Source organism: Blautia sp. MSK17_66, assembly GCF_020538025.1.
In the GTDB taxonomy this organism is placed as follows: domain Bacteria; phylum Bacillota; class Clostridia; order Lachnospirales; family Lachnospiraceae; genus Blautia_A.
This window is the reverse complement of the sequence record NZ_JAJBNQ010000004.1, coordinates 115,343-169,996: the sequence shown is the minus strand read 5'-3', so window position 1 is coordinate 169,996 and position 54,654 is coordinate 115,343. Positions and strand designations below refer to the sequence as shown.

The window sequence follows — 54,654 nt, the reverse complement described above, 5'->3', positions numbered from 1 at the left end:
TACATCGAAAACCAGGGAGAGAAAAAGAATTGAACATAGCATATCGTTTCCGGATTTATCCAACAGAAGAACAGAAGATACTCCTTGGAAAAACGTTTGGCTGTTGTCGTTTTCTGTACAACCAGATGCTTAATGATGAGAAGAGAAGGAAATGCAATGAATCATATTAGAATTACGAAAAATAATATTCATCATGAAAAATGATAGGATTAATTTACGAGTAATTATATATGCGAGAAAGTGGAGGAAGACATGAGATGATAAATAAATTACACCTGGCAATGATTGAACTATATAGAGGAGATGCAAAGAGAATTCAACATTTCTGTAAAGTGCATAGTTATGCAAAGTTAATTGCCGAAACGGAGAATGTAGACAAGAAAAGTTTGTTTATTATTGAGGCTGCTGCCTTGACACATGATATTGGAATCCATTTCTGTGAAGAAAAATATGGAAATTGTAATGGCAGACTACAAGAGCAGGAAGGTCCTGCAATAGCAGAAAGACTACTCAAAAAATTAGGATTTGATCAGGAGGTATCTGACCGGGTTCAGTATTTGATCGCACATCATCACACATATAATGATATTGATGCAATGGATTATCAAATATTGGTAGAGGCAGATTTTCTGGTAAATATCATGGAGGATAGTCTGACGAAAGAAGCTGCGTTAAAAGCCTATCATAATATTTTCAAAACAGCGTGTGGAAAAACAATTTGCAGAGAAATGTTCGATATTTGACAGAATAAGTTAAAATACAGAGCAGAACCGGATGAATGAAGGTTCTGCTCTGTGTTTTTTCTGTTTATGAAAATACTTCCAGAATGACTGCCTGATAGCCTTCCAGCATAATTTCATTTCCTTCTGTCTTGAGCTGCGGCAGATTGTTCAGCACGATATGTTTGATCTTGGACGGAAGTGTCAGAGTCTGTGGCTGTGTTTTGTAGTTGCCGATCACGAGCAGTGTCTGATCTGCGGACTTTCGGTAGTATGCCATGACGCGGTCCTGATCTTCAAATACAGGAAGCAGATCACCATATACGACAGTTTCGGCATAAGCCGGATCCTTGCGCAGTGCAAGCAGGCGGCGGTAGTACTGATAAACGGAGTCTGGATCATCTTTCTGGCTTTCCAGGTTGATCTTTGTGTAATTGCGGTTTACCTTCAGCCATGGAGTGCCGGCCGTAAAGCCTGCGTTTGCAGAAGCATCCCACTGGAACGGAGTACGTGCATTGTCACGGCTGACACGGTTTACTGCCTTCAGGGCGGCGTCTGGTGTCAGACCGGCATCCAAGGCTACCTGGTACTCGTCGAGTGTTGAAATATCATCTACTTCGTCAATCGACTGGAATTCTACATTTTCCATACCGATTTCCTGTCCCTGATAGATAAACGGAAGACCACGGAGCATGATGTTCATTGTGGCAAGAAGCTTTTTGGCGGTGGAGGTACATTCGCCCTCCGGGATATAACGGGAAACACCGCGCGGTTCATCGTGGTTTTCGATAATATTAGAGAGCATACCGATGTTGCCGATCTTTTTCTGGCTGGCAAAGCAACAGCTACGGTAGTCATTCGGGGTGATCAGAGTCTGGTCGTACCAGCCCTTTTCGCTGCCGCCGAAGATGGTTTCGTTGAAATCAAACATCGTTGAGAAGTATCCGTTGTCACCGATGAAATCCGGAAGTTCCTCCGGTTTCTCATTGAAGACTTCGCCGGCAGTAAAGGCACCGTGCGGAAGGAAAGTGCGGTCACGCATTTCTCCCAGGAATTCGCCGACACCGACTGCATGATTGAGCATCTCGGCCGGGCTGCACATACCATCTGCACGGTCTGCCGGGTAATCCTGCCATGGAAGCGCCTTTTTGATGTTGATGATCGCATCGATACGGAAGCCGGCAAGTCCTTTATCGAGCCACCAGTTGATCATCTTGTAGATTTCATCGCGCAGTTTTGGATTTTCCCAGTTCAGATCCGGCTGTTTTTTGTGGAACATATGCAGGTAATATTTGTCCGGATGGCCCGGGAGCGGCTCCCAGACACTGCCGCCGAAGTAGGAACGCCAGTTGCACGGCAGTTTTCCATCAGGACAGTCTTCAATATAAAAATACTTTCCGTACTCGCCATCCGGATCTTCGCAGGCTTTTTTGAACCATTCGTGCTCATCAGAGCAGTGATTGACAACGAGATCCATCAGGATGTACATATCACGTTTTTTGGCCTCCGCGATCAGACGGTCCATATCGTCCATTGTGCCGAAGCGTGGGTCGATGTTGTAATAATCCGAAATATCATAGCCCTGATCTGCGAGCGGAGAGCAGTAGATCGGAGAGAGCCAGATAATGTCGATGCCGAGGTCTTTGAGGTAATCGAGTTTGCTGATAATGCCCGGAAGATCGCCGATGCCGTCTCCATTGGAATCGAAGAAGCTTTTTGGGTAGATCTGATAGGCTGTTTTTTTGTGCCACCATTTTTTTTGCATAGTAAAATTCCTTTCATTAGTTATAAAAATAGTTATAAAGAGTGTTTGTTATCGGGAAAAGTTTCCGTCATACTTTGCCTTCGGAACTGCAGCGGTGTAAACTGGGTCGCTTTTTTGAATTCCTTCATAAAATGTCCGAGATTATTGAACCCGCTTTCCAGACAGACCTCCGTGACGGGCAGTTCGGTCGTGCACAGCAGCGTTGCCGCATGCCGGATGCGAAAGTCATTGATATAGGAAATGGGTGTTTTGCCGAGGGCTTTTTTGAAAAAACGGCAGAAGTACTGCTCATTCATTCCGGCAAGTGCAGCCAGCTCTCCAAGAGAAAGCGGACGCGGGTAGTTTTGGCGGATATAACTGATCACGGTCTTGAGAAGCTCTACGCGAGGGTTATGTACCGGATCGTTCAGGGTAAGCAGATCATACTCGGCAAGAATTCCGAGAATACTCAAAAGTGCTGCCTTGATCCGCAGTTGTGAAACGGGACTTTCGATTGTAAACTGATCCAGACAGCTCCGGTTTTCGCGGGAAAAGATTGAGCGGATCCGGAAAAATTCCTGCTGTACTTCCGAAAAGGCCGGGTGATCAGATCCAAGAAAAGATGGAAAGGAAAGTTTATGTTCCGATAATGGAAGCAGAAACTGTTCCTGTGCCGGATCTGGAGCGGCGAATGTGAGCAGATCGGGAGAAAAGACGACAGCCTGTTCCTGATACTGTTCAGAATCGGAGGTAAGTGCATGCAGTTCTCCGCTGTTGATAAAACAAAAGCATGGGCTTTTGAGATGAGTCAGCGTCATATTGATATCAACCTGATAAGAGTCCTGCTCAAGATAGATGATCTCGACCGGTTCGTGCCAGTGATGTTTGACCGTAAATGGAAATCCGGGCGGATTGGTTTCAGGCACTGCCTGGTAAAATGCACATGGAAAACTGAAGCTTCCATGCTGCCTTGCTTCTTTTAAGGAAGAAGGAAACTGGCCTTTTTTTTCCTCTGCCATCGTTTTTTCTCCTGTATGGTTGCTGTCATTTGAGTCAGAAAAGTGCCTGTTAATAACGCTATTCTGACTTATAAAAGCACTTTTCAGCTGGTTTTAAGAAAAACTGCCGAAATTATTCCGCTTTGTTATCTTCTACTATAACTGTGACGGAAGAAAAAATCTACTGCTAATATGACAAAAAATTACGGTATTTTGACTTATTGATCAGACTGGAAAGACAGAGATCCAATCTGGACAAACTGTATATAAGAATGATAAGATGAATGTAAAAAAAGGTTCACGAAAATACCTCAGATAGAAGAAAGGAACGGCGGATAAAATGAATTATTTTGACTGTCATGCAGATACACTGACTGAAATTGTAAAACCAGGAGACTGCCTGGAGGAAAACTCCGGTGATCTGGATCTGAAAAGAGCAGGCGATTTTGTAGAAAATTACACGCAGATTTTTGCTGTCTGGAAAGATGCGAAGAAACTGGACAGAGAAGATCCTGACCAGGATTTCCTGAGATTGTATCATCGAGCTATGGCATATCTCGAAGATGAAAACCGTAAGATCACCTTGTGTCTGAATGGAGCAGAAATGGAGAAAGCGCACAGACAGGGAAAAGCAGCCGCATTTTTATCTATTGAAGATATGTCTGTCATGGGAAAATATATCGAAACAGTTTATGAGATGGGATTTCGATTTGCAATGCCTGCCTGGAATTACGAAAATAAATATGCATGTGGCGCAGCCTTTGATCAGAGAAAGGGGCTGACATCTAAGGGAAAAGAAACAATAAAAGCTTTGACAGATCAGGGAATCGTGATAGATATTTCGCATCTGTCGGATCAGGGAGTTGAAGATCTGTTTGAGATAACAGACAGACCGATCATGGCCTCTCATTCGGATGTAAGAGAAGTATGGAACATGCCTCGTAATATTCAGAAGAGTCATCTTGCGGAACTGATCCGCAGGAGGGGAATTATAGGAATGAATTTCTGTGCTGCGTTTGTAGGTGAGAAACCACAGATATCAGATCTTTTGAAACATATGGATGCTGTACTGGAAATGGGCGGGGAGGACTGCCTTGCCATTGGAGGTGATTTTGACGGCTGTAACGGACATTTTCCGGCGGGAATAAATGGAGTACAGTCTATTCCACTCTTAAGGGAGGAAGTTATGAAACATGGTTTTTCAGAAGAACTGACAGAGAAAATCTTTTACGGAAATGCACATCGTTTTGTGATGGAAAATCTATAAAATATGATGTTCTATGAATACAGGGGCTTTTGGTTTGAGACTTTAAACTTTTATGTGACAAAAGGAAGTGCCTGTGATATTATAACAATGATATAAGCGAAAATGACTTTTGCAGAAATGAAAGAACCAGGGGAACAGTTCGAATATATATCGGCTGTTCTTTTTTGGCGTTACGTTAAACAAATAAAAAAGGAACTGGATATGAGAAAAAATCGAAAGAATAACTCCCGTACCCGGGGAAAAAGAATTTGCATTACTGCATTTCTTCTGGCTGGCAGTCTTATGCTGGGAGGATGTGGAGGAAAGAAAGAGAAAACTGCGGACAGTGAACTGCCGGAGATTGTCATCGGAATGGATTATTTTGAACCTTACAGCTATCAGACGAGTGACGGCGAATACAAAGGTATCGATGTGGAACTTGCCCAGGAAGCATTTCAGAGGCTGGGTTATCAGCCGAAGTTTGAGAATATTGTCTGGGAAGACAAGGATGAACTTTTGGCAGACAGGACAATAGACTGTCTGTGGAGCAGTTATTCCATGAATGGAAGAGAAGATAAATATCAGTGGGCAGGTCCGTACCTGTACAGTCGTCAGATGGTGGCCGTAAGAGCCGAGAGTGAAATCAAGAAGGTTCAGGATCTGAAAGGGAAGAGAGTCGCAGTTCAGGCAACTACAAAGGCAGAGGATCTTTTTCTTCATAATATTGATTCAGATCTTCCACAGATGGAGCAGGTAAACTGTTTTTCTACAACGAATGAACTTTATGCCGCACTCAGGAAAAATTATGTGGATGCGATTGCAGGACATGAGGCGATGCTTAATAGTCTGGTACAGGACGGTGAGGGCGCTTATCGTATGCTGGAGGAAAGTATTTATACATCAGAACTTGGAATAGCCTTTAAAAAAGGAACTCATAAGGAATTAGCAGAAGAGCTTACAGAAACGCTCAAGGAGATGCAGGGTGAGGGTATTACAGAAAAAATAGTTATAAAATATGGACTGGATGCGGACAAGATTCTGCCGGGAGGAGAAAATAAATGAACAGACAGATGAGGACGCAGATGCCGCAGACACAGAAAAGAGGGAAAAACACAGGGAAGAAAAAGCAGTTTGACAGAAATGCCTGTTTACTGGTGACTGTACAGATTTTTGTCGGAATCCTGATTTTTCTGCTGCTGACTGCGAGTGATAATAAAAAGCTGAATAATACGCTGGATGAGACATTTGACTTTGCAAAAAACCGGATTGAAAGATATGAGATCTATAATACGAACGACCAGGTGAAGAGTCTGGTACGTCTTATGGATAAGATAACAGAATTGAGCCGGGTTCTGGCGCGGGAGGGAAATCTCAGTGCAGAAATGCTGGATGAATATGCCAGGGAACAGCGTCTGACAGGAATCCTTGTGCTAGATCAGAGCCTGAATGTAGAGGAACAGACGCAGGATGGAGACAGCATGCCGCTGTGGCAGAAACTGATCGAAAGTAATTATGTACGTGATATTATAGACCATCCGGAAAAGACTTATACGACCCGTCTGAGAAACGAAGGAAAGCTCTACGATTTTGCGGCGGTGGCAAGACAGGATGAGACAGGCATCCTGATTTCCTATATGCAGAAAGAGGAAGTAAATGAGCTTAACGGAGATTTGACGATGGCATCGCTATTTTCGGATTTTCCCTTTAAGATGAATGGAAGTATTGTGATCTGTGATGAGGATAAGATTGTCAGTACAAATAAACAGGATCTGGCCGCTCACTCGATAGAAGACTCAAAGTCCCTGTATGAAAATGAATTTAAGGCAGGTGTGAAGGGAATTGTCCGTCTTCATTCAAAGAACGGAAACTGGTATGGACGTCAGGAAAAGATCAAAGATTATGATGCATATATCTTTTTTCCGGAAGTTCAGGTGTACATCACACGAAATATTGTATGTGTAATCTATGTGCTGCTTGCACTGCTTCTTTTTTCTCTTTATCGAGTGAGCAGAAGCAGAACAGAAAAAAGAAGTATCCTTCAGGATCAGAAGAGACTTCGAGTGATCAATGCACTGGGTCATGCATATTCCTCTATTTCTCTTGTGAATTTAAAAACAGAGGAAATAGAAGTTGTAAAATCTTCAAACTATATGAAGCCGGATCAGAAGGGTGACAGGATTTCGAAAGCACATCAGGAAGAACTGATACAGCAGGTTATTGCAGAGCCATTTCAGAAGGCGTATCGGGAATTTGCCGATATGAGTACGGTGGCGAAGCGACTGAAAGAACGTATGACATTGAGTCTTACAGCACGGACAGTGGATGAAAGATGGATGACGATGATCATTGTGCCGCAGGAATATGATAAGGATAAGAACCTGTGTGCAGTCCTGGTTGCGAATCGTGATGTGACAGAAGAAAAAGAACGTGAGATGGAACAGGATAAGAATCTGAGAAATGCACTTGCGGCTGCGGAGCATGCGAACAAGGCGAAGACAGCCTTTCTGAATAATATGTCTCATGATATCCGCACGCCGATGAATGCGATCATTGGATTCACTGCACTTGCGACAGCACATATCGACAGCACGGAGCTTGTTCTGGATTATCTGAAAAAGATCCATACGTCCGGACAACATCTGTTAAGCCTGATCAATGATGTACTGGATATGAGTAGAATTGAGAGTGGTTCCGTCCGGATTGAATATACAACGGTACATCTGCCGGACATTCTGCACGATCTGAGAACAATCATTCAGGGATATGTGTATTCCAAGCAACAGGATCTTTATATTGATACACAGGATGTACTCCATGAAGATATCGTTACCGATAAGCTGCGTCTGACGCAGGTGCTTCTGAATATTATCAGTAATGCTGTGAAGTTTACACCGGTTGGTGGTATGGTTAATATTCGTGTCTCGGAGAAACCATGCAGAAGAGAAGGATATACAACGGTGATCTTCAGTGTGAAGGATAATGGAATCGGAATGTCACCGGAGTTTCGGGAGCAGGTGTTTGATTCATTTTCAAGAGAACATACAGTTACGGAGAATGGAATCGGAGGAACCGGTCTTGGGATGGCGATCACCAAAAATATCGTGGATATGATGGGCGGTACGATCCAGGTTGAAAGTGAAGTGGGAAAAGGAACAGAATTTACAGTCAGGCTTGAATGCGAAACAGCAGGAGTAACAGTGAAACGGGGAGCTATTCCGGAACTTAAGGGAGCACGGGCTCTTGTTGTGGACGATGATGCGGAAACCTGCATGAGTGTAAGCCGGATGCTGCGTGAGATTGAGATGACAGCAGACTGGACTACTTCAGGAAAAGAAGCGGTGCTTCGTGCCAAGGAAGCTTATGAACAGAATCAGGAATTTAAGGTTTATATCATTGACTGGCTGATGCCGGACATGAATGGAATTGAGACAGTCCGCAGGATCCGTATGGTGGTTGGACCTGAGAATCCAATTATCATCCTGACGGCGTATGACTGGTCAGATGTTGAACAGGAGGCAAAGGAAGCGGGTGTAACTGCATTTGTGTCGAAACCTCTGTTTCTTTCAGAACTGCGGGAAGTTCTGATGAATCCGGAGCAGAGAGCACTTCTTAAGAATGAGAATCAGAAGCTTCAAGCAGAAAGCCAGAGAAATTATGAAGGAAAGAAAGTTCTTCTTGTAGAGGACAATGAACTGAATCGTGAGATCGCGACGGCGATCATGCAGGAAATTGGTCTGAGTGTGGATATTGCAGAGGATGGTACGGATGCTGTAAACATCATGTCATCTGCAGAAGGCAGAAAATATGACCTGATCTTTATGGATATTCAGATGCCGAAGATGGATGGCTATACTGCAACCCGAGAGATACGTACGCTTACGGATCTGAAATGTGCAAATATACCGATCATCGCGATGACTGCGAATGCTTTTGAAGAAGACCGTAAAAAGGCGATCAAGGCAGGTATGAACGGTCATATTGCAAAACCGATCAATGCAGATGTGATCCTGGAAAATCTGGATCAGATTTTTGGCAGATAAAAAAGAAAAGGACATCCTGAGTCTAAGGATGTCCTTTTTACTAAAAGGGAGCGTATATATTATCTGTGAAACAGACGTCTGATAAATGCAAGAAGACTGAAATGTTCAGAGTGCATATAATCGTTTATAAAATTGTCACAATACATATACCGTTCCGTTGTAATCCATTCCGGAAGAGTATCCGGTGAATTTGTATAAGTTGCGAATCTCATAATCACGCCTCCTTTAATGAATCCTTATAAGTATTTCTTAAGTTACTTATATTGTAGCACAAAATTAAATAAAAACTATAGGGGATAATTCTAAAAATCAGGGGTTAAATATGTGCTTCCAGCACAATAAGATGATATAATAAGAGAAAAAGAGACAAAAAGGTAAATCAGATGGAAGACAGAGGTGAGGGGATATGAGTTTTACAATAGAAGATATGATACTGACGGCAGAAGAGAGATATGAAATGAAGTTTCTTGCAGGAAAAAATGGCTGGGCAAATTCAATCAGCTGGGTGCATCTTCTGGAAGATACCACGATCATACAGAACTTTTGGGGAAAGGAACTCGCAGTGACAACAGGGCTTGGCTTTCCACAAAAAGAAGACTGGATGAATCTTGCAAGACTGTTGAACAAATATCATGCCTCCGGACTGATCATTAATGTGGGACAGTATATTTATGAGGTACCAGAAGAACTGAAGGCATACTGTGACGAAAATGATCTTCCGCTTCTGACTGTGCCATGGGAAGTACATTTGTCAGATATGATAAAAGATTTCAGTATTCATGTGTTTTTGCAGGATCATACCGATGAGCAGATTGCCTCGGCTCTGATTGCGGCAATTGAGACACCCGAAAACCAGAAGGCATACAGAAAAGAACTGTTGCAGCATTTTGATGTGGATGGAAGTTTTCAGGTATTTTTGCTCACCTGCGAAGGACTGGATTCTATGGATACGGTAGAGAGAAGAAAGCTGTCTTATCGAATACAGGTATATCTTGAGGACATTTCGCACAATGCCAGTTTCTTTTATTATAATTCGGATTTTGTGCTGGTAGCCAATGCACTTTCGGAAGAGTATTTGTGTAATCTTGTAGAAAAAGCCTTAAAAAGAGGAAAAAGGCGTATGCCGAGATTGGAATTGTGTGTCGGGATCGGGAGCAGATGTATAGATATTTCACAGCTCTCTGTAAGTTATCAGAGGGCAAAAGCGGCAGCACAAATGGCTGTGACACACAAAAAACAGGTGGTAAAGTTTGATGACTGCGGATTGTTCCGCCTGCTTTACAGGGTAGAAGACAAGAAGATTCTGGAAGAAATAGAAAGAGAATGTCTTGAAGCACTGGAAGAATATGATCGCAGATACCACGCGGATTACGTGGAAACGCTAAAATCGTATCTGAAACATAATGGAAGTATCCAGGCAGTGGCTGCAGAATTGTATACTCATCGTAACACAGTGTTATACCGAATTGGCAATATCAGAAAAATTCTGGGAAATGAACTGAAGACACCGGAAGAGAGACTGCCCTATCAGATTGCTTTCTATATCCGAAGTATGCACGGCTCAAAGGAGTAAAATTTCGTGAAAAGAAAATTTTACCGTTTACACATCTTCTTATTTGGCTTAATATAGAAATATTAGGCTGAAGAGATTCAGCCTTTATCAAACTTTATTTGAAGAGGGGAAATTGAAATGAAAGAAAAAGGAAGCAGCTTTTCCGGCTCCATAGGATTTGTCCTGGCAGCAGCCGGAAGTGCCGTAGGCGTTGGGAATATCTGGAGATTCCCGTATCTCTGTGCAAAAGACGGAGGTGGTCTGTTTCTTCTGGTTTATCTGGTGCTGGTACTTACTTTTGGTTTTGTACTTCTGACAACAGATGTTGCAATCGGACGAAAAACAAAGAAAAATGCATTGAGAGCTTTTGAAGCACTTAATCCAAAGTGGAAATTTTTGGGACATTTGACATTTCTGGTTCCGGCACTGATCATGACATACTATTCTGTCATCGGTGGATGGATCGCAAAGTACTTTTTTATTTATGTTGTGTCTGATGGAAAGGAAGCGGCAGCAGATGGATATTTTACATCGTTTATCACATCGGATATTGCACCGATCGTATTTATGCTGATCTTTCTGGCACTGACCGCCTGGATCGTATTTCGTGGTGTGGAAAAGGGAATTGAAAAGTTTTCCAGAATTATCATGCCGGGGCTGATCCTTCTGATTCTGGTTATTGCTGTTTTTTCACTGACTCTGTCTCATACGGATGCAGATGGTACTGTTCGTACCGGTCTTCAGGGACTGGCTGTTTATATCAGACCGGATTTTAGCGGTCTGACAGTAAAGCGTTTCCTTGAGATTCTTCTGGATGCGATGAGCCAGCTGTTCTTTTCTTTAAGTGTATCGATGGGAATTATGATCACCTATGGTTCTTATGTAAAGAATGAAGTGAATTTGAATAAGGCGACAAATCAGATTGAAATTTTTGATACCGGAGTTGCATTTCTTGCAGGAATGATGATCATCCCGGCTGTCTTTGTGTTCCTTGGAAACGATGGAATGGCTTCCGGGCCAAGCCTGATCTTTATCTCTTTGCCAAAGGTATTTGAAGCCATGGGAATCTTCGGCCGTCCGGTGGCAATCCTGTTTTTCCTGATGATGGGATTTGCGGCACTGACCTCCTGTGTATCGGTTATGGAAACTCTGGTTGCAAACTGCATGGAGCTTTCTCATAAACCACGTAAAAAAATGTGCGGCGTGGTCGGAGTATATTCTCTTATTACGGCAGTGCTGATCTGCCTTGGGTATAATAAACTGTATTTCGAACTGAAACTTCCAAATGGTTCTGTCGGACAGCTCCTGGATGTTATGGATTATATCAGCAACAGTTTTTTGATGCCATTTATCTCACTTCTGACCAGTATCCTGATCGGCTGGGTGATCGGACCCGACTGGATCATAGGAGAGGTGGAGCGAAACGGGGAACATTTCAGGCGGGCCGGTTTATATCGATTTATGATTCGCTATGTAGTGCCGATCGTCATGTTGATTCTGTTCCTGGTATCTGCCGGATTTGCCGACTGGATATAATAATTGGATAAGTTTTCTGAGAAGATAATGACTCTTATCTGCTCAGATAAAAACAGCCGAATACTTCTGATTCTGTAAACATGATCAAAAGTATCCGGCTGTTTGTTATTTCGTAATATAGGTCTTTAACAGTTCAAAGGTGCAGCGAACTCCATTTACATGGGAACGTTCATAGTTGTGGGAAGCATAGACACCGGGTCCGATCAGGCCGTGACGGATATCGTAGCCGGCACGTAAAGAAGCCTCTACATCAGATCCATAATGTGGATAAATGTCAATGGCATAATCCAGCTTCTGCTCTCTGGCAATATTAGAAAGTGTGGTTACCAGGTCATAATTATAAGGGCCGCCGGAATCTTTGGCACAGATAGATACCATCCGTTCTGTACAGCCAAGATCGGCACCGACACAGCCCATATCTACAGAAAGCATTTCTTCGGTATCCTGAGGGATAAAACATCCGCCGTGTCCCACTTCCTCATAGACTGTAAACAACAAAGATACTTTACGGTTCAGTTCCCAGTCTTCGTCCTGGATAGCCCTGGCAAGTCCAAGAAGGATAGCAGCAGAGAGCTTGTCATCCAGAAAACGGCTTTTGATGTATCCACTTTTGGTAATAACTGTGCGGGGATCCATGGCGATGATGTCTCCGGTCTGAATGCCGAGGGCCAGAACATCTTCTTTGGAGGATACATTTTCATCCAGCAGAATTTCCATGTTCTCTTCCAGAGTTTCAACTTTTTGATCTGCAACATGGGCAGATGGTTCGGTGTTTAACACCACGCCGGTGTAAACTCTGCCGTCCCGGGTATGGATAGTGCAGTTTTCTCCGTCAGCGGTAGACCACTGATGACCACCGAGGGTTGTAGGACGAAGGCGTCCATTTTCCTTGATGGAACGAACCATAGCACCTAAAGTATCAACGTGAGCAGCCAGTACCAGAGGCGAGCCGCTTCCTCCCAGAGTGACAGATACATTTCCTTTATTGGAAAGTTCTGGAGTATATCCAAGGGAAGTCAGTTCTGCCAAAAGGTAATCGGCTGCTTTTTTGGTAAAGCCGGTCGGGCTTGGAATAGCAGTCAGTGCGTATAATTGTTCTGTGATAAAATCCATATAAGAACTCATGTGTCGGTTCCTCCTGATTTGTAATAAAAAGTACAGCCCCATCAGAGGGCTGTTGTCGGATAAAGCTTTTCTGCCGGAATAAAAATCTGTCATGCGGCCGAAAAGCTTCGCATATCATTGTAACTATCGGAATAAAAAAGTCAATCAGATTTTGCAGATTTTGGAAAAATCATAGTTTCACGGACATTTCACATTATAATGTCCGCGAACAAAATACAAGTGTGTGAAAAATAAAAACAAATTCCCTGATTTAGCTTGACACTAATGTGGTAAAGTAGGTATAATATTGTCATATTGTCGACAACTTACAATCGACAGAATAGATAAAAAAGAGAGAAGATAGAGAGGAAAGGTGTAAAATATGACAAAATACACAGTACGAAGAGTCTGTATGGCATTTGTTACATTGCTGCTTGTTGCCAGTATTACGTTCTTTCTGATGAATGCTATTCCGGGTAATCCCTGGTTATCAGAAAAGACACCATCTGAGGCAACTATCCAGGCACTGAATGCAAAATACGGACTGGACCAGCCTAAGTATATCCAGCTGGGTAAATATCTGAAGAATCTGGCACAGGGAGATTTTGGAACCTCCATTAAGATGCAGAAGAACCGTCCGGTTCTGAGCATCATCAAGGAAATGTTCCCTGTTTCTGCAAAAGTCGGCAGTATTGCTCTTTTATGGGCAGTGCTCGTAGGTGTTCCCCTTGGATGTCTTGCAGCCTTCAAGAGAGGAACCTGGGTGGACAGCTTTTTGCGAGTGCTGTGTACCATCGGTATTTCAATGCCGGGATTTGTTGTAGCTACACTGTTGCTGCATACGTTCTGTGGAGGTATTGAAGGTCTGAAAGTTTTTCCGGCACTGTTTGACGGAACAACGGCAAGTTACGTACTGCCGTGTGCAGCTCTTGGATTTTATCCTATGTGCTATCTTTCCAGACAGACCAGGACATCCATGCTGGATGCCATCAATCAGGAATATATCAAGACAGCCAGAGCAAAAGGTCTGAAAAACAATAAGATTATCTTCAAACATGCTCTGCGTAATGCGCTGATTCCGGTTATCACTTATCTCGGACCCCAGATCGCATTTACACTTTGCGGTGGTCTTGTAGTAGAAACTGTATTTTCAATTCCGGGACTGGGAAGATATTTTGTACAGGCTATCCAGAACCGTGACTATCCGCTGATCATGGGAACAACGATTTTCCTGGCAGCATTTATTATCGTGATGAACCTGATCGTAGACCTGTGCTACAAACTGGTGGATCCGCGAATTAATCTGGTAAAGGGAGGAAACTAAAAGGTTATGTCTGATAAGAAAAGATTTCATAAACCGGGTTCTCTTCAGCCAAATATTGAGGACATCCTCCAGTGGAATGACCTGCCGGCAGATGCTTTTGAACCGGCAACATCTGAAGAGAAAGAGAATTTTATTCAGGACCGCAGAAGTGTGTCCTATTGGAAAGATGCATGGAGACGTCTTCGCAAAAACACAGTAGCGATGGTGGCACTGGTTATTATTATCCTGCTGGCAATCTTCGCATTTGTAGGACCGGCTGTTGTTCCGTATACATACAAACAGCAGATCCGTGGCTCAGAAGCTTTACATCCATGGCACTACAGCCTGGAAGATCAGGAAAAGATCAATGCTTACATGGAAGAGCACAGTGGTGCCGGTAAGCTGTCCCCTGATGAAGCAGTAGAACAGGCACGTAAAGAAGCAGAAGCCAAGGGTACCACTTTAAGCCGTGTGGATGAAGCCAAGATCCGTGCCAAAGCAAACGTATCCCAGCAGGAAGCAAGTAACAATGAAGAAAAAGTCACAGAGGCAGATGCTGTCAAAGCACTGGGTATCAAGCACAGTATGTTTGGTTACTCCAATAAAGAACTTCAGAAAAAAGCTGAAGGTGAAAAAGTATTCCCGCATGTATTTGGTACTGACGATCAGGGACGTGATATCATGGTCCGTGTAATGGTCGGAGCCAGAGTATCTATTATCGTAGGTGTCTGTGCAGCACTTCTGGTACTGGTTATTGGTGCACTGTATGGTTCTATTTCCGGTTACTGTGGCGGCATGGTTGATACTGTGATGCAGCGTATCGTTGAGATCATTTACTCTATTCCGGAGATGCTGATCATCCTTCTGTTATCTGCAACTCTGAAACCGGCACTGGAACAGTTCCAGAATTCCGGGGATGGTATTTTACAGAGTCTGGTAACTCTGCTTGGACCAAATCTGATCTCAATGTTTATTGCTTTTGGTCTTCTGTACTGGGTAACTATGAGCCGTATCATCCGTGGACAGATCCTGCAGTTAAAACAGCAGGAATATGTAACAGCAGCCAGAGCACTTGGTGCCAAGGGTGGACGTATCATCACAAAGCATCTGCTTCCGAACTGTATCGGACAGATCGTTACGACTACTTTCCTGCAGATCCCTTCAGCAATCTTCCTGGAATCCTTCTTATCTTTCCTGGGTGTTGGTGTATCAGCTCCGCTTACCAGTCTTGGATCCATGTGTTCCGAAGCACTGAGCGGACTCACAACTTATCCATACCGACTGTTCATTCCGGCAGTGATCTTAAGTGTTATGATCCTGTCTCTGAACCTGTTTGGTGATGGCCTTCGTGATGCATTAGATCCTAAGCTGAAAAAATAAGAAAGGGAGAAACATAATGGAACAGAATAAAAAAACTGACAAGCTTTTGGAAGTCAGAGATCTCCAGGTTTCTTTCTTCACTCCGGCAGGAGAAGTAAAAGCAGTAAATGGAATCAGTTATGATTTGAATTATAATGAAGTAATGGGTGTTGTTGGTGAGTCCGGATCCGGAAAAAGTGTGGAAGCTTATTCCATCATCGGTCTCTTACAGAATCCAGGTAAAGTAATTGGCGGATCCATTACTTTTGAAGGCCAGGACGTACTGGCCAAGACTCCGGCAGAGATGGTCAACTTCCGAGGAAGTGAAGTGGCAATGATCTTCCAGAACCCGATGACCTGTCTGAACCCGGTATATACGATTGGGAACCAGCTGGTTGAGGCATTAAAAGCTCATGACAAGAACATCAGCAAAGAAGATGCTCAGAAACGTGCCATGGCAATGCTTGAGGAAGTAGGTATCAATAACGTTGAAAAACGTATGAAACAGTATCCGCATGAACTCTCAGGTGGTATGCGTCAGCGTGTTATGATCGCAATGGGTCTGATCTGTCATCCGAAGCTTCTGATCGCAGATGAGCCGACAACGGCACTTGATGTAACGATCCAGGCACAGATTCTTGAACTGATGAAAAAACTTCAGAAGACAAATCAGATGGGTATTATTTTCATCACACATAACCTCGGCGTTGTGGCAGAGATCTGTGACAAAGTATCTGTTATGTATGCAGGTAAGATGGTAGAGCAGGGACCAGTCGATGATATTTTCTATGCACCGGGCCATCCTTATACCAGAGGTCTTCTTCGCTCCATGCCGCGAGTAGACGCAGACAGCTATGAACGTCTGATCCCGATCGAGGGAACTCCGGTAGATATGCTGAATCCTCCGGAAGGATGTCCTTTTGCACCGCGTTGTGAAAGTGCCATGAAGATTTGTCTGCAGAAGATGCCGCCATATGTAGAACTGGGCGAAAACCACAGAGCTGCATGCTGGCTGTGTGTGCAGGATCAGATAAAGGCACAGAAAGCAGCAGACAAAAATACAGAAAAAACGGAGGCAGGCAGCCATGAGTGAGAAAAATGATACTCTTGTTCGGGTTGAACACCTGAAAAAATATTTCCCGGTCAAAGGCATTAAGGGACCTGGAGTACAGGCTGTAGAGGATATCTCCATTGAGATCAAGAGAGGAGAGACTCTTGGACTGGTAGGGGAATCCGGTTGTGGAAAAACAACCTTCGGCCGTACAGTATTACAGTTATATAATCCTACTTCCGGAAAGATCATTTATGACGGAGAAACAATTTTTGAGGGACAGGATCCCTGGAAACGAGATGAGAATGGAATCCTTCATCCGGTAAAAGTCCCGAAGGCAAAACAGGTGAACATGCTTCCTTACCGTCGTAAGATGCAGATCATTTTCCAGGATCCATCTGCAAGTCTTGACCCGCGTATGACGGTCGGAGAGATTATTGGCGAGGCACTTGATATTCACAAGTTATATGCCAGCAAGAAGGACAGAACAGACCGTATCAAGGAACTGCTTGGACATGTAGGTCTGAATACAGAGCATGCAAACCGTTATCCTCATGAATTCTCCGGTGGACAGCAGCAGCGTGTCGGTATCGCACGTGCACTTGCAGTAAATCCGGAATTTATCGTGTGTGACGAACCAATCTCCGCGCTGGATGTTTCTATCCAGTCTCAGGTTGTAAATATGCTGGAGGATATGCAGCATGAGATGGGACTTACCTATCTGTTTATTGCTCATGACCTTTCGGTTGTAAGACATATTTCTCATCGTATCGGTGTTATGTATCTGGGTACAATGGTTGAGCTTGCAGAAAGCTATGAGCTGAACCGCAATCCTCTGCATCCATACACCAAGACACTGCTTTCTGCTGTTCCGGTACCGGATCCTGAGGTAAGCAGAAGCAGACAGCGAATCGTACTGGAAGGAGATATTCCGTCTCCTATGAATCCGCCAAGCGGCTGTAGATTCCATACACGTTGTCCTTATGCTACTGAGAAATGTAAACAGGTCGTACCGACATTCAAGGAATATGACAAGGGTCACTGGGTGGCATGTCATCTGCTTGAAAAGTAAAGGTATTGCATGTTATTAATTCAAGATATACAGGACTCCCTGTTTATCAATAAAAAGAGAAAAGGAGAGAGGATATATGAAGAAGAGAGTCTTATCTATCCTGTTAGCTGCAACATTTACCGTATCTATGTTTGCTGGTGCAACAATGGTAAGTGCAGCTGAGAACGAAGCAACAGAGGAAACTGCAAGTACTGGTGATTTTAATATCACAGTAAACCTGGCTTCTGAGCCTCAGACAATGGATCCGACACTTAATACTACCAGTGATGGCAGTAACATGGCTAACCATCTGTTTGAAGGTCTGATGAAATGGGAAGACAGTGGTGTAGAAGTAAATGGCAGTGACGGTACTGCTAACAGTGCACAGCTGGCTCCAGGACAGGCAGAAAGCTACGAAAAAACAGAGAATGAAGACGGAACTGTAACTTATACCTTCAAACTTCGTGATGGAATCAAATGGTCTGACGGTAAAGATGTAACAGCAGGTGATTTTGAATATGCATGGAAACGTCTTGTAGATCCTGCAACAGCAGCTGATTACAGCTACATGCTGGATTGTGTTGTTAATGCCAACGAGATCATCGCCGGTGAAAAAGATGCATCTGAACTGGCTGTTAAAGCAGTTGATGACAAAACATTCGAAGTAACTCTCGTAAATGATCTGCCATATTTTGAAGAACTGTGTGCTTTTCCGGCTATGATGCCAGTACGTCAGGATGTTATCGAAGAAGCTGGAGATAACTGGACATTTGATGTTTCAACATACATCTCCAATGGAGCCTACAAAATGAAAGAGTGGACTCATAACTCTCAGATCGTGGTAGAAAAGAACGAAAACTACTATGATTATGAGAAACTTGGACCAGAAACAATCACATTCAAGCTGATGGATAACCAGAACGCTATGCTTTCCGGATTCAATTCCGGTGAGCTTGATTTCATCGAGGATGTTCCGCAGGCAGAGATCGCTAACCTGATCGCTTCCGGTGATATGAAGATCGTAGACTATATCGGAACATATTATGTATGTTTCCAGACTCAGAAAGCACCATTCGATGACCCGAGAGTTCGTAAAGCATTCTCTCTGGCAATCGATCGTACTTATATCGTAAATCAGGTTACACAGTCCGGACAGGTTGAAGCTGGCGGATTTGTACCGGCTGGTGTTTACGATGCTGAAGGAGCAACCGGAGATGACTTCCGTACAGTTGGTGGAGATTACTACAAACCTACAGATGCTGACTATGAAGCGAACTGTGAAGAGGCGAGAGCACTTCTTGCTGAGGCAGGATATGAAAACGGAGAAGGCTTCCCGGTTGTAGAATATCTCTATAACACAAGTGATGCTCACAAAGCTGTAGCAGAAGCTCTTCAGTACATGTGGGAAGAAGAACTTGGCGTAAAGGTTACTCTGAATAACCAGGAATGGGCAGCATTCCTTCAGACACGTAAGGATGGAGATTACTCTATCGCACGTAACGGCTGGATCGCTGACTACAATGACCCGATTTCCTTCCTTGATATGTGGATGACTGGCGGCGGAAACAACGACGCTCAGTATTCAAACGAAGAGTATGATTCTCTTATTAAAGAAGCAAAAACCACAACAGATGTCAAAGAACGTATGGAACTGCTTCATAAAGCTGAGGATAAGATCATCGGCGAAGACAACGCTTTAGCTCCGCTGTACTTCTATACTCAGAAATACATGCTTGCAGATGGTATCGAAGGAATGTATTATTGCCCACTTGGATATTTCTTCTTCGGATATACCCACCAGGCATAAGATTATTTTATAAAGATACGGCCCGGATATAGTGTCCGGGCTGTTTTTCTCGAAAAACTAAGGAGATTGTGATATGAAAGCCTATGAACGCTTTTTGAAATATGTAACTGTCTGGACTTCAAGTGATGAAGACAGTACAACGGTTCCAACTACCAAAAGACAGTTGGATCTGGGAAATCTTCTCGTTGAGGAGATGAATGAACTCGGTCTTTCCGATGTTAAAATTGATGAATATGGTTATGTTTATGGATATCTTCCGGCTACGGAAGGAATGGAAGAGGTACCGGCTCTTGCTCTGATCGCCCACATGGATACTGCTCCGGATTATAGTGGATGTGGCGTAAAACCACAGATCATCCCGGATTATAACGGAGAAGATGTAGCACTGGGAACTTCCGGGAAAGTGCTTTCTGTCAGAGATTTTCCAAGATTAAAAACATATAAAGGAAGAACACTGATCACAACAGATGGAACTACACTTCTGGGTGCAGATGACAAAGCAGGAATTGCAGAAATTCTTACAGCTGCAGAAGAGCTGATGAGAGACAAGATCCCTCATGGAAAAATCTGCATCGCCTTCACACCGGATGAAGAGGTAGGCGGAGGGGCAGACTATCTGAAGATTCCTGAATTCGGGGCAGTTTACGGTTATACGCTGGATGGAAGCCATGAAGGAGAGATCCAGTTTGAAAACTTCAATGCAGCCAGCGCAGAAGTGGTAGTACATGGCGTAAATGTTCATCCGGGAAGCGCCAAGGATATTATGAAAAATGCCCAGACCATTGCCATGGAGTTCCATGGAATGCTGCCAAAAGATGCATGTCCGGAAAAAACAGAGGGATATGAGGGATTTTATCATCTGACAGATTTTAATGGAAATGTAGAACAGGCAGTGATGAAATACATTATCCGTGATTTTGATTCAACATTATTCGAGGAAAAACAGGAGAAAATGCGTCAGGCAGCAGCCCAGATCAATACCATTTACGGAGAGGGGACAGCAGAGGTAAAACTTGAAGAATCTTACCGTAATATGAGAGAAAAGATCGAACCATGTATGCAGCTGATTGACTATGCGAAAGAAGCCTGCAAAGAGGCAGGGGTAGAGCCGGATATCGCTCCGATCCGTGGCGGTACAGATGGTGCCCGTCTAAGCTTCAGAGGACTGCCGTGTCCGAATCTCGGTACCGGCGGAGATGGCTTCCATGGTCCGTTTGAACATATTACGGTGGAAGGAATGGATCAGTCCGTAGAAATCATCAAAAACATTATCAAAAAAATGTGATGCTTTTGTGATAACACTTTACAGTGAAAAAGAATTTAGATATAATATTTTATGGTAAAGTGATAAAGTAACAGATAACTGAAGATGCACTGTCAGTCCATGCAGGTGCATCACAGCTATAATATAGCAGGGAGACATATGAGCGAATTATTGTACAAAACATTAAGAGAGAGTGTAGTGAATGCTATCCGGGCCAAGATCATGAATCATCAGATCCGTCCGGGTGAGCGGATTGTGGAACTGGAACTGGCACAGGAATTTCATACAAGCAGAGGTCCGATCCGTGAAGCACTGCGTCAGCTGGAGATTGAGGGGATTGTAGAATATACCAGAAATGTGGGATGCTCCGTGCGTAATTTTTCCGTTAAGGATTCTTATGAAGTGTATCTTCTTCGTACCAATTATGAAATAGTCAGCATACGTCTGCTGAATGGAAAGGTGCCTGAAGATACGATCAGGAATATGGAAAACATTCTGGAACATATGAAAAGTATTCCTGTAAATGAATTTGACCGTGTGTTTGAATATGACAACCAGTTTCATGAACAACTGGTATTGATGTCAAAACTTCCGCGGCTTGAGAAGGCATGGAAAGAACTGTATTACAGCAATCTGCTGGCAGGATACAATTTACTGGCAGAAAAAGAAAAAATACTGGAACGACAGTATGATAATCATATTGCCATCCTGGAGGCATGCAAAGAGGGAGACTGTAACAAGATCTGCCAGGAAGTCAAAAAGCATTACTGGACAACCATTTTCCGTATGCTGCAGGATCAGAAACTTGAAGAATCTGATCTGAAGAAGAGTTGGATGATGGCAATATAAACTGAAGCTGTGGAATTTGAGAAGGAGATACAGTGTATGGAACATACAATAAATCCTGTGTATGATGAGAACTCCAGAATACTGATCCTTGGAAGTTTTCCGTCGGTAAAGTCCAGGGAGCAGAAATTTTTTTACGGGCATAAGCAGAATAGGTTCTGGAAAGTGGTTTCAGGGATTCTTGGCTGTAAAGTGCCTCAGACAATTGAGGAGAAAAAGGAGATGCTTCTGAAACATCACATCGCAGTGTGGGATGTAATACAGAGCTGTGAGATTGAAGGCTCTTCAGATGCAAGTATCCGGGACGTAATACCAAATGATCTGTCGGAGATTCTGAGAACAGCAGATATTCAGGCAATTTATACAAATGGCGGCAAGGCATATGAACTGTATCAGAAGTATATTTATCCTGTAAACGGGATCGAAGCACATAAGCTTCCATCGACCAGCCCGGCCAATGCAGGTTATTCTCTGGAGAGGCTGAAAGAGGCCTGGAAACAGATTGGTGAATATATTCACTGAAGCCGATTTCACAGATAAAAATTAGGCAGAATTGTATTCCAAAATAATCAAAAAATGGGTTTACGAAAGCATAAAATGAGTATATAATATGCAAACGATGAAAAAAACGGGAGTGTATAAAAATGAAATCAGCACAAAATGATATGACTGCCGGAAACCCAATGAAGATTATCTGTGGTTTTACGCTGCCGATTTTTATAGGGAATGTATTTCAGCAGTTTTACAACATGGCAGATGCCGTGATCGTTGGTAAATTTGTAGGAAACAAAGCACTCGCTGCGGTAGGAAGCACGGGTACGATCATGTTTCTGATCTATGGTTTTGTTGTGGGAATGACGGCAGGATTCACGGTGCTTACAGCACAGAAATTCGGAGCTGGTGATATGAAGGGGATGCGTAAGACTGTGGCAGGAGCAGGAATTCTTTCGCTTCTGGTCGGAGCACTTCTGACAGTACTTTTTATGGCATTTATGAAGCCTCTTCTGATCCTTATGAATACACCAGAGGATATTTTTGCGGATGCATATGCATATATCATGATCGTCAGCGGTGGTATCCTGGCACAGATGCTTTATAATCTTTTGTCCAGCATCTTAAGAGCGCTGGGAAACAGTAAACTGCCGCTTCTGTTTCTTGTGATCAGTGCTCTTTTGAACATTGTTCTGGATCTGGTATTCATTGTCGGATTTGGAATGGGAGCAAAGGGAGCTGCGGTTGCAACTGTGATCGCACAGGGAGTTTCCGGAATTCTCTGTTTGTTTTATATTATTGCGAAGATTCCGATCCTTCATCTGAAGCGTGAAGATCTCGATGTGGGAAGTACCATTTACCAGAATCAGCTGCGTATAGGTCTGCCGATGGCACTTCAGTATTCGATCACAGCAATTGGAACCATGATGGTACAGTCTTCCCTGAATATTCTTGGTTCTACTCTGGTTGCCGCTTATACGGCAGCTGGTAAGATCGAGCAGGTTGTAACACAGGCATATGTGGCGATGGGAACAACAATGGCAACCTACGCTGCCCAGAACATGGGAGCAGGTTCTGTGAAGCGTATTCGTGAAGGATTTAAGGCGTGTACGATCATTGGCGTGATATATTCCTTTGTGGCAGCTGCTTTTATCATGACAGTTGGTAAATATATGACTTATCTCTTTGTTTCAGAGGATGTAGAGATCATCATGAGTTCGGTTGATATCTATCTGAAATGCATCGGAATTTTCTTTATTCCGCTTGCAGTAGTCAATATTTACAGAAATGGTATTCAGGGACTTGGATATGGACTTCTTCCGATGATGGCGGGTGTCGCAGAATTGATCGGACGAGGCGTTGTCGCGGTGATCGCCGGGGCAAAGAGAAGCTATACGGGTGTCTGTATGGCAGGTCCGGCAGCCTGGGTACTTGCGGGAGGTCTTCTGATCGCCATGTACTATTTTATTATGAACGTAAACATGAAAAAGATGTTCGGAACAAAAGGAAAATAAAAAACCAGGACAGTCTGTTAATGGCTGTCCTGGTTTTTTATTTTCCTTTTTTTTCGATTCTGTGCAGATAAAAATGCGAATCGTCAACTTTTTGCAGGCGGTAGTGATCCTTCATAGAACGATTCATTTCTTTTTCCAGGGCATAAAGCTCCTGCGTGGAAAAATGATCGGCATAAAAAAGAAACTTATATTCCAGTTCATTTTTCTCGGAGCTTACAAAGCGGATTTTTGTGTGAAGTCCGCAGGAAAGTACTTTGAGGTAAGCCTTTCCAATAGCATCTGCAGCTTTTTTACTGCGGCTGTCAGAGCCGTCCCCGGTGTCTGCAGATGCACGATGCAGGTGAAGAAAAATACTGTGTCCGAACATGAGAAGTGCCGGAAGAAGAAACACAGGAAGAAAAACAGCCGGAAGAATTTTTCCGGTTCCCGAAAATAACAGCAGAAAGAATAAAATAAGGTACAAAACTCCGGAGAGCAGATTCGGGAAAAAAAATTGCCATCCGAAGATTCCCAGAAGAGATGCAGTGATCATAAGAAAAATATCGGAATAGTTTAAAAAAGTAGGTTTCGGGTATTCAAAAATCAACATGGAAATACCGGCAGAAATACCTGCGAGCAGAAAAAGAAGCAGGAACACACAGGATAATTTCCGGAAAAAATCTGTTTGAACAGTTGGGTTGCAGTAATCCCACAGTTCAACCTCCAGTTTGTCAGCCAGTTCTCTGGCAGCCTTCGTAAAGGTATGATTTGTCATGACAGCAGCACGGTTACAGTCATAAAAACGAGCACCGCTGTAAGCCTCCTGGACGGCCTTGTTGCCAACGGGAGCAGAATAATATTTGCATTGGATGCCATATTTCAGACCGGATTTATACGCGATAATATCAATTCCCTGGTCACCGCTTGGCGGAGTGACCGTTATCTTGTGATAGCCTTTGGTCTTAAGAAAGGCAGCACAGCGTTTTTCAAATTCAAATCCATCCTGATAGTTCATTAGAAAATCCTCTTTGGAAGTATTCTGCGTACAGAGCAGTCACGACTATTTTATAAAAAAGCTCCGGTAAAGTCCAGATATTTTGTAAAAAGGATAATGTAGTAATAAAAACCATGTAAACTAGAAAAAGATTCAACAATACATTGACATAGCGAGATAGAAAGAGTATACTATCAAATAGTTTGATAATCAAAGTAATTGATGGACCGGAGGAAGGATACAATGGAAAATAAAAGCAGATTAAAAGCACTTCATATTGGAGAAAAAACAGCACAGATTCCAATCATTCAGGGTGGCATGGGCGTCGGAATCAGCAGAAGCAGTCTTGCCGGGGCGGTAGCACGGGAAGGTGGTATCGGCATAATCTCAACAGCGCAGATCGGCTATGATGAAGAGGGATTTGCCAATGATCAGGCAGGATGCAACCGGGCGGCAATTGCAAAGCACATCAGACGTGCAAAAGAGATTGCAGGCGGCAGAGGTCTTGTCGGTGTCAATATCATGGTGGCCTTGAAGCATTATGAAGAACATGTCAGGGAGTCGGTGAAAGCCGGAGCAGATGTGATCATCAGCGGAGCGGGACTTCCGATGGAGCTTCCAAAGATGGTCAGTGAGGAGTCCGGGACAAAGATTGCACCGATTGTCTCTTCCAGACGTGCGACGAATCTGATCCTTAAGATGTGGGCACACAGATATGGAAGGACCGCAGATTTTATTGTTATTGAAGGACCGCAGGCAGGAGGTCATCTGGGATTTTCCAGAGAACAGCTGTCCAGGCTGGATACACTGGATTTTGATGAAGAAATTCGACAGATCATCGAATGTAAAAAAGAATATGAAGAAAAATTTTCCAGAAAGATCCCGGTGATCGTTGCAGGGGGGATTTTTGACAGAGCAGATATCGATCATGCACTGGAACTTGGCGCGGATGGTGTACAGATCGCAAGCAGATTTGTGGCGACCAAAGAGTGTGATGCCTCGGACGCTTACAAGAAAGCATATCTTGATGCAGAGGAAGCAGATATTCAGATCGTACAGAGTCCGGTAGGAATGCCGGGAAGGGCACTTAGAAATACCTTTATCCGTAATCTGGAGACAGCGAGGGAACCTGTCCGTAAATGTTACAACTGTCTGGAAAAATGTGACCCGAAAAATGTTCCGTATTGTATTACCAAAGCACTGATCGAAGCAGTAAAAGGAAATCTTGATCAGGGTCTGATCTTCTGTGGTTCAAACGTTGGAAGAATCCATGAGATGACGACAGTTCATGAACTGATGAAGGAACTGGCATACTAAGAAATAGCAGAAAACAGGCGGTACTGATTTCATGACAGTCAGATGACTGAAAATGAAAAGCAGGTACCGCCTGTTAAAGTTTGCGTATACTTATCGTTCCATCATACTGATGGACTCAATTCCGACGCTTCCGCCGCGAACGACTTCGATGTATTTGAATTCTTCCTTGATCAGTTTGACAACGGCATCATTCTTGGTTGCAGTCTGAACAAACTCAAGAAGCAGGCTGTCTTTGCCATAATCAATGACTCTGGCCTTGAAGGTTTCGGCAATCTGAAACAGTTCTACCTTATCTGCAGCAGAGCATTTCTTGACTTTGATATAAAGAATTTCCTTCATACGGACAAAGATATCTGTGAAGTCAATGACCTTAATCACTTCGACCATGCGGTTTAACTGCTTTTTGATCTGTTCAAAGGTTTCGTCATCACTGACAGTTGCTATCGTCATGCGGGAGATTGTAGGATCCTCTGTAGTTCCAACAGTGAGACTGTCCAGGTTATAGGATTTTCCGGAAAAGAGACCGGAAATTTTGGAGAGTACACCTACCTGGTTCTCTACATAGAGAGAGATCCATCTTGTTTTCATTCCTTTATCCATTCTTGTTTCCTCCTAACAATCCATGATCATATCTGCGAGTGTTCCGCCTGGTTTGATCATAGGATAGACCATTTCTTCCGGATCAATGATAAACTCAATGATCGTAGGTCTTTTGGTGTTTTTCTTTGCCTCCTCAAAGGCTTCGGCGATCTCTTCGCGATTAGTAACCCGGATGCCTTTGGCTCCGTAGCTTTCTGCAAGTTTAACGAAGTCTGGTGTGTATTCCGGATATTCCTCACCGTCTGTGCGGCGGGAGAGAGCACCGGCTCTTAAGTTGGTCATGGAGTAACGTTTTCCGTAGAATAATTTCTGCCACTGACGAACCATGCCGAGGTAAGTGTTGTTGAAGATGCAGCAGATGACCGGCAGTTCTTCCAGAACAGCAGTTGCAAGCTCCTGGATATTCATCTGGACTCCGCCGTCACCGGAGATAGAGATGACAGGAGTATCAGGATTTCCAATCTGTGCACCGATTGCACCCGGAAGACCATATCCCATAGTTCCAAGTCCACCGGACATGATAAGCTGGCGGTTCTCGGTGATGTCAACAAACTGGGAGGTCAGCATCTGATGCTGTCCGACGTCTGTGACGATGATCGCTTTGTCGAACTGTTTGTTGATCGCGTCAAAAATATCAAGAGGTCCCATGAGAGGACGATTTCTCATGGTAAGTGGATGCTCATTCTTCCATGCTTCGATTTCGGTGAGCCATTTATGGGTTCCGCAGTCGGTAACGTACTCGGCCATTTTTGTGATGGCTTCTTTGGCGTCAGCAACGATCGGAACGTCCACATGGATATTTCTGGAAATAGAAGCAGTATCAATGTCAATATGGATGATCTGTGCATTTGGCGCAAATTCATGAAGCTTGCCTGTGATACGGTCGTTGAAACGGGTTCCGATAGAAAACAGGAGATCGCAGCTGCTGACAGCCATGTTCGCTGCATAGGAACCATGCATTCCAAGATTTCCGATGAACAGAGGATGTTTTGTGGAAATGGCTCCGCGCCCCATGACAGTTGTAACAACCGGAACCTGCGTCTTCTCGACTACGGAGGTGAAAATTTCGTTTGCATGGGCGATATTGACACCGCCGCCTGCCAGAAACAGTGGCTTCTTGGCCTTCTGGAGCATTTTGAGAGCCTTTTTGAGCTGTCCCATGTGAACACTGGTATTTGGTTTATAACCGCGGATATTTACGCTCTTAGGATATTCGGCACTTCCAAGCTCTGCCATAACATCCTTTGGAAGGTCGATGAGAACAGGTCCCGGACGGCCGGTTCTTGCAATATAAAAAGCTTCCTTGATAATACGGCCGAGATCTTCACGGTTACGGACAGTGACACCGTATTTTGTGATACTGCGGGTAATCCCAACGATGTCAACCTCCTGGAATGCATCGTTTCCGATCAGGTGTCTGGCAACCTGACCTGTGAAACATACAAGAGGAACACTGTCATAGTTGGCAGTAGCAAGTCCGGTGACAAGGTTGGTAGCACCAGGGCCGCTTGTTACAAGACATACACCGACCTTGCCTGTGGTTCTTGCATAGGCATCTGCCTCATGGACAAGGGCCTGCTCATGACGGGGAAGGATGATGTCAATCCCACTCTGTCTGTATAATTCATCACTGATATCAATGGTGCATGCACCGGGATATCCAAATAAAGTATCAACACCTTCTTCTTTTAAAGCTTTTACCAAAAGCTTGTTTCCTGAAATCTGTCGCAAATATAAGTCCTCCTTCTGATAAATAAATTTTGGTACCATATTGCATCTGGCTGCATTTTCGCGGAGCACCTTTTACTTTACTGGAACATTACGGAGTAATTTTTCGTAAAGTAAAAAAAGTCCCAAGCATATAAATATGCTCAGGACGGATGATTCCGTGGTACCACCTGACTTCAGAGACTGTACTCTGCACTCTGTCAGTACATAAATTGTTACTGTTCACTTCATTCACAGTAGCTTGGTCGAAATGCATTCCAATGAACAGTTACCATAAATTCTATACTGCTTTCCTGTAACGTGGAAACTACGTTGAAGCCTACTGTATGATCCGGCTTGGAGGTTCTCTGACCAGCACAAGATCATGGTTCGGTTCACTGCTCAGGGACTACTTCCATAAGTTCGTCATGAAGGTTCGCACCGGCCACCTTCTCTCTGTGCATCCGAAAATTATGTACTATTTCCCGTCACTGCATTTAAAATTATTTGGAAACTGGTAACTATTCTGAGAAATTATCGAACAGCTACGAAATTTGTAATAATTATACGGGAATTCTCTGTGTTTGTCAACGGAATAGCTTGGATTTTGTGCCCTTTTTTGGTAGAATAGTAGTACTGTTCACAGATGATCTAAAAGTAAGAAAGAAGATAATTTATGAGTGAGATAAAGGAACTACAGAAAAACTGCTGTCTGTGTCCGAGAAACTGCGGTATAGACCGGCTGGCCGGACAGAAGGGGTTCTGTGGAGTAACAGCAGAGATCATGGTGGCGCGTGCTGCCCTTCATATGTGGGAAGAACCGTGTATTTCAGGAAAGGAAGGTTCCGGTGCGGTGTTTTTCTCAGGCTGTTCACTGGGATGTGTATTCTGCCAGAACAGGGCAATCTCAAGAGGACAGAGCGGCAAAATGATCACAGTGGAACGTCTGGCGGAAATTTTTCTGGATCTGCAGAGGCAGAAGGCGAATAATATTAATCTTGTGACGGCAGGACATTTCCTTGTGCAGGTGAGAGAGGCACTGATCCTGGCAAAGAAGCAGGGACTTACGATTCCTGTAGTATATAACAGCAGCGGATATGAGAAAGCAGAAATGCTTCAGCTTCTTGACGGACTTGTGGATATTTATCTTCCGGATTTTAAATACATGGAGTCGGATCTTGCCGGTAAATATTCGCATGCAAAGGATTATCCGGAAATTGCCAGAGAAGCACTGGCAGAAATGGTCCGGCAGGCAGGAACGCCGGAATTTGATGATCGTGGAATGATGAAAAAGGGTGTGATCGTGCGGCATCTGCTGCTGCCGGGACATGTGAGAAATTCCAGAAAAGTGCTGGAATACCTGTATGAAACATACAAAGATCAGATATATATCAGTCTGATGAATCAGTATAAACCGATGCCGGCAGTGATGGAGGATCCACAGTTATCAAGGAAAGTTACGGACAGAGAATACGATCGTTTGCTCGATCATGCCATCTCTCTTGGAGTAACAAATTGTTTTATCCAGGAAGGCGAGACAGCGAAGGAGAGTTTTATACCAGAATTTGATGGAGAGGGGATAGAATAAAATGAGAACAGAAAAAAACAATAAGAGAATTTTTAAGGAAAAATCTACAGGCAAACCGTGGACAGGTAAGTCAGAAACAAAGAAGTATGCGGACAAAAAGAAACCAGAGTTTAAGAAAAATGTAACAAAAAAGACAGACCAGAAAAAGCCTGAGGGCAAGAAAAACGAGGGAAAGAAAGAGGAACGGAAGAGAAAATCACTTTGTCCGGTGCATGGCAGATGTGGAGGTTGTCAGCTTCTGGATATTCCATATAAGGATCAGTTAAAACAGAAACAGACACAGGTGACAAAGCTTCTGAAGCCATACTGTCCTGTAGAGAAGATTGTCGGGATGGAAGATCCGTTTCATTACAGAAACAAAGTACATGCGGTTTTTGGACACAAAAAAGATGGTACGGTAATCTCCGGCATTTATCAGGAGGGAACACATTTCATTGTTCCGGTGGATGAATGTCTGATCGAGGATCAGAGAGCAGATGCGATCATCAGGGATATCCGCGGGCTTCTGAAATCCTTCAAGATCAAGACCTATAATGAAGATACAGGATATGGTCTGTTCCGTCATGTGCTGATCCGTACCGGATACCACAGTGGGCAGATCATGGTAGTACTTGTCCTTGGTTCACCGATCCTGCCGTCCAAGAATAATTTTGTCAAAGCACTGCGTAAGCTTCATCCGGAAATCACAACGATCGTGTTGAATGTAAACGGACAGAAAACAAGCATGATCCTGGGAGAGAAGGAGACAGTTCTTTATGGTAAGGGCTATATCGAGGACGAGCTTTGCGGAAAAACCTTCCGTATTTCTTCCAAATCCTTCTATCAGGTGAATCCGGTTCAGACAGAGAAACTGTATGGGAAGGCAATCGAACTGGCAGGGCTTACAGGCAAAGAGCGTGTGATCGATGCATATTGCGGAATCGGAACGATTGGACTGATCGCCAGCGACAAGGCAAAGGAAGTCATCAGCGTGGAACTGAATCCGGATGCTGTGCGGGATGCAATTGTAAATGCAAAACGAAATGGGATCAAAAATGTTCGTTTTTATCACAATGATGCAGGCGTATTCATGCGGCAGATGGCAGAAGCGGGAGAACATGCCGATGTTGTATTTATGGATCCGCCTCGAAGCGGAAGCGATGAGAAATTCCTTTCATCTGTGCTTACCTTGAAGCCGGAGAAGATTGTGTATGTCTCCTGCGAACCGACAACACTGGCACGGGATCTGAAATATCTCACAAAGCACGGATACAAAGCGGTACGTGCAGTGCCGTTTGATATGTTTCCGGCGACAGAGCATGTGGAGACCTGTGTGCTTGCTGTCAGGGAAAGATAAATAAGGGCTGAAAAGTGGCGTATTTCCGGGCTTTTTGCGAGGTTAGCATCATCAGAGAAGCCTTGCGGAAAGCTCGGTTTTCTTGCTTTATAGGACACTGCTCCTACGGAGCACTCTTGTGGTAGAGCACTTGAATAAGTAATACAGAAGCTGTTTGGAAAAATATTGTGAAAAATAGCGGGGAGGTTATTGATAATTAATGAATGTAAAATTAAAATCTGGAAGCAAGCAACTGTAGCCTAGAGGAGGGGAGAAAGATGAAGAAGTGCAAACTAGTACAGAATATAATGATTTTTAAATTTTGTTACATTATATTTTGCACAATTATATGTTTTATTGTTTTATCCGTTCCTGCATCTGCCAAAGAAAACTCTGACAATGTTATCCGGGTAGGATCTTTTGAGGAAACTTATAATGTAGTCAATGAAAAGGGAGAAAGAAGCGGCTATGGTTATGAGTATCTTCAAGATATAGCAGGTTATGCAGGATGGACATATAAATACATAACAAGTGATTGGAAAAACTGCTTTACACAGTTGGAAAATGGAGAGATTGATATTCTTGGTGACATTTCCTATACAGACGAACGTGCTGAAAATATGCTTTTTTCCGATATGCCTATGGGGGAAGAGAAATACTACATCTATACGGATGCATCCAATATGGATCTTACAGCAGGAAATTTGGATTCTTTTGAGGGAAAAAATATTGGTGTGTCTAAAGATAATATAGTGGAGGATGTGCTTAATGAATGGGAATCAAAATATGGTCTGCATACGAAGCATATCAATGTTTCTACAACCACAGAAATTATGGACAAACTGTCGAAACATGAAATTGACTGCTTCGTTTCGGTAGAAGAATCCCGTTGGGAAGAATCGGATATTTCACCGCTTACAAGTATTGGAGAGACAGAAATCTATTTCGCTATAAATCCAGAACGTCCGGATATCAAAGAAGCATTGGATAGTGCTATGCGCAGAATCAAGGATGACAACCCATTTTACACAGATGATCTCTACAGGCGTTATCTTTCTGCACAGAGCAGCTCGTTTCTTTCAAAAGAAGAAAGTGAGTGGATCGGGCAGCATGGTGCAATTCGGATAGGGTATCTGAATCAGGATGGAGGTATCAGCAGTGTAGATCCATCAACAGGTAAACTGACAGGTGTTATTACAGATTATGTGGATCTTGCAGAAAATTGTCTGCAAGGTCAGACTCTGGAATTTGAATTAAATGGATATGAGACAAGAAGTGAACTGCTTCAGGCATTGCAGGATGGAAAAATAGACCTGATTTTTCATGCAAACCAGAATCCATACTTTGCAGAAACAAATGGATTTGCTTTGTCGGATACTCTATTGACTCTCAATATGGCAGCAATTACGGCAAAGGATTCTTTTGATGAAAATAAAGAGAATATAGTTGCCGTTGAAAAAGATAATTTTGCATTGAAAGCATATCTTTCATACAATTATCCGCAATGGGAGGTTGTGGAATATGAGACATCAGATGCAGCAGTAAAAGCAATGCAGAAAGGGGAGGCAGATTGTATTGTAAGCAATTCAGGTACTGTTTCAGACTATTTGAAAAATAATAAGCTTCATAGTGTTTTCCTGACAAAAGAAGCTGATGTTTCATTTGCTGTTCAGCAGGGAGAACCGGTTCTTTTGTCCATTCTGAATAAAACACTGACATCTATGCCTACAACTCAATTTTCAGGTGCAGTAGTTTCGTATAATGTTTCTTCACGAAAAGTTACAGCGAAGGATTTTATTCAGGACAATTTACTGGCTGTCTCACTCATAGTTGGAATCTCTATTTTTGTTGCCCTGTGTATAATTCTTGATTCTTTGAAAAAATCAAAACGTGCGGAAGAAAAATCCAAGAAGTCTGCTGAGCAGGCATTGAAGCTGAATCAGGAGCTTGAAGAAAAACAGCAGGAATTACAAAATGCACTTGTAGAAGCACAGAGTGCCAATAGGGCTAAGACTTCCTTTTTAAATAACATGTCTCATGACATCAGGACACCGATCAATGGCATTATGGGCATGCTTACAATTCTTGAAAAAAGCGGAAATGATGGTGAGCGGGCAAAAGATTGTCTGAATAAAATAAATGAGTCTGCGAAACTGCTATTATCATTGGTAAATGATGTTTTGGATATGGCAAAGTTAGAATCGGATACCGTGGTTTTTAGTGATGAATCCATCAATCTGGATCAGGTATGTCAGGAAATCACGGAGTCACTATCTTTTCAGGCAGAAGAAAAAGGACTTCATGTTATAGGAGAACATGATGATTACAGTGGTATATATGTCTGGAGCAATGCAGTTCATCTGAAAAAAATATTGATGAATCTGTTTACAAACAGTATGAAGTACAATAAGGTGAATGGTTTTATTTACATGAGTATGAGAACGATTGAAAGATCAGAAGATCACATGACATGTGAATTTAAAATAAAAGATAATGGAATTGGAATGTCAGAAGAATTTATAAAAAATGAATTGTTTACTCCATTTGTACAGGCAGATAATTCCCCACGTTCTGATTATAATGGGACAGGTCTGGGAATGCCTATTGTGAAACAACTTGTAGAAAAGATGGGCGGAACCATAACAGTTGAAAGCAAGTTTGGTGAAGGAAGCTGTTTTACTGTAATACTTCCATTTAAAATTGATACGAATGCACGACCGGAAGAAAAAGAAGATTTCAATGCAGATATATCAGGTGTCCGGATATTATTGGTTGAAGATAATGAGCTGAATGCGGAAATAGCAGAATTTATGCTGACGGAAAATGGGGCTAAAGTAGAAACAGTGAAAAATGGGTTAGAAGCTGTTCAGCACTTTGAAGCCTGTGAATCAGGAACATACGATGTTATTTTAATGGATGTCATGATGCCGGTGATGGATGGGCTTACTGCCACAAAAACAATAAGATCCCTGGAACGGCAGGATGCAAAAACAATCCCTATTATTGCTATGACTGCAAATGCATTTAGGGAAGATGCAGAAAAGTGTATGGAAGCAGGAATGAACGCACATCTTGCAAAGCCATTAGATGATAAAACAATCAAGCAGACTATATGCGAAGAATTGAGAAGCAGTAGGGACAGGTGAAAATTTATTAAACCAGGAGGTTGACAAGGAGACGTATAGAGAAATATATTTGACAGACAGGAGATTTAATATGATTTCGAGAGCAAAGAAATATGTGGCAGTGTTACTGGTTTTTGTATGCGTGTGTATGATATTTTCTCCCCAGACTGCATATGCAGCCGAGGACAGTTCGCAGCATGAAACTGTCAAAGTCGGTTTCTTTGCCATGGATGGATACCATATGATGGATGAAGAGGGGAACCGCAGTGGTTATGGCTATGATTTCCTTCGGCTGATGGCCCGTTATTGGGATGTAGATTACGAATATGTCGGATACGATCAGAGCTGGGATGATATGCAGCAGATGCTTGAAGATGGCGAGATCGACATGGTAACATCTGCCCGCAAAACACCGGACAGAGAAGAAAAGTTTGATTTTTCACGTCCGATCGGAATCAATTATGGGATGTTGACCGTCCGCAGTGACAACAGCACGATTGTGGACGGCAATTACAGCACTTACAACGGTATGCGTGTGGCACTTTTGAACGGAAACACCCGGAATGAAGAGTTTGCGGATTTTGCAGACAACAAAGGATTTACATATGTTCCATCTTATTTTGATACGACCGCAGAGATGGAGGAAGCCCTTCAGAGCGAAAAAGTTGATGCGATTGTTACCAGTTCTCTGAGAAAAACAAACAATGAGCGAATCGTGGATAAATTTGGCAGCAGCGATTTCTATGTCATTGTTAAAAAGGGCAATACAGAATTGCTGAATGAGATCAATTATGCGATCGATCAGATGAATGCGGTTGAGGGTGACTGGAAAACAACGCTTTATAATAAAAATTATGAAAGCATAGAAACTAAGAATCTGGAATATACGGAGCAAGAAAAAAGTATTATTGCACAATATTCCAAGGACAACCCGCTTCATGTTCTGTGTGATCCGTCCCGTTATCCATATTCTTATAATGAAAATGGTGAGATGAAGGGGATTATCCCGGATTACTTCCGGAAAATTGCAGACTATGCCGGGATTTCCTATGAGTTTCTTACACCTGCCACCAGAGATGAGTATATTGCTTATCAGAAAAATAAGGAAGCCACAGATATGAGTATCGATGCACGCCTGGAAACAGATAACTATGCTGAGACGAAAAAATGGGGGCTTACTGCACCTTTCATTACAATGCAGCTGGCAAGGGTGACACGGCGTGACTTTGATGGAAAAATCAATGTTGTTACTACGGTTGACCAGACAGCATCAAATTCAATTGCAGATGCAATGGCACCCGGTGCAGAAAAGCTGATGTGCAATACCCGGCAGGAAATGATGGAAGCTGTCCGTAAGGGTAAAGCCGATGCTGCCTTCGTCTACTATTACATGGCACAGGCGTTTGTGAATAGTGACACTACGGGCACCATGACATATACGCTGCTGGAACAGCCTACATTCACCTACCGCATGGTAGTTTCGTCAACAGAGAACCATGCGCTGGCTGGTATTCTGACGAAAGCAATGTATGCCATGCCCCAAAATCTTGTCGAAGATCTAGCAGCACGGTATACCACATACAAAGCAGCAGAGCTGACATTTGTTGACTGGATCCGTCTGCATCCTGTTGTTACTGTTTGGGTTCTTCTTATTTTCGGATGGCTGCTGACTACTATGGCTGTGATAGCAATGCGTCTCAGTGCAAGAAAAAAAGCTCAGAAGGCAGCCCAGGAGAAGGCTGAGGAAATGGCGGAACTGGCAGAGCATGCGCAGGCTGCAAACAAGGCAAAAACAGCATTTCTGTCACATATGTCCCATGATATGAGAACACCGATGAATGCAATCATGGGATTTACCGGTATTGCAATGAAAAATAATCCGTCAGACGAAGTGAAAAATTGTCTGGAAAAGATTCATGAAAGTTCAGAGCAGTTATTGTCGCTGATCAATGATGTATTAGATCTGGTTCGCGTGGAAAGTGGAAAAGCGAAATGCAATCCGGTACCGGCAGATTTGAAAAGTATCACAGATTCTGCACTGGATATTACAAAAGGCTTTCTTACGAACAGGGATATCAGCTTTAAGATCCAGCGTGAAGAAGCAAAGATCCCAAATGTACTTGTGGATCCTGTACGTCTGCGAGATGTGCTGGTTAATATTCTGAGCAATGCCGTGAAGTTCATTCCGGATGGAGGGACGATTACATTTGAAGCCCGGTGTCAGGAAAAGGGCGGGGATGGATATATAAATATGCATTACCGCATTTCGGATACTGGTATTGGCATGAGTGAGGAATTTACAAAAGAAGTTTTTGAGGAATTTGCACAGGAAGATTCCGATGTGAGAACGCAGTACCATGGAGCTGGACTGGGGATGGCTATCGTAAAGAAGTATGTAGATATGATGGGTGGAACCATTTCCGTGCAAAGCAAAAAGCATGAGGGAACCACTTTTACTGTGGATATTCCTCTGGAAATTACAGATAAGGAATGTAATAAGTCAGACCCAGGTTTTTCTGAAAAGGTAAATCTTACAGGTGTGAAAGTCCTTCTTGCAGAGGATAATGAGCTGAATGCAGAAATTGTGACCGTGCAGCTGAAAGAGTTTGGAATGAATGTAGAAAGAGCTGTAGATGGAAAGAATGCTGTTGAGATTTTCAGAAATCATCCGGAAGGCACATTTGATGTAATCCTGATGGATATCATGATGCCTGAAATGAACGGTTATGAAGCGGCAAAAGCAATCAGGGCGATGAATGACAGACCGGATGGAAAAAACATTCCTATTATAGCAATGACAGCCAATTCATTTGCTGAAGATGTTCAGGCATCACTGGATGCAGGAATGAATACACATTTGTCAAAGCCGATTGTGATTGAGGAAGTTATAAAAACGATTTTAAGGTATGTTCATAATGATTAGCAGAGGTAAGTGTCTTGAAGTGCGATAAGGAATATGGTATCATAATAGAACGTATATTCGGTTGAGGCAAGGCGGTGAATAAGATTGACGAATACTGGCAAAATACAGGCAATCCGGTCTGTTCTTTTATTGAATGATCCGGATAAAAGCCGGTATGTTAAACTTCTGGAAGACCTGGGAGATTTGAAAAATAATTATGGGGATTATATGATTACGGAGCCGATTGACTGTAATGAGGAACTGAGACGTGTTTCGGGGGCAGATTATGAGCTTTGTACAGCATTGCTGACAATGCTGCTGAGAGAAGATTATTTTTCCAATGGTTCGTTTTACAGATACGGGCGGTGGAATACAGGTGAAGGCTCACAATAAAAGTAGCTGTATAGCCGAAAGGCAAGCAGTATTGGTGTCATGGACGCACCCTGAAAAAAGGCGGTATCCCGCCAGATTTCAGATGCTCTGGTAACTTGTTGCAGAGTAGTTCACGAGAAGACGAAAAGGCTATGTGTATGAAGGTGTTTACCAAGATTTGTAATAATGTGGAGCGTTGTCTGAAAGGCGATACAAAGACAGAATGAAACAGAATATGTGCATATATGTGGATCATCGCAATGGGACTTCAGCTTATGTTTTAAGCAGATCAGATTCGCGAAATGGAGGAAAAATTATGTCGAACAATAAGGAAAACATGTCAAAGCTTGAAAGTTTTATGAAGGTTCTGACAGGACATTTTGATAATAAGGAACAGTATGCCAGGATGCAGAAAGCAGGAAAATTATATCCTTATGCGGAACATGTCAACACAGTCTGCAATGACAAGATCAAGAATCTCCCCGCAGATTTTCAGGGAAAATTTCTTGTAGAAGAGAGTTATTACGAGACAGATGGGAAGAAGCATGCGTCTGCACATCTTTTCTTATTCACAGAAGAAGAGGAGGGGATTCTGCTTTCATCTTATGAGATACCGGAGGGAAATGCCAAGAATACCTTTACATATGCTTCGATGCAGCCGGTGGAATACAGTGAACTCAAGAAGTCGGCGAAATTTACACCGGCACTTTATCATGAAAAGGATGGCGTCTGGGAGGGCGGCAGCACAAGTCAGTTTACTCCGGTCATGAAATTTAAACTGTGGGAACGTTTTTCCGGGGAATGTCTGGAAGTATCCGAGAGCATGGAGGTAAACGGAAAGAGAACCTTTGGGTATGATGATCCGATCATCTATAAGAGGGTATAAATATAAGAAGCAAGTATAAATATTAAACTGGATATTTATGCAGGGAAAAACCTTGTTCGGGAAGGAAAACTATATTATAATGAGAGGAACATATTTTATCCGACAGGCAGTGTTTCAGGAAAATGCTGTCTGATAAAAGAACAGGGGAGATGACGGTTTATATGATCACACTGAATGATTATCTGTATTCGGGAGATACACTTTTGAGAATTTTGCATAATTACTCAGAAGATCTCAGAAAAGATGCAAGAAAAAACAAGAATGAAATTGATCTGGCACACTGTAATTTCCTGCTGCAGATCACAGAACTTCTGGAGCATAATGATTTCCTTACGGCACAGTCGCAGAAAATTCGTGAATTTTATAAATATATGGCCAGAGAGTATCCATTTCTGGCTTTTACATTTAAAGGAAGGATTAAATCACTGATCCGCGCAGAGGAGAAATTTAACGGATATATTGTAGAATATATTTATGATTATCATATGGAGCATGGAACCTATCCGTCTGTCTCTGAAATCAGAAACCGTCTGAGCTGTTTCCGTGACCTGATCGCGTACAGGATTGTGATCGCCATGCCAAAATGCCATCTGAAGAGTGGACAGGACAGAGAAAAAGAAGAAGAAAAATATCTTTATGAGATTGCGAATGCGCTTCCGGAATTTCTGGAGGAGCGAGGCTTTACAGTGGAACCGGCGAGAGGGGTTATGGAAAGTTCGTCGGAGTTTATGAAGGATGAGGTTCGTCCGTATTACCGTGACTATATTATGGGAAGAAGTCCGCAGGATTACCGGTCTTTGCATATCACATTTTATGATAACAGTTCCAGATGTTTTGTGGAGGTTCAGCTTCGTACAAAATCTATGGATGACGTGGCAGAAATTGGCCCGGCAAATCATCTGGGCTACGAAAAGGGACAGGATAAAGCAAGATCCCGGAGAGATGCGATCCCGGAGGGAGAGAGTGTGTATTTTGATGAGGCATACGAGAGAGGAATGCGTCTTCAGAATCTGGAACTTTCGAAAGTGGACGTCAATATGTTCGCAGCGGTAAATAACAGTCTGATCAATGATGGATGCGGGTTGTTTCGGGGAAGACTGATTCTTCCGTATGAGCATTTATCCAGATTTCAGAATGATCTGATAGATTAACGGAATAGGAATAAAGGCAGATTGTAATGATAAAAAGAAAGCCCACCTCGGTAGATCTGTATGATCGCTGCGGCAGGCTTTTTTACTTTATATACTTTGTAATTAGGCTTCTTTATCTTCGTCTGCATCTGATTCATCAGCCACAGCTTCAGGAAGGTAGACATGTACCCGTTCAATACGGTTTTTGTCCAGCTTGTCAACGACGAGCCGGGTATGATTTTCGGTGATGACCTCATCGCCATCTTCCGGGATGCGATCCAGGTGTTCGATGATCAGACCACCGAGGGAATCATAGTCCTCAGAGGTGAAGTCTGTATGCAGATGATCATTGACGTCATCCAGGCTCATGGATCCCTCAACAATATATTCGCGGTCAGAAATTTTCTTGATAAGTTCGTTTTCGTTTTCGTCGTACTCATCGTGGATCTCACCGACAATTTCCTCAAGAATGTCTTCCAGAGTGATAAGACCGGTCATTTCACCGTACTCATCGAGAACAATGGCGATATTGAAGGTGGATTCTCTCATTTCTACCAGAAGATCGGAGATATCTTTGTATTCATAGGTGAAATGAGGCTTGCGAAGAAAGTTGCGGATATCAAAGGGATCATCCTGATTGTAAAGAAGAAGATCCTTCATATTGACGATTCCGACGATATTGTCCTGTGTGTCTTCATAGACAGGAAGACGGGTAAATCTGTCAGTGCGGAAAATATCGATCAGTTCCTCATAGGTGTTATTTACATTGGCAAACGTTACATTTACACGGGGAACCATAATATCCTTGGCATCTGCATCACCGAGATCGAAAACATTGTAGATCATTTTCTTCTCGTCGGATTCGATGACACCATCCTCATGGCTTACATCAACGATGGTACGCAATTCTTCCTCCGTCATGACATTGTTGACATCGTCCGGATTTACACGAAGAATATACAGGAAAAATCTCGAGATCAGGTTGATCACAAAGATTACCGGCGTCATGACAGTCATCAGAAAATGAATTACTGTAATGTAGCGAAGAGTAATCTTCTCGGAATTGATCGTAGCATAGTTCTTAGGGGTGATCTCTCCAAATACCAGAATCGCAACAGTCAGTGCCAGTGTTGCAATGCTGACCATATAACCGCCCAGATGATATGCGAGTGTAGTTGCAAGAGATGATGCATATACGTTTACGATATTATTGCCGATCAGAATAGCACTGAGCATCTTGGGTGTATGGTTCTCCAGAATATCCAGAGCCAGGGCGGCACGTTTGTTGCCGTCATCTGACAGGGCACGAAGGCGGATTCTGTTTACAGACATCAGTGCAGTCTCTGTTGAGGAAAAGAATGCAGAAAGTGCCAGCAGAACAGCAAGTATGATAAATTGGTAAGTGTCACGTATGTCCACTTTAAATGTTCACTCCTTTGGTGTTTTGATAAAATACATACCTTAATGGTAAAAATATGCAGTTTTCATTATATACTGTTTTTATGGCTTTGGCAAGTTCTTAAAAAAGAACCTGAAAGGATATACTGGATTACTTATAATATAAAAACTGCCCGACGGGATATCGGGCAGTTATAAAAACATATATTATGCAAGCTCTGTGCCTGTGAGCATCTTGTATGCCTGAAGATATTTGGCGATTGTCTTGTCAACGATCTCCTGAGGAAGTGTCCAGTCATTTCCCGGATTAGCCTTGAGCCAGTCGCGGGCGAACTGTTTGTCAAAAGACGGCTGTCCATGTCCTGGTTCATAGCCTTCCAGAGGCCAGAAACGGGAGCTGTCAGGAGTGAGCATCTCATCGCCGATCACCATGTTTCCATCTTCGTCAAGACCGAATTCAAACTTGGTGTCTGCAATGATGATTCCCTTGCTCAGTGCGTATTCTGCACATTTCTTATATAATGCGATAGTATTGTCACGAAGCTTTTCTGCGAGTTCACGTCCTTTTCCAGGGAAATATTTCTCCAGGTGATCGATACTCTGCTCGAAAGAAATATTTTCGTCATGATCGCCAATCTCTGCTTTGGTAGATGGTGTGTAGATCGGCTCCGGCAGTTTATCAGATTCTTTTAAACCTTCTGGAAGCTTGATGCCGCAGACCGTGCCGTTTTCTTTGTAGCTTTCCCAGCCGCTTCCTGTGATATATCCACGAACGATACATTCGATCGGAAGCATATTGAGCTTACGGCACATCATGGATTTACCGTTGTATTTTTCCTGCTGGAAAAATTCCGGCATATCCTTTACATCGACAGAAATCATATGGTTGGGCAGAATATCCTCTGTCATATCGAACCAGAATTTGGACATCTGTGTCAGTACGGTACCTTTTTTGGTGACTTCGTTGTTGAGAATGACATCAAAGCAGCTGATACGGTCAGTAGCAACCATGATCAGGCTGTCGCCGTTGTCATAAATCTCACGTACTTTACCTTCTTTAATTGGTTTTAATTCCTGCATCTTCTCATACCTCGTCATTTGGTTTTTGATTGGAAATTTTACATGTAGTAAGGTATCATCTTTTGTATGGACCTGTCAAGAGAGATTTTGACGGGCATGTGAATAAATACAAAAAAATCTACAGAGGACTGGTTGTTTTAAGATAATTCTGGTATAATATCTTTAACTACCAGAGGGAGAAGATCAGAAGGCAGGTGAGCGAAATGGCAGGCAGAAAGAAGGATTCTCTGTACAGAAGTTTTGGCTATGCGTTTGAGGGGATTTTTACCTGTATCAGAAACGAACGGAATATGAAGATACATGTCGCAGTTACGCTTCTTGTTATTATTGCGGGATTTGTTCTGGGACTTTCGATTACAGAATGGTGCATCTGTCTGGGGCTGTTCGGACTTGTGATGGCACTGGAACTGGTCAATACAGCGGTGGAGGCAGTGGTAGATCTTGTGACTGCGAAACGCCATCCGCTTGCGAAGATTGCCAAGGATACAGCTGCCGGAGCAGTTCTGATCGCTGCAATCATGGCTGCGGTCATCGGACTTCTGATATTTGTACCGAAGGGACTTATGTTTCTGAGACAACTATAAGTCAGATTTGTTTTGCAGGCAGTCGTTCATAATGAATGACAGAACCAATGAAAGGAGCGACACATTATGGAATTAGGAGACGGACTTAAGAAACTTTTACTTGCAGGAGTAGGAACGGTTGCAGTGACAGCAGAGAAATCAAGAGAAATTCTGGATGAACTGGTCAAGAAGGGTGAACTCACTGTAGAACAGGGCAAGGTTCTGAATCAGGAACTGAGGCACAACATCAAAGAAACGATCAAGACCAAGACTTCTTCTTCAGCGGAAGCTCCAAAGGAAGATATCCGGGATACTCTTTCGAAACTTTCACCGGAGCAGCTTGCAGAGCTGAAAGAACAGATTCTCAAGATGGAAGCACCGAAGGCAGGAGAGGAAAAGAAAGAAGAAATCTCAGAGGATAAAGAACCGGCAGAAGAAACAGAGAAAGCACCGGAAGAATAAAGAGAAACGGAGCAGCAAATGAGCAGATCAGACAGAGAAACAGAACAAAAAAACGGATACGGAGACCGTCTGAAGGAAATCACAGCTGTTCTGAAGAAACATTCTATCACACGGGGAATCTCTCCGGAGAAACTTCGTCTTATACTGGAAGATCTGGGCCCAACTTATATCAAGTTGGGCCAGCTTATGTCTCTCAGATCAGATATCCTGCCAAAGAGATACTGTGACGAACTGATGAAACTGTGTTCTGAAGTACCGCCGATGCCTTTTTCGGAAGTGATCGAGGTACTGGAGGAATCCATGGGATGTCCGTGGCAGGCTGAATTTCAGAAGATTCAGGAGAAACCGCTGGGCTCTGCTTCTATTGCACAGGTCCATCGTGCAACGCTGAAAACAGGCGAGGAAGTTGTCATCAAGGTACAGCGCAAGGGTATTTATGAGACGATGGCCAGGGATATTGGTCTGATGCACAAAGCAGTGCGGCTGATGCCGCCGGTAAGTATCAAGGGTGCTGTGGATCTGAACATGGTTTTGAGCGAACTGTGGACAGTGACGCAGGAGGAGATGAATTTTCTTACAGAAGCTGCCAATATTTCAGAATTTGCCAAAAAGAACAAGGGCGTCGCTTTTGTAAAAGTACCGATCCTGTACAGGGAATATACGACAACACATGTACTGGTCATGGAGTATATTGACGGCATTGCGATCAATGACAAAGAGAAGCTTCTTCAGAATGGATATGATCTGAACGAGATCGGAAGTAAGTTCGTAGATAATTTTATCAGGCAGGTGATCGAGGATGGCTTTTTTCATGCGGATCCTCATCCCGGCAATGTACGGATCCAGGGCGGAAAGATAGTCTGGATCGATATGGGAATGATGGGCAGGCTCACGGAGAGAGACCGGCAGCTGATCGGTCAGGCCGTGGAAGGCGTAGCATTTAAGGATATCGGCAAAATCCAGGATGCAGTGCTGGCACTGGGAGAATTTAAGGGAAAACCGGATCACAGCAGACTTTATCAGGATATTCAGGAGCTCATGGAGAAATATGGGACAGCGGATATCGGAAATATTGATCTGGCAGAGGTTATGGTGGACCTCATGGAAGTCATGAAAGAAAATAAGATCATGATGCCGCATGGACTGACGATGCTGGCAAGAGGACTGACACATGTGGAAGGCGTTCTGGCGGATATCAGTCCGGAGATCAACATGATTCAGATAGCAGCGGCACGCATCAAAGAAGAATTCCTAAGTGAGGGAAGCTGGAAAAAAGAAATCAAGGCAAACAGCAGGAATCTTTACCGTGCTTTTAAGAAGTCCATAGAGGTTCCGTCTCTTACGGCGGATTTCCTTCAGGGCTGTATGAAGGGACAGACCAAGATTAATCTGGATCTTCATGTGGCAAATGATCTTTCAAGGCTGCTGCGAAGACTTGTGCGAAATATTGTAATGGGACTTTGGGTGATGGCGCTTCTGATCAGTTCTAGTATCATCTGTACGACAGATATGAAGCCGAAATTATGTGGAATCCCGGCTTTGGGAGCACTGGGATATGTCAGTGCATTTATTATTGTGATGTATGTGTTTATCAAACATTTTTTTTCAAATAAATGATACTAAAGGAGGAACTTTAAAATGAGTACAAAGGCAGAAAAGGCAATCGCATTTCATGACAAAGGATACAACTGTGCACAGGCAGTTGCATGTTCATTCTGTGAGGAATTCGGTATCGACCAGGAGGAAATGTTCAGGATCGCGGAAGGTTTCGGATTTGGAATGGGAATCATGGATATGTGCGGTGCACTGTCCGGAATGATGATGGTGATAGGTCTTGAAAACAGTGTCGGTGATCCGGAGAAAGGAAAGCTGACCAAGGGAGATACCTATAAGAAAGTCAAAGCATATATCAATAAATTTGCAGAGCAGAATGGTTCTTATCTCTGTAAAGAACTTAAAGGGGTAGAAACCGGCAAAGTGCTTCGTGCCTGCCCGGACTGTATCCGTGATGCAGTTGCACTGACAGAGGAATATCTGGCTGCACAGAAATAAGAAAGAATATAACTATTCAGAAGGCAGTATGCCGACATATATAAGGCAAACTGCACTCCAGATCATAAAAGTCCTGCCGAAGCAGAGGAAGAGATCAAAATCTTCTTCTGCCTCAGGCAGGACTTCTTTTTTGCTTTATTCAGAAACTCTGACAAACTGACTGTTATAGAGATTCTGGTAGAATCCGCCTTTTGCCATCAGTTCTTCATGAGAACCCTGTTCGATGATGGCACCATCTTTCATGACAAGGATTTCATCTGCATTTCGGATGGTAGACAGACGGTGAGCAACGATGAAGCTGGTACGTCCTTTCATCAGGTGTTCAAAAGCTTCCTGTACCATCAGCTCAGTTCGAGTATCAATGCTTGAGGTTGCTTCGTCCAGAATCAGCATAGGCGGCAGACAGAGCATGACACGGGTGATGCAGAGAAGCTGTTTTTCACCCTGGCTTAAACTGTCTTCCTTGAGAATGGTATCCAGCTTGTCCGGAAGACGCCGGATGAATTCCCAGCTGTGAGAGCGTTTTGCTGCCTCAATGATTTCCTCGTCGGATGCATCGGGTCTTCCGATGTTGATGTTGTCACGGACAGTGCCGTTTTTGATCCAGGTTTCCTGAAGGACCATACCAAAGCTGCTTCTCAGAGAATGCCTTGAGATTTGGTCGATCGGGTGTCTGTCAATGGAGATACTTCCTTTGGTCACATCATAAAATCTCATCAGCAGATTGATAAAGGTAGTCTTGCCGCAGCCTGTAGGGCCAACGATTGCGATACGCTTTCCGGGTTCTGCATGCAGATGAAAGTTCTCGATCAGTTTTTTGTCAGGAACATAGCGGAAGCTGATATTGTCGATATTGACTTCGCCCTGGACGTTGGAAATAGTTTCCTCTGGATCCGGACTTTCCGGAGTTTCTTCCAGAAGTGCAAAGATCCTGGCTGCACAGGCAAGGGCATTCTGAAGTTCCGTGATGACAGAACTGATGTCGTTGAATGGCTTCATGTACTGGTTTGCGTAGGAGAGAAGTACGGAAAGACCGCCGACCGTCAGAGCACCGCCCGGGATCATAAAAGCACCAGCCAGAGCTACACCGGCATAGATTACATTGTTGACAAAGCGGGTGGACGGGTTGGTAAGGCTGCTGTAAAAAATAGCCTTCTGACTGCATTCTTTTAACTCCTGATTGATTTCGGCAAAACGTGCAGAGGATTTATCCTCGTAACCGAATGCCTGAACGATCTTCTGATTTCCGATCATTTCTTCGATAAGAGCTGTCTGACGACCGCGTGCATCACTCTGTTTCCGGAACATATGGAAAGAGCGGGAAGAAATAAATCTGGCTACAAAGAAGCTCAGCGGGGTCAGGACAATGACCAGCAGTGTGATCCAGAAGTTTTTGGAAAACATGAAGATCAGAGTGCCGATGATTGTTACAATACCGGAAAAGAGCTGTGTAAATCCGAGCAGGAGACCGTCTGAGAGAATGTCGGTATCTGCAATGACGCGGCTGATGATATCACCGGTACTGTGCCCATCCAGATAGGAGAGGGGAAGTACCTGGATATGGCGGATCGCCCTGGAACGGATATCCTGTACTGTGCGAAATGTCATACGGTTGTTGATGATATTCATGACCCACACAGCAAGACTGGACACGATGACCATCACAAGAATTCTGGAAAGATAATACCACATCATCTCGAAGTTTACCGTATGTTTTGCGATGATCTGGTCGATTGCATCGCCGAACAGTACTGGGACATACAATTGAAGGACCACGGAAACAGAAGCCAGGATGATGCTTGAGATCAAAAGCAGACGGTAGCGGCCGATAAAGTGCAGAACTTTAAAGAGAGTTTCGGCACTTCCTGCAGTTGATGTTTTTTTGTTATTTGTACTCATGCTAATGTCACCTCCGCAGCATTGCCGGAAACGGCAGTTTTTGAAGAATCATAGAGTGCCCGTTCTTCAGGGAATTGTGAGAAGTAGATTTCACGGTAAATCTCGCAGGAGCGGATCAGATCCTCGTGTACACCTTTTCCGGCCAGCTCGCCATCGTTCAGGACAAGAATGAGATCTGCCTGGCGGATACTGGCAGCACGCTGGGATACCAGAAAGGTGGTAACATTTCCGCTCAGCTGATGCAGGGATCTGCGAAGAGCTGCATCTGTGGCAAAGTCAAGTGCACTGGCACTGTCATCCAGGATCAGAAATTCAGGTTTTTTGACAACGGCGCGTGCAATGGTAAGACGCTGCTTCTGACCGCCGGAAAGATTGCGACCGTTCTGTTCCAGTCTGAAATCAAGCTGTCCGTCTTTCCCCTCGACAATCTCACGTGCCTGGGCAGTTGTGAGTGCATCCCAGATTTCTGCATCTGTGGCATCATCACGGCCCCATTTCATGTTTTCGCGGATCGTTCCTTTAAAAAGTGCTGCACGCTGTGGTACGACACCGATTTTCTGCCGCAGCGTCTGCTGACTGTAGCTGCGGATATCCTGTCCATCTATACGGACAGTACCCTGTGAGGCATCATAAAAACGTGCGATCAGATTGACAAGAGTAGATTTACCGCTTCCGGTACCGCCGATAATACCAACGGTCTGCCCCTTTTGGACAGAAAAGCTGATATTGCTGAGGCTTGGTGCACTGGCACCAGCGTAGGCAAATGTAACATTCTCAAATGCAAGTGCAGTTGCATCAGAAGACGGCGCAACGGAGGTCTTTGGATAGCTCATAGAGGTTTTGACTTTGAGGATATCCGCCACACGGCCAGCACAGGCTGCGGATTTATTGAGGGTGATGATCAGAGAAGCCAATTTGATGAGTTCCACGATCATTTGAGCCATGTAGTTATAAAGTGCTACGACCTCACCCTGCTGCATGTTTCCAATATTTACCTGGAGTCCTGCACGGCTGATCAGGATGACAGTTGCGATATTGATCAGAACATAGGTCACTGGGTTGAGAAGTGCGGACAGCTTTCCGACAAATTCATTTAACCGGGTGAGCTGTTCGTTGCTCTGGTCAAAGTCCTGTACAGATTCCTTTTCACGACAGAAAGCACGGATGACACGCACACCGGTAAGATTCTCTCTGGTCAGTCGTGTGACGATATCCAGATGACTCTGTACTTTACGAAAAAGAGGGATGCTGAGATACATAATCACAAAAACGACCAGGAACAAAAATGGGATCGCAACGGCGAAGACCAGGGCACATCGTGTATTGATGGTGAAAGCCATGACCATGGAGCCGAGTACGATAAACGGACTTCTGAGCAGAAGACGAAGTCCCATATTTACACCGTTCTGTACCTGATTGATATCATCAGTCAGGCGGGTGATCAGAGTATCTGTTCCAAGAGTGTCAAGCTCTGTATAGGAAAGCTTCTGTACATGATCATAGACGGCCTGCCTGAGTTCCGTTGCAAAGCCAACACTGGCCTTTGCTGCAAAGTACTGGGCTGTGATGCTGACGGTCAGACCGGCAGCCGCCATCAGGACCAGGATAAAAAATCGCTGAATGATGTAAGGACGGTTGTTTCCCGTGATACCCACATCAATGATCTGGGCAATAACTACAGGAACAAGCAGGTCAAACACAACTTCCAGAAATTTGAAGAAAGGTGCAAGAATGCTTTCTTTTCTGTAATTTTTCAGATAGATTGCGAGAGATCGCATTTTAAGTTTCCTCCGTTTTCTTAATGATTGACAATCCCTATTATAGTCCTGTATCATAAGGCTTGCAATGATAATGAAAAAGAATTTCAGGTAACGACCAAGTTGCTGTGAACGGAGTGACAGCAACAATTTTAGAGAGAAATGAGGTAAGAATATGCGGCGAGAGGTAACTCTGGAAGAAATTTCAGACGGAAAATTATATGATGCGAATGATATGGTAAAGGCAAACTGTCAGGACTGTAAAGGGTGCTGTGACTGTTGCAAAGGAATGGGAGATTCTGTGATCCTGGATCCTTACGATGTCTGTCGTCTGGCAAGGGGACTTGGCAGAAATCCGGCAGATCTGATTGGTACGGTTCTGGAGCTTGGCGTCTCAGACGGAAACATTCTTCCGCATCTGAGGATGCAGGGAAGAGAAGAGAGATGTGTGTTTCTGAACGAGGAAGGCAGATGTTCTGTACATGCGATCCGTCCCGGTTTTTGTCGACTGTTTCCACTGGGAAGATATTATACGGAGGAGAATTTTAAATATATTATTCAGATCCATGAATGTGCAAAGAAAAACCGTTCCAAGATCAAGGTAAAGAAGTGGATCGATACACCGGATCTGAAGCAGTATGAGAAGTTTGTCTGGGACTGGCATCAGTTTCTTCTGGATGTGCAGGAGGTATTTTATCAGACAGAGGATACGGAACTGATCAAAAACCTGAATATGTATGTGATCAGCCGTTTTTATACGAAACCGTATGAAGAAGCACAGGATTTTTATGCGCAGTTTTATGAGCGGCTGAAAGAAGCAAAAAACCTTCTGAGCCTTGGAGTATAACTCCGGGTTCAGAAGGTCTGAAGTCAGGTTTTATCTGGCAGAAAGTTCATCGAGAAGCTGATGGATCGTCTTGTTCAGTACCGGATGGCGGTAATATGGAGCAATCTCATCCATTGGCTTGAGAACAAAATCTCGATTCTGCATATCAATGTGTGGAACATGCAGATCTGGAGTATCGATGATCTCATTGTCATAAAACAGAATATCAAGATCAAGGGTACGTGGTCCCCAGTGGATCAGACGTTCACGGTTGGCTTCTGCTTCCAGTTCATGAAGTCTGTCAAGCAGTTCTTCAGGAGTCAGAAGAGTGCGGAGTCTTAAGACACCATTGAGAAACTCGTCCTGTTCTACGCCGCCGTAGGGTTCTGTGACCAGATACTCAGATACGGCTTCTACTTCACAGTCAGCGGTATCCTTAAGTCCCTGGATTCCGTTATCCAGAAATTTCTTTTTGTCGCCCAGATTGGAGCCAAAAGCAACGTAAGCGGTGTGCCAGCTTCTGGTGATCTCGACAGCGACCGTATCCAGTGGAAGTCCTACAGGAGCCCATGGCTTTTCTACGCGCAGAGTGATCTTTTTAAGTAGAGGAAGTTCATGGAGCAGCATCTGACAGAGGTTTTCAGCGAGAGCCTCCAGAAGCTTGTAGGTATGCTCTTTGGTGAATTTTGTGATCATATGGCTGACTTCCCCGTAGTGAATAGATGCAGTCAGTTCGTCACTCAGACCGGCTTTGCGGGTATCTGTATAAAGAGTGGCAGATACAACAAACTTCTGTCCGAGTACATTTTCTTCCGGAAATACTCCGTGGTTTGCAAAAATCTCAAGATTTCTGATCTCAATCTTATCCATTATTTTATATTCCTTCCAAGAATTGCTTCCGTCATCAGTACGGCACGTCTGTTTTCTTTGATATCATGTACACGTACAAAGGCACATCCCTTCATGACACCCATGACAGAAGTTGCCACAGTACCTTCCACGCGCTGATCGACCGGAAGATCAAGGGTGAGGCCGATCATGGATTTACGGGAGGTTCCAAGAAGTACCGGGAAACCGAGGTGCTGGAAAAGTTCCAGATGATTCATGGTTTCAAGGTTCATCTCATAGGTTTTGCCGAAGCCTACGCCCGGATCCAGGATGATGCGCTCATCTTTAATGCCGGCTCTTTTTGCGATATTTACACATTCCTGTGTTTCTGTAAGCATATCGATCAGGAAGTTATTGTATTGTGGAGTTTCCTTGTTGTGCATCAGGCAGCAGGCAACATCATGTTTAGCGATGACCCCTGCCATTTCCGGGTCGTATTTGAGTCCCCAGACATCATTGACAAGATCAGCACCTGCCAAAATGGCAGCATCGGCGACACTTCCTTTATAAGTATCGACGGAAATCGGTACATCAAAATGGCTGTGAAGTGCCTCAATGATCGGAACAACGCGGGCGGTTTCCTCTTCTGCACTGACCGGAGTATGACCAGGACGGGTAGATTCGCCGCCGACATCAAGGATGTCTGCACCGTCAGCAATCATGGCTTCTGCATGTTTCAGTGCATGATCCATGGAGTTCCATTTGCCGCCGTCGGAGAAGGAATCCGGAGTTACATTAAGAATTCCCATAATATATGTTCTGTTTTTTACATCAAATTCACGATTTCCTATTTTCATGAAAGATTCTCCTTTAATATTGAATCGTCATATTTTTTTTCTGTGGAGACCAGTAGCATTGTGGCTCTGCCTCGCAGAGAAAACAATTTCTGGATTTTTTGTCGGCCTCATAGATGAGCTGACTCAGTATGGAAGTCTCCTTACCGGAAGAACGATGCTCCTCGATCGCAGAGAGAATAGATTCCTTTTCTTCGGAAGAAAAGTCAAGGTCAGAAAGAATCGTTTCTGCAATGCGGGCACCAGCTTCGTCATGGGGAGTTCCGGTGGTATATTGTTCTGCACGTCCGATGTCATGGAGAAGGGCAGTGCAGTAGATCAGTTCGCGGGAACAGTTTAATTTGCGTTCCAGTGCAAAGATGTAGGCAAGACGTGCTACATCCAGGAAATGCTCCGGTGTATGCCGGCAAAAAACACGGTCTGCCTCCAGCCGGGTCAGATCTTTCAGATTCTGCTGATAGAGAGGATGTTCCCAGACAGCCTGGACTCTCTTCATCTGCGGATCCATCAGTCCTTTACCATGGCAAGAAACTGTTTCTGAAGCTCTATGTTATTTTTGAATTCGCCTCTGGTAATGACCGTCATGGTCTTGCTGCCAGGTTTTTTGATTCCACGCATAGTCATGCAGGTATGCTCTGCCTCAAGCATGACCATGACACCTTTTGGCTGAAGAACACGTTCCAGAGCATCTGCGATCTGCACGGTCAGTCGCTCCTGGATCTGAGGTCTTCTTGCATAGACATCTACTGTACGTGCAAGCTTGCTGAGTCCGGTTACCTTGCCATCAGGAATATAGGCCACATGTGCCTTACCGTAAAATGGCATTAAATGGTGCTCACACATGGAATAGAAAGTGATGTCTTTTTCGAGAACCATTTCATTGTTTTCTACCTGAAACTGTTTCAGCAGATGCTGATCAGCTTCTTCGTCAAGGCCGCCATAGATTTCTGTACACATACGTGCGATGCGGTCCGGTGTATCTTTAAGTCCCTCGCGTTCAGGATCCTCCCCGATTCCCTCGAGAAGAAGACGGATGGCTTCTTTTACTTTTGCTTTGTCTACCATTAAAAAAACAACCTCCTTGAATATAAATAAAAATTTACGATACCATGGAGATTGTCTTTTTTTTGTCGAGGTAATACTGTGATTTATGAAAGCAAAAAGATATCTCCAATTGTGATAGAACGTATGTCGAAAAACGTATCCCTACACAATATGAGATATCTTCTTAGCTGTTCAGTATTTCACAGAATACTGCCTGCTGAATTGTCATATATCTTCTTATTGTTGCAACGGGTGCGGACTCTATACCGTAAGACGTACTTTTCGTTTCAGCGACAACTCCCCATTCGCCGAACACTTGACGCATAAAGTCCTATTTTGCATAGCATTCATTTCGAACCTAGTATAGCATATATATACGTGATATAAAAGATAAAATTTATCGAAAAAAGGTATCATTTTACAGCAAATTGATAAAAAAATGACAATGAAAGAGTAAGACTTTTTTGCTGAGATAAATCTTGACGGAGAACTCCCTCTGTGGTAGCATAAAGCTACTTTATAACTCACAGATTACGGACCGTCAGGGATAACGACTGTGTGCATTTCGTGTGCACAGCTGTTATCTCTTTTTTTATTGTAATAGAAGATTACAGCGGTCTGTTCTTGGGAATACAGGAGGAAATAGATATGTATTTGATGATTGATAATTATGATTCGTTTGTATATAATCTTAAAGCTTATTTTGAGGAACTTGGCCGGGAGATCGAGGTAAAGAGAAGTGACCGGATCACGATGGAAGATATTGAAAAGATGAATCCGGAGGGAATCATTCTTTCGCCGGGACCGAAACGGCCGTGGGATGCAGAAGTCTGTGTTGAGACCGTCCGGAGATTTCAGGGAAGGATTCCAATCCTTGGAGTCTGCCTTGGACATCAGGTGCTGGGATTCTGCAGTGGCGCGTCAGTGCATAAGGGAGAGCGTCCGATGCATGGAAAGGTTACACCGATCCGCAATGATGGAACCGGAGTTTTTTGTGGACTTCCGGAGCGGTTTCTGGTGACGCGGTATCATTCCCTGATCGTGGATCGGAAAAGTGTTCCGGCAGACTGGAGGATAGATGCCGTGGCAGAAGACGGTGCTGTGATGGGGATTTCACACAAAGAAATGCCGCTGTACGGCGTACAGTTCCATCCGGAAGCAGTGCTTACAGAGTATGGACATGAAATACTGGAAAATTTCTGCCGGATCGCAGAGAGTATGTAAGTAAGACAGAAAAAAATGCAGAAAGGAAAAATTATGTATCATAAACAACGACAGATTAAAAAATTAAATTCATACATACCGGCGGTGGAGGCATTTCGTGTATTCTCCGGTGAGAAAGACTGTGTGTTCCTGGATTCTTCACTGGTCAATGATCTGGGAAGATATTCGATTATCGGTGCAGAACCATATCTGAAGCTGGTCAGGGATGGAGACAGCTTTTTGATCAACGGACAAGAAGAAACGCAGATCAGCTTTGAAGATTATCTGAGAGAATACCTGAGAGACCATGTGGATCGGAATGAAAGTGAACTTCCACTGGTTTCCGGGGCAGTGGGATATTTTTCTTATGATTATGGGCGTAAATTACAGGGAGTTCCATCCGGTGAAAAGGATCTCGTCAAAATTCCGGATGCGGTACTGACTTTTTATGATGTTTATATTATTGAAGACTGTCATAAAAAAGAAACTTATCTGGCTGCAAACGGAATCACAGAGGACGCTTCTGCAAAAATCCGGAAAATAGAACAGAAGCTTTGGCAGAAACCAGAGAAGAAGGCAGAGCAGAAACTTCCTTACGATATCCTTGTCACTCCGAATTTCGAAAAAGAAGAATACAAAAAAGCGGTAGATGACATGATCCACTATATTATAGAAGGAGATATCTATATCACAAATATGACACAGCAGCTTACGATAGAGAGCGAAAAGCCGCCTCTGGATGTTTTTTATGATCTTCGAAAGAACAATCCGTCTCCTTTCGGCGGCTACATGGATTATGGTGATTTTCAGATCGTCAGTGCCTCCCCGGAACGTTTCCTCAAGATGAAAAAGGGTCATGTCAATACGAGACCGATCAAAGGAACACGGAAAAGAGGAGCAACTTCAGAAGAAGATCTTCTGATGCGGACAGAACTGGAGAATTCTGAAAAAGACAAGAGCGAACTTCTCATGATTGTGGATCTGGAGAGGAATGATCTGAACCGTGTATGCAAACCAGGCAGCGTAAAGGTGACCGAGCTGTTTACCGTAGAAGAATATGCAACAGTATTTCATCTGGTTTCAGATATAGAAGGTACTTTGGAAGAGGACAAAAACTTTGTGGATCTTATGGAAGCAGCATTTCCGG

At 43.6% G+C, this 54,654-nt stretch carries 46 protein-coding genes, 1 riboswitch and 1 other annotated feature (1 of these 48 running past the window's edge); of the genes, 31 read left to right on the top strand and 15 right to left on the bottom strand.

Annotation, left to right across the window (positions count from 1 at the left end):
• The first annotated feature begins 29 nt into the window (after nt 1–29).
• Nucleotides 30–170 carry a helix-turn-helix domain-containing protein gene (locus LIR34_RS03750; protein WP_330603595.1) on the top strand — a complete coding sequence of 47 codons (141 nt, stop codon included), beginning with the start codon at nt 30–32 and terminating at the stop codon, nt 168–170.
• Nucleotides 171–257: 87 nt separating this feature from the next.
• Nucleotides 258–743, top strand: coding sequence for an HD domain-containing protein (locus LIR34_RS03745; protein ID WP_161285883.1), 486 nt, complete (start codon nt 258–260; stop codon nt 741–743).
• A gap of 64 nt (nt 744–807) precedes the next feature.
• Here the strand turns inward: LIR34_RS03745 and LIR34_RS03740 are convergent, their stop codons facing one another.
• Together LIR34_RS03740 and LIR34_RS03735 are read right to left on the bottom strand one after the other, a co-directional pair.
• Complete coding sequence (locus LIR34_RS03740; protein ID WP_173901843.1) at nt 808–2,484, bottom strand: glycoside hydrolase family 13 protein; 1,677 nt, start codon at nt 2,482–2,484, stop codon at nt 808–810.
• Between the two features lie 32 nt (nt 2,485–2,516).
• Nucleotides 2,517–3,482, bottom strand: coding sequence for a helix-turn-helix domain-containing protein (locus tag LIR34_RS03735; RefSeq protein WP_173901844.1), 966 nt, complete (start codon nt 3,480–3,482; stop codon nt 2,517–2,519).
• Between the two features lie 319 nt (nt 3,483–3,801).
• Between LIR34_RS03735 and LIR34_RS03730 the strand changes: the two genes are divergently transcribed.
• From LIR34_RS03730 to LIR34_RS03720, 3 genes are all read left to right on the top strand, one after another.
• Entirely contained in the window at nt 3,802–4,728 is a 927-nt protein-coding gene (locus tag LIR34_RS03730; protein WP_173901845.1) for a dipeptidase, read from the top strand.
• A 201-nt stretch (nt 4,729–4,929) separates the two neighbouring features.
• Nucleotides 4,930–5,769: a substrate-binding periplasmic protein gene (locus LIR34_RS03725; RefSeq protein ID WP_173901846.1), complete on the top strand. Its 840-nt coding sequence runs from the start codon at nt 4,930–4,932 to the stop codon at nt 5,767–5,769.
• Nucleotides 5,766–8,747, top strand: coding sequence for a response regulator (locus tag LIR34_RS03720; protein ID WP_161285878.1), 2,982 nt, complete (start codon nt 5,766–5,768; stop codon nt 8,745–8,747). The genes LIR34_RS03725 and LIR34_RS03720 overlap by 4 nt, the downstream gene beginning before the upstream one ends.
• A 59-nt stretch (nt 8,748–8,806) precedes the next feature.
• Here the strand turns inward: LIR34_RS03720 and LIR34_RS03715 are convergent, their stop codons facing one another.
• A complete protein-coding gene (locus tag LIR34_RS03715; RefSeq protein ID WP_161285877.1) occupies nt 8,807–8,959 on the bottom strand; it encodes a hypothetical protein in 153 nt (50 codons plus the stop codon).
• A 194-nt stretch (nt 8,960–9,153) separates the two neighbouring features.
• On the opposite strand from LIR34_RS03715, the gene LIR34_RS03710 reads away from it, so the two are divergent.
• Both LIR34_RS03710 and LIR34_RS03705 read left to right on the top strand, forming a co-directional pair.
• Entirely contained in the window at nt 9,154–10,320 is a 1,167-nt protein-coding gene (locus tag LIR34_RS03710; protein WP_173901847.1) for a PucR family transcriptional regulator, read from the top strand.
• A gap of 117 nt (nt 10,321–10,437) precedes the next feature.
• The gene (locus tag LIR34_RS03705; protein WP_173901848.1) at nt 10,438–11,835 is read left to right on the top strand and encodes a sodium-dependent transporter; all 1,398 of its coding nucleotides are present in this window, start codon (nt 10,438–10,440) and stop codon (nt 11,833–11,835) included.
• A gap of 105 nt (nt 11,836–11,940) precedes the next feature.
• Here the strand turns inward: LIR34_RS03705 and LIR34_RS03700 are convergent, their stop codons facing one another.
• Entirely contained in the window at nt 11,941–12,960 is a 1,020-nt protein-coding gene (locus tag LIR34_RS03700; RefSeq protein ID WP_173901849.1) for a M42 family metallopeptidase, read from the bottom strand.
• Nucleotides 12,961–13,321: 361 nt separating this feature from the next.
• On the opposite strand from LIR34_RS03700, the gene LIR34_RS03695 reads away from it, so the two are divergent.
• The 9 genes from LIR34_RS03695 (at nt 13,322) to LIR34_RS03655 (ending at nt 23,626) form a co-directional block, all read left to right on the top strand.
• Entirely contained in the window at nt 13,322–14,263 is a 942-nt protein-coding gene (locus LIR34_RS03695) for an ABC transporter permease (RefSeq protein ID WP_173901850.1), read from the top strand.
• A gap of 6 nt (nt 14,264–14,269) precedes the next feature.
• On the top strand, nt 14,270–15,622 hold the full coding sequence (locus tag LIR34_RS03690; RefSeq protein ID WP_173901851.1) for an ABC transporter permease: 1,353 nt from the start codon (nt 14,270–14,272) through the stop codon (nt 15,620–15,622).
• A 16-nt stretch (nt 15,623–15,638) separates the two neighbouring features.
• Nucleotides 15,639–16,694, top strand: coding sequence for an ABC transporter ATP-binding protein (locus LIR34_RS03685; RefSeq protein ID WP_161285871.1), 1,056 nt, complete (start codon nt 15,639–15,641; stop codon nt 16,692–16,694).
• Entirely contained in the window at nt 16,687–17,724 is a 1,038-nt protein-coding gene (locus tag LIR34_RS03680) for an ABC transporter ATP-binding protein (RefSeq protein ID WP_161285870.1), read from the top strand. Before LIR34_RS03685 ends, LIR34_RS03680 begins: the two co-directional genes overlap by 8 nt.
• Before the next feature lie 76 nt (nt 17,725–17,800).
• Nucleotides 17,801–19,510, top strand: coding sequence for a peptide ABC transporter substrate-binding protein (locus LIR34_RS03675; RefSeq protein ID WP_161285869.1), 1,710 nt, complete (start codon nt 17,801–17,803; stop codon nt 19,508–19,510).
• A gap of 73 nt (nt 19,511–19,583) precedes the next feature.
• Nucleotides 19,584–20,795: a peptidase T gene (pepT, locus tag LIR34_RS03670; RefSeq protein ID WP_173901852.1), complete on the top strand. Its 1,212-nt coding sequence runs from the start codon at nt 19,584–19,586 to the stop codon at nt 20,793–20,795.
• Between the two features lie 138 nt (nt 20,796–20,933).
• Complete coding sequence (locus LIR34_RS03665) at nt 20,934–21,623, top strand: GntR family transcriptional regulator (protein ID WP_173901853.1); 690 nt, start codon at nt 20,934–20,936, stop codon at nt 21,621–21,623.
• 36 nt (nt 21,624–21,659) lie between these two features.
• The gene (locus LIR34_RS03660) at nt 21,660–22,142 is read left to right on the top strand and encodes a DNA-deoxyinosine glycosylase (protein ID WP_161285866.1); all 483 of its coding nucleotides are present in this window, start codon (nt 21,660–21,662) and stop codon (nt 22,140–22,142) included.
• 122 nt (nt 22,143–22,264) lie between these two features.
• Complete coding sequence (locus LIR34_RS03655; protein ID WP_173901854.1) at nt 22,265–23,626, top strand: MATE family efflux transporter; 1,362 nt, start codon at nt 22,265–22,267, stop codon at nt 23,624–23,626.
• 37 nt (nt 23,627–23,663) lie between these two features.
• Here LIR34_RS03655 and LIR34_RS03650 read toward each other — a convergent pair whose 3' ends face one another.
• On the bottom strand, nt 23,664–24,620 hold the full coding sequence (locus tag LIR34_RS03650; RefSeq protein ID WP_173901855.1) for a restriction endonuclease: 957 nt from the start codon (nt 24,618–24,620) through the stop codon (nt 23,664–23,666).
• A gap of 222 nt (nt 24,621–24,842) precedes the next feature.
• Here LIR34_RS03650 and LIR34_RS03645 point away from each other — a divergent pair, with 222 nt between their 5' ends.
• A complete protein-coding gene (locus LIR34_RS03645) occupies nt 24,843–25,916 on the top strand; it encodes an NAD(P)H-dependent flavin oxidoreductase (protein ID WP_173901856.1) in 1,074 nt (357 codons plus the stop codon).
• 90 nt (nt 25,917–26,006) lie between these two features.
• On the opposite strand, the gene ilvN is transcribed toward LIR34_RS03645, so the two are convergent.
• Entirely contained in the window at nt 26,007–26,516 is a 510-nt protein-coding gene (ilvN, locus tag LIR34_RS03640; protein WP_022215574.1) for an acetolactate synthase small subunit, read from the bottom strand.
• 12 nt (nt 26,517–26,528) lie between these two features.
• Nucleotides 26,529–28,247: a biosynthetic-type acetolactate synthase large subunit gene (ilvB, locus tag LIR34_RS03635; protein WP_173901857.1), complete on the bottom strand. Its 1,719-nt coding sequence runs from the start codon at nt 28,245–28,247 to the stop codon at nt 26,529–26,531.
• Between the two features lie 138 nt (nt 28,248–28,385).
• Nucleotides 28,386–28,724, bottom strand: a binding site (T-box leader).
• A gap of 175 nt (nt 28,725–28,899) precedes the next feature.
• Here ilvB and LIR34_RS03630 point away from each other — a divergent pair.
• From LIR34_RS03630 to LIR34_RS03600, 7 genes are all read left to right on the top strand, one after another.
• Entirely contained in the window at nt 28,900–29,811 is a 912-nt protein-coding gene (locus tag LIR34_RS03630) for a radical SAM protein (protein ID WP_173901858.1), read from the top strand.
• 1 nt (nt 29,812) lies between these two features.
• A complete protein-coding gene (gene rlmD / locus LIR34_RS03625; protein WP_173901859.1) occupies nt 29,813–31,147 on the top strand; it encodes a 23S rRNA (uracil(1939)-C(5))-methyltransferase RlmD in 1,335 nt (444 codons plus the stop codon).
• A gap of 257 nt (nt 31,148–31,404) precedes the next feature.
• A complete protein-coding gene (locus LIR34_RS03620; RefSeq protein WP_173901860.1) occupies nt 31,405–34,272 on the top strand; it encodes a response regulator in 2,868 nt (955 codons plus the stop codon).
• 70 nt (nt 34,273–34,342) lie between these two features.
• Complete coding sequence (locus LIR34_RS03615; protein WP_173901861.1) at nt 34,343–37,174, top strand: transporter substrate-binding domain-containing protein; 2,832 nt, start codon at nt 34,343–34,345, stop codon at nt 37,172–37,174.
• Between the two features lie 84 nt (nt 37,175–37,258).
• Entirely contained in the window at nt 37,259–37,546 is a 288-nt protein-coding gene (locus LIR34_RS03610; protein ID WP_173901862.1) for a hypothetical protein, read from the top strand.
• A 316-nt stretch (nt 37,547–37,862) separates the two neighbouring features.
• Nucleotides 37,863–38,411 carry a hypothetical protein gene (locus LIR34_RS03605; RefSeq protein WP_173901933.1) on the top strand — a complete coding sequence of 183 codons (549 nt, stop codon included), beginning with the start codon at nt 37,863–37,865 and terminating at the stop codon, nt 38,409–38,411.
• Between the two features lie 161 nt (nt 38,412–38,572).
• Nucleotides 38,573–39,562 (top strand): guanosine polyphosphate pyrophosphohydrolase, encoded by a 990-nt coding sequence (locus LIR34_RS03600; protein WP_173901863.1) that lies wholly within the window; start codon nt 38,573–38,575, stop codon nt 39,560–39,562.
• Nucleotides 39,563–39,664: 102 nt separating this feature from the next.
• Here the strand turns inward: LIR34_RS03600 and LIR34_RS03595 are convergent, their stop codons facing one another.
• Nucleotides 39,665–40,960, bottom strand: coding sequence for an HlyC/CorC family transporter (locus tag LIR34_RS03595; protein WP_173901864.1), 1,296 nt, complete (start codon nt 40,958–40,960; stop codon nt 39,665–39,667).
• A gap of 186 nt (nt 40,961–41,146) precedes the next feature.
• A complete protein-coding gene (locus tag LIR34_RS03590) occupies nt 41,147–42,019 on the bottom strand; it encodes a phosphoribosylaminoimidazolesuccinocarboxamide synthase (protein WP_173901865.1) in 873 nt (290 codons plus the stop codon).
• A gap of 203 nt (nt 42,020–42,222) precedes the next feature.
• Between LIR34_RS03590 and LIR34_RS03585 the strand changes: the two genes are divergently transcribed.
• The 4 genes from LIR34_RS03585 (at nt 42,223) to LIR34_RS03570 (ending at nt 45,096) form a co-directional block, all read left to right on the top strand.
• Nucleotides 42,223–42,603 (top strand): diacylglycerol kinase family protein, encoded by a 381-nt coding sequence (locus tag LIR34_RS03585; RefSeq protein ID WP_173901866.1) that lies wholly within the window; start codon nt 42,223–42,225, stop codon nt 42,601–42,603.
• Nucleotides 42,604–42,669: 66 nt separating this feature from the next.
• Nucleotides 42,670–43,044, top strand: coding sequence for a hypothetical protein (locus LIR34_RS03580; protein ID WP_202017261.1), 375 nt, complete (start codon nt 42,670–42,672; stop codon nt 43,042–43,044).
• An 18-nt stretch (nt 43,045–43,062) separates the two neighbouring features.
• Nucleotides 43,063–44,661: an ABC1 kinase family protein gene (locus tag LIR34_RS03575; RefSeq protein ID WP_173901867.1), complete on the top strand. Its 1,599-nt coding sequence runs from the start codon at nt 43,063–43,065 to the stop codon at nt 44,659–44,661.
• 21 nt (nt 44,662–44,682) lie between these two features.
• Nucleotides 44,683–45,096 carry a C-GCAxxG-C-C family protein gene (locus tag LIR34_RS03570; protein WP_161285735.1) on the top strand — a complete coding sequence of 138 codons (414 nt, stop codon included), beginning with the start codon at nt 44,683–44,685 and terminating at the stop codon, nt 45,094–45,096.
• A gap of 135 nt (nt 45,097–45,231) precedes the next feature.
• Here LIR34_RS03570 and LIR34_RS03565 read toward each other — a convergent pair whose 3' ends face one another.
• Nucleotides 45,232–46,995, bottom strand: a complete 1,764-nt coding sequence (locus LIR34_RS03565) for an ABC transporter ATP-binding protein (protein ID WP_173901868.1) — start codon at nt 46,993–46,995, stop codon at nt 45,232–45,234.
• On the bottom strand, nt 46,992–48,773 hold the full coding sequence (locus LIR34_RS03560) for an ABC transporter ATP-binding protein (RefSeq protein ID WP_173901869.1): 1,782 nt from the start codon (nt 48,771–48,773) through the stop codon (nt 46,992–46,994). The genes LIR34_RS03565 and LIR34_RS03560 overlap by 4 nt, the downstream gene beginning before the upstream one ends.
• Before the next feature lie 154 nt (nt 48,774–48,927).
• Here LIR34_RS03560 and LIR34_RS03555 point away from each other — a divergent pair, with 154 nt between their 5' ends.
• A complete protein-coding gene (locus LIR34_RS03555; RefSeq protein WP_173901870.1) occupies nt 48,928–49,599 on the top strand; it encodes a YkgJ family cysteine cluster protein in 672 nt (223 codons plus the stop codon).
• 30 nt (nt 49,600–49,629) lie between these two features.
• Here the strand turns inward: LIR34_RS03555 and folK are convergent, their stop codons facing one another.
• The 4 genes from folK to folE are packed head-to-tail and all read right to left on the bottom strand — an operon-like array spanning nt 49,630 to nt 52,325.
• The gene (gene folK / locus LIR34_RS03550) at nt 49,630–50,448 is read right to left on the bottom strand and encodes a 2-amino-4-hydroxy-6-hydroxymethyldihydropteridine diphosphokinase (protein WP_173901871.1); all 819 of its coding nucleotides are present in this window, start codon (nt 50,446–50,448) and stop codon (nt 49,630–49,632) included.
• The gene (gene folP, locus LIR34_RS03545) at nt 50,448–51,263 is read right to left on the bottom strand and encodes a dihydropteroate synthase (protein ID WP_173901872.1); all 816 of its coding nucleotides are present in this window, start codon (nt 51,261–51,263) and stop codon (nt 50,448–50,450) included. Before folP ends, folK begins: the two co-directional genes overlap by 1 nt.
• Before the next feature lie 13 nt (nt 51,264–51,276).
• Nucleotides 51,277–51,768, bottom strand: a complete 492-nt coding sequence (locus LIR34_RS03540) for an HD domain-containing protein (RefSeq protein WP_244092161.1) — start codon at nt 51,766–51,768, stop codon at nt 51,277–51,279.
• Nucleotides 51,768–52,325, bottom strand: a complete 558-nt coding sequence (gene folE / locus LIR34_RS03535; protein ID WP_161285742.1) for a GTP cyclohydrolase I FolE — start codon at nt 52,323–52,325, stop codon at nt 51,768–51,770. The genes LIR34_RS03540 and folE overlap by 1 nt, the downstream gene beginning before the upstream one ends.
• Before the next feature lie 223 nt (nt 52,326–52,548).
• A riboswitch (THF riboswitch) is annotated at nt 52,549–52,645 on the bottom strand.
• A gap of 307 nt (nt 52,646–52,952) precedes the next feature.
• Here folE and LIR34_RS03530 point away from each other — a divergent pair.
• Nucleotides 52,953–53,528, top strand: a complete 576-nt coding sequence (locus LIR34_RS03530; protein ID WP_173901873.1) for an anthranilate synthase component II — start codon at nt 52,953–52,955, stop codon at nt 53,526–53,528.
• Nucleotides 53,529–53,561: 33 nt separating this feature from the next.
• Nucleotides 53,562–54,654 carry the 5' portion of an aminodeoxychorismate synthase component I gene (pabB, locus tag LIR34_RS03525; protein WP_173901874.1) on the top strand. 269 nt of this gene lie beyond the right edge of the window, so only the first 1,093 of its 1,362 coding nucleotides appear in the window; the start codon lies at nt 53,562–53,564; its stop codon lies beyond the right edge, outside the window.

Bases quoted from the DNA above. Each gene is read 5' to 3' on its own strand.
- LIR34_RS03580 (WP_202017261.1), top strand. From the start codon at position 42,670: ATGGAATTAGGAGACGGACTTAAGAAACTTTTACTTGCAGGAGTAGGA.
- LIR34_RS03730 (WP_173901845.1), top strand. From the start codon at position 3,802: ATGAATTATTTTGACTGTCATGCAGATACACTGACTGAAATTGTAAAA.
- LIR34_RS03740 (WP_173901843.1), bottom strand. From the start codon at position 2,484: ATGCAAAAAAAATGGTGGCACAAAAAAACAGCCTATCAGATCTACCCA.
- LIR34_RS03585 (WP_173901866.1), top strand. From the start codon at position 42,223: ATGGCAGGCAGAAAGAAGGATTCTCTGTACAGAAGTTTTGGCTATGCG.
- LIR34_RS03680 (WP_161285870.1), top strand. From the start codon at position 16,687: ATGAGTGAGAAAAATGATACTCTTGTTCGGGTTGAACACCTGAAAAAA.
- LIR34_RS03660 (WP_161285866.1), top strand. From the start codon at position 21,660: ATGGAACATACAATAAATCCTGTGTATGATGAGAACTCCAGAATACTG.
- LIR34_RS03590 (WP_173901865.1), bottom strand. From the start codon at position 42,019: ATGCAGGAATTAAAACCAATTAAAGAAGGTAAAGTACGTGAGATTTAT.
- LIR34_RS03720 (WP_161285878.1), top strand. From the start codon at position 5,766: ATGAACAGACAGATGAGGACGCAGATGCCGCAGACACAGAAAAGAGGG.
- LIR34_RS03570 (WP_161285735.1), top strand. From the start codon at position 44,683: ATGAGTACAAAGGCAGAAAAGGCAATCGCATTTCATGACAAAGGATAC.
- LIR34_RS03600 (WP_173901863.1), top strand. From the start codon at position 38,573: ATGATCACACTGAATGATTATCTGTATTCGGGAGATACACTTTTGAGA.
- LIR34_RS03705 (WP_173901848.1), top strand. From the start codon at position 10,438: ATGAAAGAAAAAGGAAGCAGCTTTTCCGGCTCCATAGGATTTGTCCTG.
- LIR34_RS03540 (WP_244092161.1), bottom strand. From the start codon at position 51,768: ATGGATCCGCAGATGAAGAGAGTCCAGGCTGTCTGGGAACATCCTCTC.
- folP (WP_173901872.1), bottom strand. From the start codon at position 51,263: ATGAAAATAGGAAATCGTGAATTTGATGTAAAAAACAGAACATATATT.
- LIR34_RS03630 (WP_173901858.1), top strand. From the start codon at position 28,900: ATGAGTGAGATAAAGGAACTACAGAAAAACTGCTGTCTGTGTCCGAGA.
- LIR34_RS03575 (WP_173901867.1), top strand. From the start codon at position 43,063: ATGAGCAGATCAGACAGAGAAACAGAACAAAAAAACGGATACGGAGAC.
- folK (WP_173901871.1), bottom strand. From the start codon at position 50,448: ATGGATAAGATTGAGATCAGAAATCTTGAGATTTTTGCAAACCACGGA.
- LIR34_RS03745 (WP_161285883.1), top strand. From the start codon at position 258: ATGATAAATAAATTACACCTGGCAATGATTGAACTATATAGAGGAGAT.
- LIR34_RS03725 (WP_173901846.1), top strand. From the start codon at position 4,930: ATGAGAAAAAATCGAAAGAATAACTCCCGTACCCGGGGAAAAAGAATT.
- LIR34_RS03675 (WP_161285869.1), top strand. From the start codon at position 17,801: ATGAAGAAGAGAGTCTTATCTATCCTGTTAGCTGCAACATTTACCGTA.
- LIR34_RS03710 (WP_173901847.1), top strand. From the start codon at position 9,154: ATGAGTTTTACAATAGAAGATATGATACTGACGGCAGAAGAGAGATAT.
- LIR34_RS03690 (WP_173901851.1), top strand. From the start codon at position 14,270: ATGTCTGATAAGAAAAGATTTCATAAACCGGGTTCTCTTCAGCCAAAT.
- LIR34_RS03700 (WP_173901849.1), bottom strand. From the start codon at position 12,960: ATGAGTTCTTATATGGATTTTATCACAGAACAATTATACGCACTGACT.
- LIR34_RS03555 (WP_173901870.1), top strand. From the start codon at position 48,928: ATGCGGCGAGAGGTAACTCTGGAAGAAATTTCAGACGGAAAATTATAT.
- LIR34_RS03665 (WP_173901853.1), top strand. From the start codon at position 20,934: ATGAGCGAATTATTGTACAAAACATTAAGAGAGAGTGTAGTGAATGCT.
- rlmD (WP_173901859.1), top strand. From the start codon at position 29,813: ATGAGAACAGAAAAAAACAATAAGAGAATTTTTAAGGAAAAATCTACA.
- LIR34_RS03620 (WP_173901860.1), top strand. From the start codon at position 31,405: ATGAAGAAGTGCAAACTAGTACAGAATATAATGATTTTTAAATTTTGT.
- LIR34_RS03645 (WP_173901856.1), top strand. From the start codon at position 24,843: ATGGAAAATAAAAGCAGATTAAAAGCACTTCATATTGGAGAAAAAACA.
- folE (WP_161285742.1), bottom strand. From the start codon at position 52,325: ATGGTAGACAAAGCAAAAGTAAAAGAAGCCATCCGTCTTCTTCTCGAG.
- LIR34_RS03685 (WP_161285871.1), top strand. From the start codon at position 15,639: ATGGAACAGAATAAAAAAACTGACAAGCTTTTGGAAGTCAGAGATCTC.
- LIR34_RS03735 (WP_173901844.1), bottom strand. From the start codon at position 3,482: ATGGCAGAGGAAAAAAAAGGCCAGTTTCCTTCTTCCTTAAAAGAAGCA.
- LIR34_RS03615 (WP_173901861.1), top strand. From the start codon at position 34,343: ATGATTTCGAGAGCAAAGAAATATGTGGCAGTGTTACTGGTTTTTGTA.
- LIR34_RS03695 (WP_173901850.1), top strand. From the start codon at position 13,322: ATGACAAAATACACAGTACGAAGAGTCTGTATGGCATTTGTTACATTG.
- LIR34_RS03530 (WP_173901873.1), top strand. From the start codon at position 52,953: ATGTATTTGATGATTGATAATTATGATTCGTTTGTATATAATCTTAAA.
- LIR34_RS03655 (WP_173901854.1), top strand. From the start codon at position 22,265: ATGAAATCAGCACAAAATGATATGACTGCCGGAAACCCAATGAAGATT.
- LIR34_RS03560 (WP_173901869.1), bottom strand. From the start codon at position 48,773: ATGCGATCTCTCGCAATCTATCTGAAAAATTACAGAAAAGAAAGCATT.
- LIR34_RS03605 (WP_173901933.1), top strand. From the start codon at position 37,863: ATGTCAAAGCTTGAAAGTTTTATGAAGGTTCTGACAGGACATTTTGAT.
- LIR34_RS03565 (WP_173901868.1), bottom strand. From the start codon at position 46,995: ATGAGTACAAATAACAAAAAAACATCAACTGCAGGAAGTGCCGAAACT.
- pepT (WP_173901852.1), top strand. From the start codon at position 19,584: ATGAAAGCCTATGAACGCTTTTTGAAATATGTAACTGTCTGGACTTCA.
- LIR34_RS03650 (WP_173901855.1), bottom strand. From the start codon at position 24,620: ATGAACTATCAGGATGGATTTGAATTTGAAAAACGCTGTGCTGCCTTT.
- ilvN (WP_022215574.1), bottom strand. From the start codon at position 26,516: ATGGATAAAGGAATGAAAACAAGATGGATCTCTCTCTATGTAGAGAAC.
- LIR34_RS03715 (WP_161285877.1), bottom strand. From the start codon at position 8,959: ATGAGATTCGCAACTTATACAAATTCACCGGATACTCTTCCGGAATGG.